At 38.6% G+C, this 57671-nt stretch carries 47 protein-coding genes (1 of these 47 running past the window's edge); 20 read left to right on the top strand and 27 right to left on the bottom strand.

Features of this window, described 5'->3' with window-relative positions; genetic code table 11:
- A protein-coding gene (locus QNI15_RS03000) for a S41 family peptidase (protein ID WP_314030443.1) crosses the window boundary here: on the top strand, positions 1 to 406 show its 3' end. It extends 2885 nt beyond the left edge of the window; 406 of the gene's 3291 nt are visible here — the last part of the coding sequence; its start codon lies off the left edge, out of view; its stop codon occupies positions 404 to 406.
- Between the two features lie 85 nt (positions 407 to 491).
- Here the strand turns inward: QNI15_RS03000 and QNI15_RS02995 are convergent, their stop codons facing one another.
- A complete protein-coding gene (locus QNI15_RS02995) occupies positions 492 to 1220 on the bottom strand; it encodes a hypothetical protein (protein WP_314030442.1) in 729 nt (242 codons plus the stop codon).
- 200 nt (positions 1221 to 1420) lie between these two features.
- Here QNI15_RS02995 and QNI15_RS02990 point away from each other — a divergent pair, with 200 nt between their 5' ends.
- The 6 genes from QNI15_RS02990 to QNI15_RS02965 all read left to right on the top strand — a co-directional run bounded on the left by QNI15_RS02990 (position 1421) and on the right by QNI15_RS02965 (position 7066).
- On the top strand, positions 1421 to 3412 hold the full coding sequence (locus tag QNI15_RS02990; RefSeq protein WP_314030440.1) for an amidohydrolase family protein: 1992 nt from the start codon (positions 1421 to 1423) through the stop codon (positions 3410 to 3412).
- Positions 3413 to 3469: 57 nt separating this feature from the next.
- Complete coding sequence (locus tag QNI15_RS02985) at positions 3470 to 4339, top strand: helix-turn-helix domain-containing protein (protein ID WP_314030438.1); 870 nt, start codon at positions 3470 to 3472, stop codon at positions 4337 to 4339.
- Positions 4340 to 4441: 102 nt separating this feature from the next.
- Complete coding sequence (locus tag QNI15_RS02980) at positions 4442 to 5161, top strand: siderophore-interacting protein (protein WP_314030436.1); 720 nt, start codon at positions 4442 to 4444, stop codon at positions 5159 to 5161.
- A gap of 78 nt (positions 5162 to 5239) precedes the next feature.
- Positions 5240 to 5404, top strand: a complete 165-nt coding sequence (locus QNI15_RS02975) for a hypothetical protein (protein ID WP_313982298.1) — start codon at positions 5240 to 5242, stop codon at positions 5402 to 5404.
- A gap of 140 nt (positions 5405 to 5544) precedes the next feature.
- Positions 5545 to 6264 (top strand): GNAT family N-acetyltransferase, encoded by a 720-nt coding sequence (locus QNI15_RS02970; protein WP_314005470.1) that lies wholly within the window; start codon positions 5545 to 5547, stop codon positions 6262 to 6264.
- Positions 6265 to 6307: 43 nt separating this feature from the next.
- Entirely contained in the window at positions 6308 to 7066 is a 759-nt protein-coding gene (locus tag QNI15_RS02965) for a hypothetical protein (protein WP_314030434.1), read from the top strand.
- A gap of 494 nt (positions 7067 to 7560) precedes the next feature.
- Here QNI15_RS02965 and QNI15_RS02960 read toward each other — a convergent pair whose 3' ends face one another.
- The 5 genes from QNI15_RS02960 to QNI15_RS02940 form a co-directional block, all read right to left on the bottom strand.
- Positions 7561 to 8367, bottom strand: coding sequence for an alpha/beta hydrolase (locus QNI15_RS02960; protein ID WP_314030432.1), 807 nt, complete (start codon positions 8365 to 8367; stop codon positions 7561 to 7563).
- Between the two features lie 140 nt (positions 8368 to 8507).
- A complete protein-coding gene (locus tag QNI15_RS02955) occupies positions 8508 to 10205 on the bottom strand; it encodes a glycoside hydrolase family 43 protein (RefSeq protein ID WP_314004863.1) in 1698 nt (565 codons plus the stop codon).
- Positions 10206 to 10329: 124 nt separating this feature from the next.
- Positions 10330 to 12030 carry a RagB/SusD family nutrient uptake outer membrane protein gene (locus QNI15_RS02950; protein WP_314004865.1) on the bottom strand — a complete coding sequence of 567 codons (1701 nt, stop codon included), beginning with the start codon at positions 12028 to 12030 and terminating at the stop codon, positions 10330 to 10332.
- A gap of 80 nt (positions 12031 to 12110) precedes the next feature.
- Positions 12111 to 15422 (bottom strand): SusC/RagA family TonB-linked outer membrane protein, encoded by a 3312-nt coding sequence (locus tag QNI15_RS02945; protein ID WP_314030431.1) that lies wholly within the window; start codon positions 15420 to 15422, stop codon positions 12111 to 12113.
- Between the two features lie 56 nt (positions 15423 to 15478).
- Positions 15479 to 16522: a FecR family protein gene (locus tag QNI15_RS02940; protein ID WP_314030430.1), complete on the bottom strand. Its 1044-nt coding sequence runs from the start codon at positions 16520 to 16522 to the stop codon at positions 15479 to 15481.
- Between the two features lie 384 nt (positions 16523 to 16906).
- On the opposite strand from QNI15_RS02940, the gene QNI15_RS02935 reads away from it, so the two are divergent.
- Both QNI15_RS02935 and QNI15_RS02930 read left to right on the top strand, forming a co-directional pair.
- Complete coding sequence (locus tag QNI15_RS02935; RefSeq protein ID WP_314004871.1) at positions 16907 to 17923, top strand: hypothetical protein; 1017 nt, start codon at positions 16907 to 16909, stop codon at positions 17921 to 17923.
- 71 nt (positions 17924 to 17994) lie between these two features.
- Positions 17995 to 18363: a hypothetical protein gene (locus QNI15_RS02930; protein ID WP_314030427.1), complete on the top strand. Its 369-nt coding sequence runs from the start codon at positions 17995 to 17997 to the stop codon at positions 18361 to 18363.
- 29 nt (positions 18364 to 18392) lie between these two features.
- On the opposite strand, the gene QNI15_RS02925 is transcribed toward QNI15_RS02930, so the two are convergent.
- Positions 18393 to 19055, bottom strand: coding sequence for an RNA polymerase sigma factor (locus tag QNI15_RS02925; protein ID WP_314004875.1), 663 nt, complete (start codon positions 19053 to 19055; stop codon positions 18393 to 18395).
- A gap of 427 nt (positions 19056 to 19482) precedes the next feature.
- Between QNI15_RS02925 and QNI15_RS02920 the strand changes: the two genes are divergently transcribed.
- The 3 genes from QNI15_RS02920 (at position 19483) to QNI15_RS02910 (ending at position 23099) form a co-directional block, all read left to right on the top strand.
- Entirely contained in the window at positions 19483 to 21627 is a 2145-nt protein-coding gene (locus QNI15_RS02920; RefSeq protein WP_314030425.1) for a family 43 glycosylhydrolase, read from the top strand.
- Positions 21628 to 21709: 82 nt separating this feature from the next.
- Positions 21710 to 22387, top strand: a complete 678-nt coding sequence (locus tag QNI15_RS02915; RefSeq protein WP_314004877.1) for a hypothetical protein — start codon at positions 21710 to 21712, stop codon at positions 22385 to 22387.
- Between the two features lie 37 nt (positions 22388 to 22424).
- Complete coding sequence (locus tag QNI15_RS02910; RefSeq protein ID WP_314004878.1) at positions 22425 to 23099, top strand: hypothetical protein; 675 nt, start codon at positions 22425 to 22427, stop codon at positions 23097 to 23099.
- Between the two features lie 63 nt (positions 23100 to 23162).
- Here the strand turns inward: QNI15_RS02910 and QNI15_RS02905 are convergent, their stop codons facing one another.
- From QNI15_RS02905 to QNI15_RS02880, 6 genes are all read right to left on the bottom strand, one after another.
- The gene (locus QNI15_RS02905; protein WP_314004879.1) at positions 23163 to 23378 is read right to left on the bottom strand and encodes a hypothetical protein; all 216 of its coding nucleotides are present in this window, start codon (positions 23376 to 23378) and stop codon (positions 23163 to 23165) included.
- A gap of 56 nt (positions 23379 to 23434) precedes the next feature.
- The gene (locus QNI15_RS02900) at positions 23435 to 24388 is read right to left on the bottom strand and encodes a helix-turn-helix domain-containing protein (RefSeq protein ID WP_314030423.1); all 954 of its coding nucleotides are present in this window, start codon (positions 24386 to 24388) and stop codon (positions 23435 to 23437) included.
- A gap of 52 nt (positions 24389 to 24440) precedes the next feature.
- Complete coding sequence (locus QNI15_RS02895; protein WP_314030421.1) at positions 24441 to 25520, bottom strand: aldo/keto reductase; 1080 nt, start codon at positions 25518 to 25520, stop codon at positions 24441 to 24443.
- 158 nt (positions 25521 to 25678) lie between these two features.
- A complete protein-coding gene (locus tag QNI15_RS02890; protein WP_314004884.1) occupies positions 25679 to 25897 on the bottom strand; it encodes a hypothetical protein in 219 nt (72 codons plus the stop codon).
- A gap of 122 nt (positions 25898 to 26019) precedes the next feature.
- On the bottom strand, positions 26020 to 26625 hold the full coding sequence (locus QNI15_RS02885) for a DUF4190 domain-containing protein (protein WP_314004885.1): 606 nt from the start codon (positions 26623 to 26625) through the stop codon (positions 26020 to 26022).
- A gap of 189 nt (positions 26626 to 26814) precedes the next feature.
- The gene (locus QNI15_RS02880; RefSeq protein ID WP_314030419.1) at positions 26815 to 27171 is read right to left on the bottom strand and encodes a hypothetical protein; all 357 of its coding nucleotides are present in this window, start codon (positions 27169 to 27171) and stop codon (positions 26815 to 26817) included.
- Between the two features lie 94 nt (positions 27172 to 27265).
- Here QNI15_RS02880 and QNI15_RS02875 point away from each other — a divergent pair, with 94 nt between their 5' ends.
- Positions 27266 to 27439: a hypothetical protein gene (locus QNI15_RS02875; RefSeq protein ID WP_314004889.1), complete on the top strand. Its 174-nt coding sequence runs from the start codon at positions 27266 to 27268 to the stop codon at positions 27437 to 27439.
- A gap of 14 nt (positions 27440 to 27453) precedes the next feature.
- Here the strand turns inward: QNI15_RS02875 and QNI15_RS02870 are convergent, their stop codons facing one another.
- The 5 genes from QNI15_RS02870 to QNI15_RS02850 form a co-directional block, all read right to left on the bottom strand.
- The gene (locus tag QNI15_RS02870) at positions 27454 to 28068 is read right to left on the bottom strand and encodes a hypothetical protein (RefSeq protein ID WP_314004891.1); all 615 of its coding nucleotides are present in this window, start codon (positions 28066 to 28068) and stop codon (positions 27454 to 27456) included.
- Between the two features lie 5 nt (positions 28069 to 28073).
- Positions 28074 to 28655 (bottom strand): hypothetical protein, encoded by a 582-nt coding sequence (locus QNI15_RS02865; RefSeq protein ID WP_314004893.1) that lies wholly within the window; start codon positions 28653 to 28655, stop codon positions 28074 to 28076.
- Between the two features lie 78 nt (positions 28656 to 28733).
- Positions 28734 to 29282, bottom strand: a complete 549-nt coding sequence (locus QNI15_RS02860) for a DUF4240 domain-containing protein (protein ID WP_314030417.1) — start codon at positions 29280 to 29282, stop codon at positions 28734 to 28736.
- 71 nt (positions 29283 to 29353) lie between these two features.
- The gene (locus QNI15_RS02855) at positions 29354 to 32266 is read right to left on the bottom strand and encodes a carboxypeptidase-like regulatory domain-containing protein (RefSeq protein ID WP_314030415.1); all 2913 of its coding nucleotides are present in this window, start codon (positions 32264 to 32266) and stop codon (positions 29354 to 29356) included.
- Positions 32267 to 32342: 76 nt separating this feature from the next.
- A complete protein-coding gene (locus tag QNI15_RS02850; RefSeq protein ID WP_314004898.1) occupies positions 32343 to 33539 on the bottom strand; it encodes an AraC family transcriptional regulator in 1197 nt (398 codons plus the stop codon).
- Positions 33540 to 33766: 227 nt separating this feature from the next.
- Between QNI15_RS02850 and QNI15_RS02845 the strand changes: the two genes are divergently transcribed.
- Positions 33767 to 34903, top strand: coding sequence for a hypothetical protein (locus QNI15_RS02845; protein ID WP_314030414.1), 1137 nt, complete (start codon positions 33767 to 33769; stop codon positions 34901 to 34903).
- Positions 34904 to 34998: 95 nt separating this feature from the next.
- Here the strand turns inward: QNI15_RS02845 and QNI15_RS02840 are convergent, their stop codons facing one another.
- On the bottom strand, positions 34999 to 35916 hold the full coding sequence (locus QNI15_RS02840; RefSeq protein WP_314030412.1) for a LysR family transcriptional regulator: 918 nt from the start codon (positions 35914 to 35916) through the stop codon (positions 34999 to 35001).
- A gap of 65 nt (positions 35917 to 35981) precedes the next feature.
- On the opposite strand from QNI15_RS02840, the gene QNI15_RS02835 reads away from it, so the two are divergent.
- The gene (locus QNI15_RS02835) at positions 35982 to 37034 is read left to right on the top strand and encodes a threonine aldolase family protein (RefSeq protein WP_314030410.1); all 1053 of its coding nucleotides are present in this window, start codon (positions 35982 to 35984) and stop codon (positions 37032 to 37034) included.
- A gap of 65 nt (positions 37035 to 37099) precedes the next feature.
- Here the strand turns inward: QNI15_RS02835 and QNI15_RS02830 are convergent, their stop codons facing one another.
- Positions 37100 to 37540, bottom strand: a complete 441-nt coding sequence (locus QNI15_RS02830) for an SRPBCC family protein (protein WP_314030409.1) — start codon at positions 37538 to 37540, stop codon at positions 37100 to 37102.
- Between the two features lie 253 nt (positions 37541 to 37793).
- On the opposite strand from QNI15_RS02830, the gene QNI15_RS02825 reads away from it, so the two are divergent.
- Positions 37794 to 38180, top strand: a complete 387-nt coding sequence (locus QNI15_RS02825; protein ID WP_314030408.1) for a thiol-disulfide oxidoreductase DCC family protein — start codon at positions 37794 to 37796, stop codon at positions 38178 to 38180.
- 75 nt (positions 38181 to 38255) lie between these two features.
- Here QNI15_RS02825 and QNI15_RS02820 read toward each other — a convergent pair whose 3' ends face one another.
- The 3 genes from QNI15_RS02820 to QNI15_RS02810 all read right to left on the bottom strand — a co-directional run bounded on the left by QNI15_RS02820 (position 38256) and on the right by QNI15_RS02810 (position 43445).
- Complete coding sequence (locus tag QNI15_RS02820) at positions 38256 to 41387, bottom strand: lantibiotic dehydratase (RefSeq protein WP_314030406.1); 3132 nt, start codon at positions 41385 to 41387, stop codon at positions 38256 to 38258.
- A gap of 135 nt (positions 41388 to 41522) precedes the next feature.
- Complete coding sequence (locus QNI15_RS02815) at positions 41523 to 42263, bottom strand: LytR/AlgR family response regulator transcription factor (protein ID WP_314004910.1); 741 nt, start codon at positions 42261 to 42263, stop codon at positions 41523 to 41525.
- A 108-nt stretch (positions 42264 to 42371) separates the two neighbouring features.
- Entirely contained in the window at positions 42372 to 43445 is a 1074-nt protein-coding gene (locus QNI15_RS02810) for a sensor histidine kinase (protein WP_313982334.1), read from the bottom strand.
- A gap of 139 nt (positions 43446 to 43584) precedes the next feature.
- On the opposite strand from QNI15_RS02810, the gene QNI15_RS02805 reads away from it, so the two are divergent.
- On the top strand, positions 43585 to 43728 hold the full coding sequence (locus QNI15_RS02805) for a hypothetical protein (protein WP_313982335.1): 144 nt from the start codon (positions 43585 to 43587) through the stop codon (positions 43726 to 43728).
- Between the two features lie 128 nt (positions 43729 to 43856).
- Positions 43857 to 44933: a lanthionine synthetase LanC family protein gene (locus QNI15_RS02800; RefSeq protein ID WP_314030404.1), complete on the top strand. Its 1077-nt coding sequence runs from the start codon at positions 43857 to 43859 to the stop codon at positions 44931 to 44933.
- 260 nt (positions 44934 to 45193) lie between these two features.
- Here QNI15_RS02800 and QNI15_RS02795 read toward each other — a convergent pair whose 3' ends face one another.
- Genes QNI15_RS02795 through QNI15_RS02785 form a run of 3 tightly spaced genes read right to left on the bottom strand, consistent with a single transcriptional unit; the run spans position 45194 to position 47510 of the window.
- Positions 45194 to 45991 (bottom strand): hypothetical protein, encoded by a 798-nt coding sequence (locus QNI15_RS02795; RefSeq protein WP_314030402.1) that lies wholly within the window; start codon positions 45989 to 45991, stop codon positions 45194 to 45196.
- Positions 45992 to 46012: 21 nt separating this feature from the next.
- Positions 46013 to 46993 carry a hypothetical protein gene (locus QNI15_RS02790; protein ID WP_314030400.1) on the bottom strand — a complete coding sequence of 327 codons (981 nt, stop codon included), beginning with the start codon at positions 46991 to 46993 and terminating at the stop codon, positions 46013 to 46015.
- A gap of 10 nt (positions 46994 to 47003) precedes the next feature.
- The gene (locus QNI15_RS02785; RefSeq protein WP_314030399.1) at positions 47004 to 47510 is read right to left on the bottom strand and encodes a GNAT family N-acetyltransferase; all 507 of its coding nucleotides are present in this window, start codon (positions 47508 to 47510) and stop codon (positions 47004 to 47006) included.
- 646 nt (positions 47511 to 48156) lie between these two features.
- Between QNI15_RS02785 and QNI15_RS02780 the strand changes: the two genes are divergently transcribed.
- The gene (locus QNI15_RS02780; protein WP_314030397.1) at positions 48157 to 52077 is read left to right on the top strand and encodes a PAS domain S-box protein; all 3921 of its coding nucleotides are present in this window, start codon (positions 48157 to 48159) and stop codon (positions 52075 to 52077) included.
- Between the two features lie 142 nt (positions 52078 to 52219).
- Here the strand turns inward: QNI15_RS02780 and QNI15_RS02775 are convergent, their stop codons facing one another.
- Positions 52220 to 54151 carry a GAF domain-containing protein gene (locus tag QNI15_RS02775; RefSeq protein WP_314030395.1) on the bottom strand — a complete coding sequence of 644 codons (1932 nt, stop codon included), beginning with the start codon at positions 54149 to 54151 and terminating at the stop codon, positions 52220 to 52222.
- Positions 54152 to 55220: 1069 nt separating this feature from the next.
- Here QNI15_RS02775 and QNI15_RS02770 point away from each other — a divergent pair.
- Positions 55221 to 57077, top strand: a complete 1857-nt coding sequence (locus QNI15_RS02770; RefSeq protein WP_314030394.1) for a HAMP domain-containing sensor histidine kinase — start codon at positions 55221 to 55223, stop codon at positions 57075 to 57077.
- Positions 57078 to 57671 lie beyond the last annotated feature (594 nt).

Genomic DNA, 57671 nt, shown 5'->3' with positions numbered 1-57671 from the left:
TGTTCCTCGTGGTGTTCATATGGGACACGAACCCTTCCGTAAATGGATTAAGCCTTCTGTCGTATTAGTAGGTGAAGGTAACTATTCTGATGCTCATATGTTTCCGTTTGCTTTCCGTGAAAACAACATTGGTAAAATCATAGGTATGCCTGTACCAGGTACTGGCACTGCGGTATGGTGGGAGACTCAGATTGATCCGACATTGGTGTTTGGTATTCCTCAGGTAGGTATGGTTGCACTAGATGGCAAGTATCTTGAAAATAATCAGCTTGAGCCAGATGTAAAGGTGATGAACCAGCCTGAAGTTGTTTCCAAAGGCCGCGATCAGCAGCTGGAAAAAGCGGTGGATGAACTGAAAAAGTCTGCACCAGCCAAAGTTCAGTCCAAAGTGATTGGTGGTAATTAATAAAAGCTTGTAAGTTTGTGTATACAATGGCATGGTTGTCTTTCAGCCATGCCATTGTTTTATTTAGAGTATACAGCCATGACTCTTATCTTTGCCATCCTTCAATCTTGTAGATCTTCTCTGTGAGTTTTCTATCCGGATTTCCATTGTCAGGATGAAACCATACTTCAAATCTGGCAGCATACGGTTTGCCCCAGTCTCCCTCATAGATAGTAAAATGATCTTTGGTTCCAAATTGTATAATACTATCTGTATCATTGATTATCTTAATAGAACTGCTTTTCGCCAGGTTATCTGTGGAGAGTGGATACTCCTGCGTCACTTCATATGCTTTTAAGTAAATAGTTCCAGGTTCTGTTTTCCCTATCCAGATAGCATATTCATACAATCCTGGTTGAAAAGAATTGTACAGCTCAAAGTCAAAAGCTTTCCCTGTACTATGGTCTATAGAGTCAGAGCTTATGATTGATTGCTCCTTAGGAGTGTTCAGCGTAATATTGGTGGGTATAGTCAGATTATCAGCCCATTTGTCTCCATCTAGTTGTTCCATAGCAAAAATAAACACGGCATACAGAATGATTCCTGCTATTGTTCCCACTCCAAGTAACCCTGTGAGGATAGCTTTGAGCCAGCGACGATACACTAGGTGATAGACTACCGATCCAAAAAGGAATAGTAGTGATAGAGTTAAAAGGATAAAGCTTGCCATTCCCAGGAAAGGGAGTGGTGTCCAGTTGCTTACTATAACCAACCCAAGTGCAGCAACCCAAAATACAATGGGTATCCACCATTTTTTAAAGCAAGATGTAAGCATGTTTGTCCCTATGTAAAATTATTGTTTTTTAGTGTGAGAGCTTATTTAAAAATTATCTTTACAAATCAGATACTATTTCTGGTATATAGATACTTTGGCCTTACCAATGGTAAGTTAGAATATCAGAGTAAGAAGGCCACAAAATAATGAAGTCCAACAAAATAGTATATAGCTTTTACTCAGAGAAATTTACAACCACTATGAAAAGAATCGTCTCCCTGTTTTTGTTGCTAAGTCAAACTTATTTATTCGCTCAGGGTAAGCTACCAATTGGTGATACATTAAAATATGACATCCTTTTTAATGGCAGGAAGGCTGGATATAGCTGGCTTTGTCAGACTGGACCTCGTCAGTATGCTTCGTATCAGGAATACAATGACAGAGGGCGTGGACCTAAATTACTAACTACATTCAAGATCTCTTCACAAGGTATTGTGACCTCTCTACATGTAGAGGGTAATAACTATATGAAAGGCAAAGTGGCTGAGACTTATGAATTACTAAATAGTGTTGCTCGCTGGGAAAATACTGCTGAGAAACAGCAAGTTTCTGTCACCAAGCCTGCTATATATCTAAGTACTGAAGCGGATGCTCCTTATCTAGCATGGGCATTGCTTGCCTCTCCTGAGAAAAAGATTGATTTGTTACCTGCCGGACAGTCATCTATCCGATTGCTAAAAGAGCATATACTTAAAAACAAAAAGAAAGCCTATTTGTATTCAATTACAGGGCTGGGTTTTGATCCATCACTTTTCTGGCTGGATGAAAATCAGATGAGTCTGGGTTCTTTCAGTGATTCTTTTACTGAAGTTCGTGAGGATGTGAGGGATGATGCAGGCGATTTGTATCAAATACAAAAAGAAGAGATGGATGGCTATTATAGCAAACTGACCAGTCAGCTTGTCAGTAAGTCCAGAACAGAAATTGCTTTTCACAATGTCAATGTATTTGACTCCGAAAGAGGGAAGGTTTTGCCTGCAAGAACCGTTCTGATCATAGATGGGAAGATCCAGGATGTAGGAGATGCCAGTCTTAAAGTACCCAAAGGATATACGATTATAGAGGGAAAAGGAAAGACATTATTGCCTGGCTTATGGGATATGCATACACATTATGGTGGCGGATCTGAAGGTTTGTTGAACATAGCGTGTGGGGTTACCAACATTCGTGATATGGGCAACTCACTAAGTTTGCTGGAACTCCAGCAGCAGATTGACAATGGAGAGGTGATTGGTCCGAGGATTGTATATCGTAGTGGAATTATTGATGGAGATGGACCTTATACTGTTCCACTTGGTATATCTGTTTCCAATCTGGAAGAAGGAATCCGTGCTATACGGAAATACGATTCACTAGGATACCAGCAGATCAAGCTGTACAGTTCTATTAAACCTGAATGGGTAAAACCAATGGCTGATGAAGCACATCGGCTGGGTTTGAGAGTAGCAGGCCATATTCCTTCTCATATGACTGCAACACAAGCTATTAATGCCGGGTATAACGAAATTACGCATGCCAACATGTTGTTTCTAAACTTTTATGGGGATACAGTAGATACTCGTTCTATGCGTCGGTTTACACTGGTAGGGGAGAAGGCCGCTTCGCTGGACTTTGAAAGCAAGGAATTTAAAGACTTTGTGAAACTGTTTCAGGACAAACACATCTCAATAGATCCTACACTGGGAGTTTTTGAAGGAATGTTTACCAGTAGTCCTAGTAAACCTTCATTGGGGTATTCCAAAATTATGAGTCGTTTGCCTGCGACCATGCAACGCAATGCCTCATGGGGTGCATTAACGCCACCTCCAGGTCAGGAAGAAACCTATCGGAACGCCATGAAGGCAATGCAAAAACTTGTCAAAAAATTTTATGATGCAGGTATCCTGATTGTGTCTGGTACGGATGATCTGGCAGGGTTTATTCTGCATCGGGAACTGGAACTATATGCAGAAGCCGGCATTCCTACCACTGAAGTATTAAAAACGGCTACGTACAATGCCGCAAAACTTTCTAACAAACTGGATGTATTGGGGACAATTACCAAAGGAAAAATTGCGGATGTTATTCTGGTAGATGGAGATCCAATCCGAAACATTAGTGATATTCGCAGAGTATCACTGGTTGTAAAAGATGGTAATCTGTATGATCCCAAAAAACTTCTGAAAGCTATTTCTGTGAAGTATTTTGAGTAGGTGTAAACTTTGCTCGTAAGAGATAGCTTTGTATACGATTTATTGCCTAAAAAAAGAATGGCCAAAAAAACAAAGTCAATACCTGTACGATCCTATATTGAGCATTTTGAAGCAGGAGCCGCTGTAGGAAAGATAGTATCTGAAGATTTTTCTTCCTATCAGGAGGCGGGACACCCTCATCGGCATGATTTTCATTTTTTTCATATGCTGGAAAAAGGGAAAATTTGTATGGAAGTGGATTTTATAGAATATAAAATGGAAGGTCCTGTCATTTTATATATTCATCCCAGCCAGGTACATCGTACTGTAAGCGTTGAGCATTCAGAAGGTTATATGTTAGGTATTCTCAATGAAAAGCTTAATCCGGAATATTTGCAACTATTCAATGAGCTTGTTCTGCCTGCATCCCCTTTGGTATTAACTCCGGATATGGTTACTCTTTTTGATCAGGCTATTCGGTTATGTGTTGCTATTTCTGAGCAAAAGGATAATAGACTATATACCTTATTGGTAAAGGACTATATCAATGCTTTTGCAGGAATGTTTCTGTCTTTTCATCTGGAACGGAAAAGTTCAAATACCACTGTCTCTCGCTTTAGTACGGTTACACATGAGTTCAAACTACTTCTGGAACGTAGATTTGCTGAGATAAAGCGTCCAGCAGAATACGCCAGCCTATTACATATTTCTGTACCTTATCTGAATGAGTGTATCAGAAATGTGACAGGCCATTCTGTTTCTTATCATATTCAGCAACGGGTGATTCTGGAAGCAAAACGAATATTGTTTCATTCCAGCAAATCTGTAAAAGAAGTGGCTAGCGAATTAGGCTATGAAGATTACGCTTATTTTTCCCGTCTTTTTACAAAGATTACCGGAATAACCCCAGTCGCTTTCCGGAGTAAAAACCTCGATTCGTCTAAGTAATACCCTCCTTTCTGCATTGCTGCCACAAAGGCAATAACCGTACTTTGCACTGTACAACATACACTGACATACGAAAAGTACAACTGCAAACTTGTTTGAAACATGCCAAAAGTAGCTAAGTGGCTAGGTAATACCCTAGAAGGTTTATTTGCTTCCAAATTTCCTTTGATGACAGTGATAAATACTGAATACATAACGCCGTTTGTTAAAAAGATATGTTTTCAGGGAGATATATCTGATATGGATTTTCATATTGGTTATGCTATCCTGATACGAGTGACTGATACGGAATACAGAAACTATACAGTATCCTATAGTGATACCGAAAAAGGTGTTGTAGAGATTATTGTTCATCTACATGGGGATGCTCCTGGAAGTCGCCTTATGAATGCTTTGACAACTGGTGACCAAATTCGGATAAGTGTTCCCAGAGGAATGAAACAATATGATCCGTCTGTAAGTCAACATGTAATTATTGGAGATGAAACATCGTTGGGATTAGCTTATTCCTTTTTAGATGTAGTAAAGTATAAACAACATGACTGTCATTTTTATCTGGAGCTGGATAAGGAAAATAGTGCTGTACCAGGACTGCTTGGATTAGATAATTACACTGTATTTTCAAAGGATGGGACGTTTCAGAATGAGAGCTCTGTTGGCAGTTTGCCTGTCTTTCATTTGGATACATGGCAGGATAGCAACTTTGTCTTGACAGGGAATGCCAGATCTATTCAAACAGTGAAACGTGTATTAAAGCAAAAGAACTTCAGAGGAAGAGTCCTGGCAAAAGCCTATTGGATGGAAGGTAAAGTAGGCTTATAAGTATTCAGTACCATACAAAAAGAATCAATGTTTATGATTTATGTGTTTAAGACAACTGTAAAAACAAAAAAAGCTGTAATGTCTCTTAAATCTCGTCTGGACACATTGTTAGCTGATGCGAAGTGGAATTTTGATTTAGCAGATTGTGACCATATTTTACGTATTGATAGTCATACCTTACTGACCGCGAAGGTAATTGAGTTATTAAAGCAGCAAAATTTTGATTGTATAGAACTGGAGTAGGTTTAGCTATAATAGACAGCTTTTATGTAGATACCATTTGTAAGCAAACAACTTTGAAGTAGATGTCGGAGAGCAGGATAGCAGAGACGAACAAATTATCGATAGGGTGTGTTGGTTTTACCAAAAAGAACCTTTGTAAAATGGACAAGCCTATTGTGAAAAATCTATACGAATTCTGGACTCATATTGGGCAACTGACACATACCCTAAAAAAGACAACGTTATACTCTGCTGTTTCTGTACCTCACTCTGATTGGCCAAACAGAATCTTTGATTTTGAAGCTTCAAAGTTAGTTATTGATGAGATCCGTCAACTAAGCCATGCAAGCCAACTACCTGGTATAATCACTACTCAAAAGCCTAATATACTAAACACTAATCCCGATTTTGATTTTTTGTCTGGACAAAGAAATATGGCAATTGATCTGAGGTCTTTGGAGGCAAAACCAATAGTTACTACAACTATTCGACAGGTAAAAACAGATGCAGAATCAATAGCTTTTGCTAAAACAGCATCTGAATCGTTTCGGTATTATGTAGGAGATCACGTTATTTCTACTATTGTCTCTCAGTCAGAGCAGATTCGTGTGTTTATATACACAGAAGAGAATGAAAGTATAGGTTGTGGAATTGTATTTTTTGATTCAGACAATAATGCCGGATTGCATATGATAGGGACAACTCCTAATGGGAGAGGAAAGGGTATTGCTACGACTATGACCAGATATTTACTACAGGAGGCTAAAGCAAATGGAAGTATCTATTGTGTACTTCACGCATCATTGATGGGAGAACCCATTTATAAAAAATTAGGGTTTACAGCTTATGGAGAAATCGAAACCTACCGAATCAGAAAATAGAGGTATATAGAAGATGTAAATGGTAACAATCAAAGAAAAACGAATGCTTCAAGTTCAAAAAAAGCTCAGCCCAAACTTTCATCATGTAATAATAATTACTACATTTTTTTTGCTATATGCATGTGATAATGAAAAAGACACAGAAAGACTATTTTATGATATAAAAGAGTCTTATAATCCTTTACAAATAAAAAAGACAGGGTATTATTATAATAATAGTGAAATATTTAATATAACCACTTCATTAATTTATAAGTCTTTTTTAATTGACAGTTATTGTTACATCAAAGGTGATACTTTATATAATTTCTTGTCATTAAATGAATTTGATAAGCAGTGCATACAGAGTACATATGAGATATTATATATAGATCAACCAAAGAAGTATAATAGGTGTAATATAGTTGTTGCACCAGTCTTAAATTTCGCTTTATCAGAGAAAGATACCTTGTTTTCTTTGCATAGACTGACAAACTACCTTTGGGTTACCTTAAACGAAAAATTTTATGATACATATTTAAAGGATACCCTATATCGATTTACTCGTTCGTGGTACTTTAAACCATCCTATTGTGGTATAGTGGCTTCCCGATCAAAAGGCATCATTGGACTGTATAATCTGGAATTTTCACCAAATTCAGGTAGAGGTGTCATAAGTGATACATTAGGGTACACAGCATTACAAAGATTGGATAGTATGTATACGATTTCAAGCGAGATAACGCCTGGTAAGTTTTATAAAGGCTCAGTCAATCTAGACCTTATTAAGGAGTTTACTAAAAAACAATCCTTCTTTGATTAGAATAGAACAATAAGTATATCACAAAAAATGCCCGGTTTAGAGTCGGGCATTTTTTGTGAATGATGTCTATGATTTTATTATGCGTTATAGATAGCTTGGTTCAATAATATATTTTAAATAATAATAATAAAATAGGCCACAGAATAAAAGAAATCCATCAATATACATCTTATACAACCATCCTTCTTTATAAGACTGATGGATTGGAATGCTATATGCAAAGTTGGTAATTCTCCTCTTGATTCGTTCTTTTGAAGTAGATGGGTAATTATTTATTTCTTCTTTATAAGTTTTCAAATCAGCTGTAACCTCTATTATTTCATGTTCACAAACTTTAAATGATATAAAAGAATACAAGAAGTTTATAATTAACACAACTACAATTACAGAAAATAGTCTCCGGTTCATATTTTATTGATAGTACATCAATTCATTATCTCTTGTATTTACTATGCTAACAGGCTGTGTTTCTTGCCTAAATAAGCCTTACTATCTTATTTGGAGAGTATTTTCTCAATACGCTCAGCATATTCCGGTCCTGCTACTTTAGCTGCATCAATATGCTTTCCTGTAGTCTCCCAGAACGTTTTAGGATCTTTTGCTGCATTGAAAACTACCTGACCTTGTTCAAATGGAACTTCCTTGTCTTCTTTGCTGTGAATAATCAGTTTGGGTACCTCAACTGAAGTGATGTCTTCTTTCGCTGAGTAAGGAGAAATGAGGTATTGTTTAATAACGTCTTGTTGTTCCTTGGGTGCATAGAATGCGGCTATATCCGTAAAAGAGCTCAGCGGACTGTCAAGAACAAGGGCACTAACACTGCTTTTATTATCCTTTGCCAGACGTGTAGCCACCTGAGACCCGATAGAAACACCCAGCAAAATTAATTTAGTGCCTTTTACGTCACTTCTTTTTACAAGATAGTCAAGCACCAGTTGACCATCCTTTAGAATATTCACATGTGTGGGCTTTCCTGTAGATTTTCCATATCCTCTGAAGTCAATCATAAAGACCTGAAATCCTTTGTCTACCAGCGGTTTTGCGATATAGGTGTAAGAAGATACATTTCCGCCTGCTCCATGAAATAACAGTATCGTTGATTTAGCTTTCTTTTGTGGTTTTATAAAAATACCATTCAGTTTTACAGTATCTGTATCCAGAAATACTTCTTCGTATTTCAGGTCTGTTATTGGTTTCCATTCTTTGGATGGGAAGTAAAATTTGTCATCAAACTGAGCCTGGCAGATGGTGATTGAAAATACAAAAAGGAAAAAGAATTGAGATAGTAAAGTTTTTTTCATGAGTATGTTAGGAATAGTTACTCCAATAATAGGGCTATTTGAGCAATATTCTAGTAATCATAGGAAAATTTTGATTGAACTTGATAATGAAATGGGTATATGTTCTTCACTTTTTAGTTGGATAGAAATAGTAAATTGCCTTACTTCTCAACCCGAAACCAGTCGACATCCGCAAAGCCGGAGTCGTTGGTTTGGGTTGGACGAGTGCAAAAGAAACCGATTTTAGCTCCTATCCACCGGCCTGGTTTGGCGGTGAAGGCTGATCCTATATCTGTAAAGTCTGTTCCGTTGGTACTGTAGCTAAACTGACAAATGGCTCCTTGTGCTACCTTTACCCGAAACCAGACTTTCTTGGTATTAATAAGTAAACCACTTGTTTCTTTCTCTGCATTGCCCTTATCTGCTTGTGTACAAGTACTGTGTGATAGATATATCCCTTTATCTGTTTTGCTTAGAGATAGATAGGAATAGTTCATTCCCATGACCATCAAACCAACTTTTTCGCCTTGCAGTTTTTCAGAAGGTGAGAAGGTGAGTTGGGTCGTAGCAGTAAAGGTTGGAGCCGGAAATTTCTGTAGTACTAGATTAGGTACATCCCAGTAGTTTTTAAAACTTTCAGGCAGTTGGTATGAAAATAACCGCAGATACCCTTCACTGCTATTTGGAAAAGCCCAAGTAGCTTGAGGATTGGCATGCCATTGCCACTGTAATCCTAATGGATGTGTAGTAAATTCGTCTGTGTCTGGAGGAGTGATTCGAGGATATGTTTTGCCTACGTTAGGCTTTTTGTAGGTAAGTACAGGTTCTCCCTTGCCATCACCGTCCTTGTCAACGCCCATTACTGGCCAGTCGTTTACCCACTTGACAGGTTGCAGATGAACTACACGGCCATATGCTTCCAGATCCTGAAAATGAAAGAACCAGGATTCACCAGATGTCAACTCAACCCATGCTCCCTGATGAGGTCCATTGACAGATGTACTTCCCTGGTCCAATACTATCTTTTCTTCATAGGGTCCATAGATGTTTTTGGATCGTAATATCATTTGCCATCCGGTAGCTACGCCACCTGCCGGAGCCATAATGTAGTAATATCCATTGCGTTTGTAGAATTTGGGACCTTCTAGTGTAGGATGTTTGTTATGTCCATCAAATACAAGCACTCCCTCATCAAGCATTTTGGTTGCTTCTACGTCCATTTTATTGACTACCAATACACTCTTTATACCCGCACGACTTCCTGCAAAAGCGTGTACCAGATAGGCTTTGCCATCTTCGTCCCATAGAGGGCAGGGATCTATAAGACCTTTACCTGATTTAATCAAGACCGGAGTTTCCCAGGGACCTGTAGCAGATTTGGCTTTGATGCGATAGATGCCAAAATCCGGATCGGGATAAAAAATATAAAACTCTCCTTTATGGTAGCGTATGGAAGGAGCCCAGACACCATTGCCATGCTGAGGTTTCGCAAAATGGTCATAAGGCGGCTGGCGGTCTAGTGCATAAGCAACCAAAGACCAGTTGACCAGATCACGTGAATGAAGAATGGGTAGACCTGGAATACAATTAAAGGAAGAGGCTGTCATATAAAAATCATCACCTACCCGGCAAACATCCGGATCTGAGTAGTCTGCATAGAGTATCGGGTTTTTGTAAGTGCCATCCCCATTGTCTGCTACCCATACCTTTGATAGCGCATTCGGAGTAGTAGGTATCGGAGAGGTAGTTTTTGGAGTAGTCTTTTGTGCCTGAGCGAGGGTAGATGAACTCTGGAAAAGAAAAAAAGCCAAGAACAGAAGAGAGAAAAAGAATGGGAAGAATAAGTATTTGTATTGCATGGATATAAAGTTGATTGTATATATAAGATAGCAGGCTTTATCTGTTATGTGGGTTATAAATGAAATAGCCTTCGGCACTGAGACCGAAGGCTGATAGTAATGTATTACAGAATGGATACAACTTCTACTGATATCCTTCATTCTGAAAAAACTCACTTTTATTGGTTACAGCATCCAGCTGTACCTGAGGGATAGGACGTACCAGATGATAATCCTGAATGTTGTTTTTGGCATCCGGATTATACAGTCTTACCCGCTCTAGTAACTTGCCTGTACGTTTCAGATCGAACCAGCGTAACTGCTCGCCTACAAACTCGCGGGCTCTTTCATCAAGTATTGCATCAATGGTGAGATCATCGGCTGTAATCAACATATCACTTTCTTTCCCTGGTAGTGCGGCACGTTTCCGGACTGCATTGAAGTAGGTAGTTCCTTCATCAAGATTGCCAAGATTCATTTCTGCTTCTGCCACAATCAGATACATTTCTGCCAGACGCAATACAAAAGCATCTCTCTTACCTTGTTGCTGAGAAATGGTGAGTCGGGTAGGGTCCAGAAACTTTTTCAGTGACATATACCGGTCCCGTACTTTGATAGTACCGTCTGTGTTATAGGTTTTACTACGATCCAGTACAGTATATTTCTTTGCTATTCTTGCTTCTTTGGGAATAACATACTTGGTAGCGTAGATAGCAGTGTCACCAGATTTGAAGGTCACTTCTTTTTCGTCTTGTTTCGTATCTCCATTATTAACTTTATAGGTTCCAGGCTTGTTACTGGCCCATACACTCTGAAAGGTAGTAACAAAACGGGAATCTTTGGTTTCATCAAATAAATCCAGCAGATAGGTAGTAGGCATAATACGGGCAAATGGTCGTCCATAATCAATACTGCGTTGCATACCAGGAAGCTGGTCATAAGTCATCAGAAACATCATATGCGAGTTGTTACCTCCATCCCGTATAGTAAGAGAAGAGGAATTATCTCCAATTGTCTCATCAATCTCGCGGTTCAGAATCAGATCTGTTGTAAAGTTGACAACAAAGATTGCCTCTGTGTTTTTGATGTTATTAATATTCCAGAGCTCAGAAAATGAAGGCACTAGTTTATAATTGTAATCACTGATTACTTTTTTTGCCAGACGAGATGCTTCACTATAATTTTTGCGAGTCAGGTGCATACGTGCCAGAAATGCTTCCGCTGCGGGTTTAGTTACCCGTCCATAATCAGATGTTGCAGCCGGTAGATTTTCAGTGGCAATCCGCAGATCTTCAAAAATCTGTTCATAAAATTTTTCAACAGGTGTACGATTGGCAGTCAGTATCAGCCCATTTGTTTCTTCTGTTGTAAAATGCACGCCTCCCCAGGTTTCTACAATATGCCACAGATAAAATGCCCGCAGGAAACGCGCTTCCCCTTCACGGGTTTTTTTCAGTTCCTCAGACAGAGGTGAGGCACCAATTCTTCCAATGGCTGTATTACATGCATTCAAGGCTGCATAAAAACGCTCCCAGTAAAACGCCAGGGGAGCATTGGCCCCTCTGAGTTCCGAGTTATATTCTGCAACAGGAGGGTTTTCCAGTCCGTTGCCACGGGTCATAACATCGGTTCCTGTTTCGGTGAGTGCCAGACCATTTTCCTTGCCATACCAAAAACGCATAGGGGTATAGCAGGTATTGATCAAACTTTCCATTCCAGCCTGAGTGGCATAGTACCTATCAGCTGTCAGGCCACTGTAATTGGTTTCTTCCAGAAAATCATTACAGGAAAAAAGGCTAAAAGCCAAAGCCCATACAACTATTTTATTTAAAGATCGGGTGTGCATATTGATGTCAGTTTAATACACGATAAATCACAAGCAATAATTGTTACCCGGCATGCACCGGGATCTGATTCATACTCATTTTAAAAATCAGCGTTGATACCAAATACTATCAGTCGGGTCATTGGGAAGTCCAGGGCTCCTCCACGTTCCGGATCATAAGGTGCCATCTTGCTGAATGTAAAATAGTTTTTGGCGCTGGCATACACTCGTAACCGTGACAAAGAAAGTTTGCTTCGGATCGCATCCGGAAATGTATAAGCCAATGTGATATCCCGTATTTTAGTAAAAGATCCGTTGACATATTTTAGTGTACTATAATAACGGGCAGCAGTACGATTGGTACGGCTATCAGGACGAGGATAGGCATTGGTAGGATTTTCCGGTGTCCAGTAATCTACTACAGTTCCATTTTCCAGGCCGTCAATCTTATAAGAGTTCGCTGCCTCACTGGAGATCATCTGTCCGATTCGGGAATAGACAAACACAGTTAACTCAAAACCTTTGTAGCTAAAGCGGTTATTAATTCCAAGTGTCCATTTAGGTCGTTGAGTACCCAATATAATTCTATCTTCAGGAGTGATGGTACCATTGTTGTCCAGATCTCTTACTTTGATTTGTCCAGGTATCTGTCCGTATTTGGTCGCCTCATCTTCTTCATTTAGTTGCCAGATACCAATTTTCTCATAGTCATACCATACCTGTGTAGGTGATCCTACAAACCAACTATTCGCCAGATCCCGGTTACCTAGACTTAGCTGACGTATTTCTTCTTTGTTGGAGGTGAAGTTGAAATCTGTATTCCACCGGAAACCTCCCTTACTGTCCAGTGCAACGAGACTCAATATAGCTTCTATACCCCGGTTTCTGGTTTTTCCAATATTATCCCAGGTAGTACGGTATCCTGTAGAGGTTGGAATGTTTCGTTGTAAAAGTAAATCCCTTGTATCCTGCTGATAAATATCGACCGAACCTGTAATACGGTTATTCATAAGGCCAAAATCTATTCCGAAGTTGGTAGTAGCTGTTTTCTCCCAGGAAAGTTGAGGTGCTGCCAATATCATGGGAAAATAGCCATAGGCTGGTACTTCCGAGTTGCCCTGATCAAAGGCATACGTCGATTTACCCAAACCACCAGTTGTCTGGTAAGGTTGCACAGCACTGGTTCCTGAAATACCATAGCTGGCACGTACTTTCAGGTCTGATACCAGATCTACGGGACGAAGGAAGCCTTCTTCTTTTAGTTTCCAGGCTACAGCAGCAGAAGGGAAATATCCCCATTTATGTCCTTTGGCTAATACAGATGACCCGTCAGCCCGAAGAGTGGCATTGAACAAATATTTGTCTGCAAGCTTATAACTGAAACGAGCAAAGTAGGATGCCAGTTGCGATTCCAGAATTTTGCTTTGAATCTGAATCGCGTTCTGTGATGCACCCAGGTTGTGATAGGAGAAAGTAGGAGAGGATAAGTTCCTTCCTTCTGCACTATACGTTTCTTCTCTGGATTTAATCGTACTGGTTCCTGCTACAACATTAAATGAGTGAATACCTACAGCCTGATCAAATGTTAGGAAGTTTTCCCAGGTTATGCCCTGATACGGATTTTCACTGGCTCTGGCAATAGATTGTCCGTTTGGTCCTGCGTCAATGGTGTTGGTAGCTGCAAAGTAGCCTGTTCTGGAATCAACTGTATTAACCCCCAACCGTGTCTGAAAGCTTAGTCCTTTGACGATCTCCCAGTTTAAATTGAGTGTAGAAAACATCCTTTTTTCAATGGTATTGTTCACAAATGCCCCTGGTTGTTCATCTACCAGCGGATTCAGTGTAGAAGCATCACCTACTGGAAAAGTAAGGAAATTACCTTCATCATCATAGGGTCGTCCCAATGGACTCATCTTATTGGCCTGATTGAGGGGGTTGTTGCGTGCATTCCGATCCTTATAGGTATAAAGCAGGTTGATGCCTACTTTCAGGTTTTTATGTATGGAATGTTCCAGGGTAAACCGTCCATTGTATCGTTGCAGATCATCGTTGCGCAAGAGACCTTTCTCTTTGAAATATTCCAGAGATGCATAAAAGGTGGTTTTGTCGCTTCCTCCGGATAGACCAATCTGATAGTTCTGCTGACTTCCTGAACCCAGTATTTCTTTAGCCCAGTCTGTCCAGATACCATTGTTATAGTTTTCCAGTTGGGTTGCATTAAAGATTTTGCTGTCATCTTCTGGGCTGTTCCATTCACCGGCTGTGCGTCGCGCTTCTCTGCGTAACTGTACCCACTGTGGACCATCCATAATATCGGCATACCCAGTCATATTTTGCACGCCATAATACGAGTTGAATGACACCTTTGTACTACCTGATGCACCCTTTTTGGTCGTAATCAGAATTACTCCATTGGCACCCCGTGTTCCATAAATGGCTGTAGAGGAAGCGTCTTTTAGTACTTCAATAGAGGCGATATCGTTTGGATTGATATCGACAGTAGAACTATACTGAATACCATCTACCAGAATAAGAGGCTGGTTGCTGGCACTCAATGAACGGTTACCCCGAATAGTGAAGTTTAGTCCGGCTCCTGGTTGTCCACTGGTACGTGTCAGATCCAGACCTGCTACTTTTCCCTGAAGAGATTCCAGTGCGTTGGTTACCGGAATAGCTGTGAGTTCTTTCTCCCGAACAGAGGCTACAGAACCTGTCAGATCAGATTTTTTCACAGTACCATATCCAATTACTACTACTTCGCTGAGAGCTTTAACATCTGCCTGTAAAACCACATCCACAACAGTCTTATTACCAACAGGCACTTCTATACTCATATATCCAATAAATGAGAAGACCAACACCTGATCTGATTTATCGGAAGGGATCGATAAGGAATATTTCCCTTCATGATTGGTCGTGGTGCCTGTAATGGTTCCTTTCAACACAACGGATACACCAGGAAGGGCGACTCCCTCATTATCTTTGACACTACCTGTAATAGTTGTCGCCAGACTTTCTGCTATTTCAGATGCCGGGGAATAAAAAGATTGATCTTTTGACCGGGGTGCAACAGGTACAATCAGATAGAGGTTGGAGTCCAGTTTCTGGTAGTTGAGATTTAGTGGGGTAAGTACAGATGTAAGTTCATCGTCCAGTGATCTGTATTTACGGTGTTCTTTCTTTACCGATTTGTGCTCGATGGTCATACGGTCGTATGAAAACGAAATTTTGTATTTCGTTTCTAAACCTGTTAGTACTGTTTTTAAACTTTGAATCTGAAGATTATTAGGTTGTTCTTTTATTGATATTCCAGAATAGGCAGAGGCTATTTCCTGAGCAATAACTGGTGAATAACTGCTAACAATTGGCAAAAGCATGACCAGCAGTTTCAATTTAGGTAGAAACTTTCTCATAAAGATAAAAAGTAGTTGAGGTGTGAGTAGTTACATAGTATTATTCAATTCACGATTCAGAGGGTATCTTTCACGGGTTCAAGAACGAGCCGATTCCTTTCTTTTATTACCTGTAGCTTATAGGCACGGGTAATTGCCTCTAACAATAAGGCAGGTTTATTGATTGGAAACGTTCCGGTAAATTCTTTTTTTAATAACAAACTATCTGTTGTCTGAACTTCCAGATTGTAGAGTTCTTCTAGCTGACTGATAATTTCGGGTAAAGGTGTATTTTGAAAAATGAGTTTGTTGTTTGTAAAGCCTTTGTATATCTCTGGATTTACCATGCGCTTTTCCAGCTTCTTTGTTTCTTTTTTCAATGATATCTGTTCTCCCGGTTGCATAACAACTGCCTCCGACTTTCCGGCTATCCGACGATGTAATCGTATCTTTCCTGTATTTAGTATAACCCGACTTTGTGTAGCACGACTCAATACAGTAAATGTGGTTCCAAGCACTTCTACAGTCATAGAATCAGGTGTATGTACCAGAAACCGTTGGTTGTTGGACTGATGTTTAACAGAAAAATACGCTTCCCCGTCCATCCACACCTCGCGAGGTTTATTTGCATCCCAGGTTGCGTCCAGTCGGATTGATGAATGGGCATTAAGCACCACTGTAGATCCATCTGGAAGAACTACATTTTTTACCTGTCCGTATCCTGACTTATACGTGAGCATTGGCAATGGTCGCATCCAGGTATATACCAGTGCAATTCCGAGTAATACACCTGTAACAATTGCTGCTCTGGAAACCCAGAAGCTCAAGGATCGTCTCCGTTCGATGTGGTAAACATGTACATCTTCTGTTGATTCCTGCTGAATCAAATACTGCATTTTGCTCCATTCTTCATCCACTTCTTCTAATGTTAAATCATCCGGAAAATGCAGCGACAACACCAGTTCCCGTGCCTGATTGACCAGCGTGATTCGGTCGGGGTGTCCCTGCATCCACATTTCCCAGTATTGATCCAGCATGGGAGTCGGATACCTGACCCATTGCTGAAACGAACTTTGCAAGGCTAATTCTTCTAGTGTAGGTGATTCAGATTGGTGTTCCACCGTCTTTAAAAGTTATTGTGTAGATATGTATATCAATAAGGCTTTTCGTTTGTTGAAAAAGTCTAACAGAATGGTGTTAAAGTGCAAGGTTTTGTGTTATGTTATTAAAGAGAGAGCTGATTGAACTTTGTAGTGTTCTTTTCTGAAATTTTTTTTAGCAGTTATAAATAACTCCTCCAGAAGCTCTTTTATGGGTGTTTTTGATAGGAGGAAACTTACATGGGTAAGTCTTAATCATAGACCTTATAAAAATACTTCACTTTAAACAGGTACTTTGCATAGACATCGTATTCTGCTTAGATAACTAATACATCTGTTATTTTCTGTAGAAGTATAAGCAGGAATTGCCCCGATGCAATAATGAAGACATTCCTATTCTACCCTATGAGAGCTTTTTATACAGTTATACTGGTTTTTATATCTGCCTTAACCTATGCTCAGAAGGCAAATGAACTTACAGCCCAGCAAATTATTGATCGTTCCATCCAGTTTTGTGGAGGAGAAAAAAGGATTGCTGCTTTGAAAACCAGCAATATGACTTATATACTTTTACAACCAGATAGTTCTACAGCTATTATTAATGAAAAACGTACTTGTGGTTCTAAGTATGTTCAAAGTATTCTCTCTCATACTAACCAACCACAAACTACTTTTTATGATGGTAAAGAGATAGCGCAAGTAAATGGAGAAAAAGTTATTCATGTTGCTATGTCGAACACCGTTGAAGAAATGAAGCTGAAGACATATCATCATCTGCCTGTTGGTTACAAAATGCTACAATATAAACTGAACAGGCTTCCAGATAAAAAATTTGATAGCTTTGATTGTTATGTGGTGCAAGCTACAAACAGTAATGGCTATACAACCATAAACTTCTTTGATAAAACTAATTTTAGATTGTTAATGGTAGCTTATCCTAATGGAAATAAATCTCTGTTTATTGATTATGTATTTAAAGACGAGATTCTTTTTAACTCCTATATAATTAATACAATTGAGGCTACTGCTGAGAAACAAATCTTCCAGTTACGCAATCTAAAGTTAAATATACCTATAGCTGATCAGTGGTTTCATTGTCCCTATGCAAGTAGTGTTGAGATTCCCCCTTTTATAAAAACGGGTACTTTTGTATCTGTGGATGGAGACAAAACTAACTTCACACGAACTAATACTGTAATGGAGTATACAGACGAACAGGGAAAAGTAATAAAAAGGCGGTATTTACAATGGGTTACCAAAGATGTGTTTGGACTGATAGATGAAGAAGCACTAAAAGCCAATACTGCTACACCTGAATCACTCATTAGAGTAAGAGTAGTTTCATGGGATGAGACAGGTTATGTATGTCAATGGATAATGGGAGAATATACAGATACACAGTCATATATAATTGTTAAATGATGAGCCCACTAAGTAGCTCTCCAAAACCATTACTAAACTACTGGGATTATTACAGGATTTCTCTCATTTTTTTGAGTTTATTCTTTCTGCTGGGTTGTTTGGGGAAGACCTCGTGCTTTGATCAAAATCAACAGCTTGCAAAACTAGGAACTCCCAAAAAGCTGGAATATTATGAATGCTTATCGGGAAACGCATTTTCTTTTGCTGATACTGCTACCTTTCATATTACCAGTAAGGATGAACTGAATGCTATTATTATTGAAATCTGTAATGCAGACAAACCTGGTTTTTGGAAAGGTGCTGGTTGGGACAGACTAAAATTATATTATGCAGATACAGTTGTGACTATCCTTACAAACAAAGAAAGGATAGGTCTGTCTGCCAGTGGAAAGTTTTACGCTCTTGAAAAGGATAATTTTATTACTAAACGGTTCAGGTAGAGATAGTAATAAGGTAATAAGAATAAAGTTTAAAGACCCAAAAAGGCTGGAAGCGAAAATGCCAGTACCAGCATCATATGCAATGGAAATGTGGCTGATCGTAATTTCTCACGCAATGTTTTGAGTGCTTTGTGTACCAGATCCCGAACGGTTTGGTATTGCAGTTTCATAATTTCTGTAATCTGCTGATAACTGAGTTCCTGATAAAAACGCAGGTAAAGTGCTTCTTTCTGACGCTGGGGAAGTTTGTCCATTTCCTGTTGTAAACGTGTTTGCTGAGCTACTTCAGTTTGAGTAAGTATCAGTTCAGCTTCATAGGATTCCTGCTGCAGGACATTTGTGTGTGTAAAGGTATTTCGTTTGCGTTGCTGATTAATTTTATAAATCAGTTTGCGTCGAAAGGATGTTAATAGGTAGAGTTTCACTGAATACACCTGTCCCAGCTTTTGACGATCCCGCCAAATTTCAAAAAAGAGTTCCTGTAACGTATCTTTTAAAAGTTCCTTTTCCGGGAATAATGTATACCCATAGTTATACAATGGCCGATAGTATTTATAATACAATCTGGAAAAAGCCTGCTGATCTCCATCCTTAAACGCTGTCCATAAAAGAGCCTCTTCTGTCAATGTATTTGTCTGACCATCTGTTTTCTTAAAATCCGCATTTACGTTTACTTCGCTTTTGCCAAACATGATCTGTAAAAGGTATTTTTTGAGTTGGGTACTTCATAATTTTTCAGGGGTAAAACGTTCAATACAAGTTCTATGAAAAGGGTATTCTTTGTAGATTTCAAAGGCAGCTAGGTCGTCTGTTAATGACCCACACAAACAAGTTTGCACTGTCGGTTTGTGTTATTTTGCTTTGAAATTTTAAATTTAGTATGCAATAAGTCCAAAAATAAACATTCTATTGATAAAACTCTGCTTTCAGAGATTATTTTTTCCAGCGTACTGGGAGGCTAGTGGAATATAGTGGATAGTGTTTTATTTCGTTTGCCGAAACATCCTGTGAAGTTTACTCAGAAGTACGTCCTGTGCTATCTTGTTTTTATTATTGAGTAAAAGATTTTTCTTTGTGCTTTCTCGTTCTTCATGTGTTTCATCAAAGCAACCTTCTTTTATGTTCAAACGTCAAATCTGCCTGATGTTCTGTCTGTGCATTTATCTTTACGCTCATTCTCAACAGACAAAAACAAAAGGCTATAGTGCCTATCTATTCACCTATTTTACAGGGAGCGATGAAGCTATCAGGTATGCCGTAAGTAGCGATGGATATCATTTTAAAGCACTGAATGGAGGCAATCCTGTACTTAGTTCTGCAAAAATCAGTGGCAGTGGAGGGGTTCGTGATCCACATATTTTGCGGGGAGTAGATGGAAAGACGTTTTATATGGTGGCAACAGATATGAATACCGTCAAGAATGGCTGGAGTCCTAATCAGGGAATCGTGCTTATGCGCTCTAAAGATCTGATCAATTGGGAGTCACATCCTGTTGATGTTGCAAAGATATACACTGACTATGCTGCCGCTGACCGAATATGGGCTCCACAGACAATCTTTGACCCTGCAACCGGAAAATACATGGTCTATTGGTCTATGAGGTTAGGAAAAGAAGATCGGGATAAGATTTATTATGCTTATGCTAACAAAGATTTTTCAGCGCTGGAAACTAAACCGGCTGTACTGTTTAATCCTCCCGGCAATACAGTGTGTATAGATGCAGATATTATCGCCAAAGATGGAAAATATCATTTGTTTTTTAAACATGCAGGTAGTGCAACTCCTGGAATTAAAAAAGCAGTGTCAAATAAGTTAACAGGCGGATATGTTTTTCAGGATAAACAGCTGGAACAAACCAAAGATGAAGTAGAAGGGTCTGGTATTTTTAAGCTGAACGATTCTCCCGATTACATTCTGATGTATGATGTGTACCGGAATGGCCGCTATGAGTTTGCTCGTAGTTCAGATCTGGAAAAGTTTACAACTATCAATGCAGACATACAGATGGACTTTCATCCCCGTCATGGAACGGTAATGCCCATAACAGCCACAGAGGCTACCTCTTTGACTACCCGATTCCTGACTCCTGAGCAGGTGATTCTTTCTGCAGAAAGCAAAGACATTAAAAAAATCAATACAGTATTGGATAGTACTACACATAGTGTAACATGGCAGGTAAAACCTGGAACAGACTTGACGAAGTTTAAGCCAACGTTTCCCGAGATACCCGGTGTAATTATCACTCCAAAAGGAAATACATCCTTCGCAAAAGGTACAGTTAGTTATGTTGTAAGGATTTCCGGACAACAACCTATTACTTTTACAACAAAGGCTTTGGAAACACATAATCCGGTCTTGGATGGATTGTATGCAGACCCGGATATTATTTATGCAGAAAAGACAGGCAAATACTATCTCTATCCTACCAGTGATGGTTTTACCAACTGGTCTGGTAATTACTTTAACGTTTTTTCTTCAAGTGATCTGGTAAACTGGAAAGACGAAGGAACAATTTTGCAACTGGGAAAAGATGTCACATGGGCAAATACAAAAGCCTGGGCCCCTGCCATTGTAGAAAAAAAGATAAATGGACACTATCAGTACTTTTACTATTTCTGTGCTAATGGTCAGATTGGGGTTGCTGTTGCAAATAATCCAACAGGACCGTTTAAGGATTTAGGTAAGCCGTTACTGGATAAGTTACCTGAAGGTGCTACCCATGGACAACAGATCGATCCGGATGTATTTATGGATCCGGTTAGTGGCAAAAGTTACCTGTATTGGGGTAACAGCTATATGGCTGCTGCTGAACTAGCCGAAGATATGGTGTCGCTGGTACCTGGCACTACTAAAATCCTAACTCCTACGAAGACTTACAATGAAGGCACATTTGTCTTTTACCGCAAAGGAAAATATTACTTTACCTGGTCAGAAAAAGATACCCGTGATCCTGATTATCAGGTACGGTATGCGGTAGCGGATAATCCTATGGGACCTCTTACTATTCCTCAGAATAACCTTGTTATAATAAAAGATGCTACAGTGGGTATTTATGCAACCGGGCATCATTCTGTAATTCAGATTCCGGGAAAAGATGAATGGTATATAGTCTACCATCGCTTTAACTATCCGAAAGGAATTGGTATGGGACGATCTGCCGGCTATAATCGTGAGGTATGCATTGACAAACTTGAGTTTAAGGAAGACGGTAGTATTATGCAAACCAAACCAACCCATGCAGGGATCGCACCTGTGACTAAATAGATATCCGAAGTATGCAGATAATTAATAAACTACCTGCATACTTTCTCTATCTTTTACATCATAATAAATAATAAGAACTACCATGGATACAATACGACTTGAAAATACTGATCCGGATGATATAATGGATATACTTTGTTGTTTGGAAAAATCGTTTGGGATCAGGTTTGGAGAAAATGATTTTATGCATGTTGATACGTTTGGAGATTTGTGTGATGTCATTGAAAAAAGCATCTTATTTGAAGACAGAAATGATTGTACTACACAACAGGCCTTCTACAAAGTCCACAATGCTCTCAGGCAAACTATTCCTGATTGTGTTACTGTTATTAGTCCTGATACACAGCTGCATGATCTATTTTCCAGATACAATAGACACCGAATGATCAGACGTTTTGAGAAAAACCTGGGAGTTAAAGTAGGAGTTCTGAGCATGCAAGGCTGGTTGTCAATTATAATCATATCAGGGTTTCTAGCTTCGTTTGTATGTTTGTTTTTATATTTAAAGGTAGCTGTCATGGGATTTTTACTTTCTTATCTGGTAGCAAAACTGGCCAATAGAACAGCAAAAGAATTGAATGTAAAAACTGTGGGACAGCTAACTAAAAAACTTACCAGAGAACATTATTTGTTTGTAAGGCGATCAGCAGGAACTGTTAATCGAAATGAAATTTTTGCAGTCATTCAGGATGTATTCAGTGACTATCTTTCTCTGGATAAACAATACCTGACAAGAGATGTAAGTCTTGGATGGGGTTGAAAAGATATAGTGTCAAAGACTTACTACTAATACAAATATGACATATAAGCTTGAAAAATATATCTGGACAGATAAAGACTATGAACAAATGGGTTGGCATGATAGTACTTTGTACAAAATTCGTGTAACTCAGGATCTGGAATTGGATATTGATTATATTCTGAAATGGAATCCGCCTGATTTAGATGGATTATCATTCACCTTTTGGGTTGCTCCGGCAACATTGGTTTTTAAAAATATTACTATTCTATACTTGGAGTTAGATGTTGCATTATCTGATCATATTGAAATAGAAGATATTGAGAGAATAGAGACCTCTGATGGAATAGAATGGACAATTATGACTCGTCAGGGAGAGTTGACGTTTTTGAGTGTGGGATATGAGCAGTTCATTCGTCAGGAACCCTTTTTTGAGTTTGGACAGAGCATATCTTTTACTGCTAGAGGTGGTTTATCACTGGAAAGAACTACTAACCAGATTAATCCATGGCGTACCAGAAATGATGTCTTAGCTGCACGTCAGCAAGATATTGATTATTATGAACATGTAAAACGACGACATCTTAAGCGGACAGAGAAAGAACAATTGGAAATTGAAAGAGAAGCAAATACAATTGATCTCAAACAGTATCTCATAAAAAAGAGAGAACTGAATGTGATACTGGCTCAATATGATTTATACCTGAAAGATACCCGGTTTGAAAGGTGGTAGATTATTCTTTACTATCTCTAAGAGGAGAGGTGAGTCTTGAATGGCGATGAAAAAGAATGTATTCTAAAAAAAATCGTCTTCATCAATAAGGCCATCCAGGTACAGAGAACGCCAGGCTTCTGCTTCCTTTAATGCGGCATCAAGGCTTTCTGTGGAATAAAAAGTTTTTCCTGATCCTTTTATGCTATATTCCAGAACAGTTATATTGACAACATACAGAGTATCATCACCACCTTCATAATTAGTATAAATACGATAGCCAATGGTAACCTCTTTCATGAGATAAGGGTAGATGAGTTTAGTTGAAGGCAATATAGTAAAATGAATATTTTCAACTAATTAAAAGAATGCCTGAATACCATAGGAGATAAATCTGTTTTCTGCTTGAATAACTTGGTAAAAGATTGTGGGTGCTCGAAACCTAGTTGGTAAGCAACTTCTGCAATAGTCAGATTGCTGGTGCTGATCAGTTCCTTGGCAACCTCGATCAGTTTGTTATGAATATGTTGCTGTGTGCTTTGACCTGTATAGGTGCGTAACATATCGCTTAAATAATCCGATGAAAAGTTGAGTTGTTCAGATACAAACTGAACAGTTGGCAAACCGTTATGCAGGGCTTTGCCACTTTGGAAATAGTCTGAGAGTAACATGTCCAGCTTGTCAAGAAGGTTATTATGAGCTGTTTTGCGGGTAATAAACTGTCGGGTATAGAATCGATTGCTGTAGTCAAGCAATAGTTCTACATAAGAAGCTAGCAGTTCCTGACTAAAGGTATCAATAGCTGAATCTAACTCCATCTGGATCTGATGAAATAATCCTAGTATAATGTTCTTCTCTTTTTCAGACAGATGCAGTGCCTCTACTATGGAGTAAGAGAAAAATCCGTAGTCTTTTATCTTTTTGCCCAGACTGTGGTTACGTATCAGATCAGGATGCAGATAGATAGTTAATCCACATAGATTTTCTGTTGGACTGCCAACAGAGATTACCTGACCTGGAGATATAAAGAAAAGCCCTCCCTCATCAAAATCAAAATACGTTTGCCCGTACCGTATCTTTCGGTTTCCACCTTCAATAAAGGATATCTTGTAAAAGTTTAGTGCGATTTTAGTTCCAATCCTTTCTGCGTTGAATTGAATATCTTCCAGTCTCACTACACTCATTAATGGATGCAACGGTTTGGGAAGGCTCATATCGCGTTGAAACTCGGAAATGGAATTGTATATATAGGGTATATCTTCAGCTTTCATGATAAATAAAGGAATGAATGCTTTGGATAGAACATTCATTCCAGAATAAAGATTCTTACTAACTGCTTTTAGAAACTGGTAATAGATGGTATCAATATACTTCCTGACTATTTTGGGGTAGTATAGGAGATAGCACTGATGTTTTGTTATTAATGGTAGTACCACCCATTCCATTGTGATAAGCTGCCCGCATAAAGGGTATAGGGAAGTTCAGCACTGGCTCTGATACTTCATTCAGATAGGTAAGGTCATCAGGTGTTAGTGATACAGAAAGTGCTTCCAGGTTTTGTTGTAACTGTCCAATAGTTCTTGCTCCAATGAGGGTAGAAGATATACCCGGTTGTGCCATTACCCAGGCAAGAGCTACTGCTGCGATAGTGGTGTTCTGTTGATTTGCAATCTCTCGTAGCCGATCAATGATTGTATGTGTGCTTTCTGGAAGATCTAGTTTAGTATATCTTCCGGTTGATTGATCATTCTGATTTTCACGAGTATATTTCCCTGTCAGGATACCTTGTTTCAGTGGAGACCAGGGCATTACTCCCAAACCAAGTTCCTGTGCCATTGGGATGAGTTCGCCTTCGGACGTGCGCTCCAGTAGTGAATATTCTATTTGTAAACCAATAAACGATGCCCAACTCCGAAACTGGCTAATCATTTGCGCTTGTGCTACCTTCCATGCAGGAGTATCCGAAACAGCTATGTAACGAACTTTGCCGGACGTTACCAGATCCTGTAGAGCTGATAATGTTTCTTCAATAGGTGTAAACTCATCAAATGCATGCATCCAGTACAGGTCAATATAGTCAGTCTGAAGGCGTCTCAGAGACTGCTCCAGGGACTGGATGATATTTTTACGACTGGTACCACCAGCATTGGGATCACCCGGATAGAGATTTCCATAAAATTTGGTAGATAATACCAGACTATCTCTTCTGATACCTGTTTCTTTGATATAGTCACCGATGATCTTTTCTGAATGTCCTTTGGTATATAGATTGGCTGTGTCAATTGTATTACCCCCTTTGTCGAGATAGGCTTTTAGTATAGATTTTGATTCTTCTGGTAAAGCTCCCCAGCCCCATTCTTCACCAAATGTCATTGTGCCAAGTGTGAGAGAACTTACCCGTAATCCGGATTTTCCAAACGTACGATAATGTGTCAGTTCCATAATTTGTTTTGAATGGTTGTGAATACTGACACAAAGGTCCGGCATTGCAATGATAGCTACTTAGCCGGATACAGGAAATGCTTAGCCAAAAAAGGAAAAGGGTTGGAAATAAGTATGAATTTGTTTCAGACGTGCCCTAAATGGGTGATTATAGCTATTTAATTGGAGGTTCTAGACTTAGGCTTTACCATTACAATACCAATGGTAAGAAGAATCCCACCTAGCAAAAGTAAGAATAAACCTACAAACATTGCTGCCTGAACTATACATCCGTCTCCGGAACAAGGTTTTGTACCTTCATACATGAGTGGAATAAATAAGACAATACCTAACGTACCTACTAGAATGAGCAGATATCCAACTATTTTCTTTATCATACAAGTTTCTATAGTGTAGCGAATGAGTCTGTATATATATACTATAGCTGATGATTGTAACAGCATGATAGATTATTTTAGGGTTTCAGGTATATAGTGACTATACACTTTGACTTTCAAGGTTAAGCTTTGACATAGCCGTAACCCATGATAAGCAAAAGTACAAGTCCTATGATAGGGAGTATAATAGTACCCCCAAGGATTAATCCAATCATTGCTCTGGTTGCTCCACGATAGTATCCTTCTGATTTCCTAATTTGACGCAGGCCCCTAATTCCACTTGTAATAGCAATAAGAGCTGATACAACGGCTAATCCAAAAATAGCTACTCCACCGAAAGAGGTTAATAAAAGTAATATCTGGGTACTTATACCTGTCCAGAAGGATGTCTGTGCCATAGGATGTACAGGTGCTTTACGCGGTACATAGAGTTTTGTACTATCAACAGGCGAAGAAGTTGTTTTTGGAGATATAAGGATTGTTTTACTTGTATCTGGTTTGGCAATAATATTGGTTTGAGTAGAGTTGTTTACAGGATACTGGGATGAATGAGGAGTATTGGCTATCTGTGCAGCATTGATCGTTTGACTAGTATCTGGTGACGTCAGCGTTAATGTATCCGAAAAGGATTGTTTGGAAAGGGACGCTACACTTTTAAAAGACATACGATTAGAGTGACAGGCCTGAAGACAGATACAGCCTGCAATCATCAAGAAAATAAATCTCATATAGGTGTAAGCTAAGTTTTATGAATGCCTAATAACGCTATCTAAGGGGTAGGGGTTACTCAATCTACATAAAAAACAACACTGTTGCTTGCAAAATTTTTATATTTTATATGTGTTTTTTTGTATGCTTTGATAGTCAAAATGTTATGCAAGTGGTTGGTGATTGAAAAATTTAACCAGCCTGTGTACCTAATACTTATTAATTAATTGCTCAAACTCTTTTGGTAATAAAAATCCCTGAATATTAGACTGAAGAATACCATTATAAAAGATTAAGCAAGCAGGTGAGCCTGGAACTTTCTTTGGATCTAAAAAAGGAGCAAATAGTGGAATTTCTTTATCATCTGAATAACTCCTGAACCCAAATAAAATATGACTGTATTGTTTAGAATAGTTGACAATCATTCCACGTATAGTGTGATCAAGACCATACCATTGACACCATAACAATACAACAAAACACTCTTTAATTGCTGGCAAGTCATCAATGGTTTCACAATTTTTCAGATCAATACAATTTTTAGGATAAAAATTGGTGTCTAACATAAAATCATCCACAATATAGGTATCTCAAGTCTATTCATATACTAAGTAAAGACTTGTATCGTTTTCTTATAATTCAAACCAAACCTATAAAATTATGGAAACGATTCAAATGCACGAAGGTTCTCTTACAGAGAAAATTGATCTGGCTAGATTGGAACATAACCTGGCTGTAAAGATTATCACTGCATACATTGTACAATTTATAGCAATGGCTACTACTGTTGTTGCATTGGTGAAAATTCTATTTCGCAGGAAGTTATTAGTGTAGAATCTCGGGTAATGTTATTCCTCCAATTTGACTAATTGGGTAGGTATCTCGTTTTCTTTTAGTGCTTCATTAAGTGACCATGCATCACGAATGCTGCCTTGAAAAAGAGGAGCCTCTATTTGCTTTATGTGTTTCATCAGTTCTACCGGACTCAGTTCTAACAACATCCTGAGTTTTGCCATCTTTTGTGACTGACCTGTAAGCAATTCGGTAAGATAAATACACCATACACCTTTTCTTCCAGTTTTTTCTTCCCGAATCTCTTCTAACTGGACTTTCATGGGGCTATAATGCAGATTAGTTAATCGCCTTATTTGCTGGGTTTGTCTGTCAACAAATATAGGTGCTGTTCCTACAAGTCCTACTTCTTTACTCTCTTGCTCTCTATCTTCATTAGTTAATGATGCTTCAATTTGGCCAAGAGACAGACCATTATCTAACATCTGCTGTACTTTTTTCTCAAATGGCCGTAGTCCTAAAGCATGTTCTGTATTAAAAGAAAATACCCAGCCATACTCAAATTCAATAGGAGGTTCATAAACTGCCAAGTGATAACCTCGCTGTTCTGCGTCTTGATTCAGATACTTCAGTACAAGTTGTTTCGCTTCCTGATAATCTATAGTAATCATCTGATTTAGAGATTAGAGTTCCTGCTAATAACCTTTATCTGACATTTATCGAACAGGATTCTACTTTCTTTAAAAACAATCTGGCATTTCTTATTTGATGGATTTGGATCAACATATATCTCTAGTTCTTTCTTAAGAATATGAAAGAACGCATATTTCTCTAACTTATACTTCATTAATGATCCACCTGTAAATCCTTGATCCTGTATATATTCAATTTGATAATTATTGACCTCCCACTCTTGCTCTACAGTTTGTGAACCTTTAATAACATTGATCATTAACCCTCCTGCCAGAATAATAGTAATGAAGGCAGGTAAAAGACAGCCCGGAGGCTTTTCAGTAGTTAAATAAGTAATTATGGAATATACACAAGCAAATACTACGGTAAGGAAAAGTTCATCTAACCAATCAACAATATAATTATATCCAAAAACTTTTGGTGCAAATAATAGCAACGTAAATAATAAGATAACGATTTGCTTTTTTAAGGAAAGCAAATGGCCTAAAAATAATGCCAATGAAGGAAATGCAACAAAGATAAAAGAGTACTCACTCATTTCTGCTCTAATTAATAAAAAATACAATGAACCGGTTATTTAGATACCTAATCTGAATAAAAGTAACCAGCTTCTGCTTTAATTATTTGAGGCATGGTATGTTTGTCAGTCTCTCTTAAACTTTTGCCATAAAGTAGGAAAACGTACCGGGAGATCATCGTATTCCCACTGTTGTCCTATCCGTTTTGAACTGACAGGAAGCTCCATGTCTTCAACCTGATTTCTGGGATATTCCTCTTCAGGGGCTGAAGTGCCAAACCTCTTTTCAAAAGCTTCATCCGCTATATACATAAAACATTCTGCATCTATGTCTGAAGTGGGTTCCAGAACAGGAGCCAGAGTATCTGGATGATAAAGTGCAGTATCAACAATCTTTTGACCTTGTGCAATCAATGCATATAGAAAGTATAAATAACAATCATCAGAAATGCCAGGGCCATCTATGATTTCGTACAATGCACTGACATTGTAATGCTGACGAGCCTCTATTACTTTTATCTGAAGTATTCTCTCAAAATCAATAATGTCTTCCTTATTGAAATTAGATAGGGTATCTATCAGATGGCTAGCTTTTAGATCTGTGTGCTGAAATGGGATATTACCTGTGTATTGACAAGCTTCTTCCACTACCTGCCAGAATTCTGGTTCTGTCATTGCTTAAAAAATAAATCTGGATTAAACGCCTTCAAAGGCACTTAACCCAGAGTTTAATAGAATGGCTTATATCATATCTCCTCTTCTTCCACATTCACATAGAACCGGGTATCATCCACATCAAAATCTGTCGGTTCCATATCGGGTAAAGTCAGGGTTTTCCACTGAGTAGTAGGATAGATAAAACCAAACCTTTCCTTAGCTGTTGTTACACGAATTGGCATTCGGAAGTCTGCTACATCGGCAATCCATTTGTAAGAGAGAATCAATGCACTTCCCTTTATCTTGTATTTTACAGATAAAGCAGGAATAGAAGCATACCGAAGGTATTGATCGAAAAAATACGTGTAATCTGTATTAGTTTTGGTATTGATGTAGTGCACAATGTCATTGGTACAAACAGTCTTGTTTCGGAAATCTTTCTGAATACCCTGCAGGATTTCTGTCCAGCAGACATCATTATTGAGTACATTTTTGAAAGTGTACAACATCAGTGCTCCTTTTTCATACATATCACCAATATTGTAGTGGATGTGGTTTACATCATATACCCCAATGACAGGTTGTTTTTCAATGACTGATCCCGTTAAGCTTTCCATGTATTCTTGTTCCCCTTTTTTGCCAAACTTTTCCGCAAAAGGTAAGCTTTCTGAATAGGTAGCAAAGGCTTCGTGAATCCACATGTCGGCAAGGTCGCTACAACTAACCTGATTGCCCCACCATTCATGAGAAACTTCATGCCATACTATACTTAAGGGAGCAGTTGACATCTCCTCACTATCCCCCTCTGGCATTTTTCCAAACGAAACCGCACTCTGATGTTCCATGGCATGTAACGATTCCATTAGTTTGAATCCATCACGTGGGAAAGGATATTTGCCATATTGCTTTTCAAGAGTTGCTAACATAGGTTTGATACGATCAAAAATCACCTTTCCTTTTTCCAGATTATAAGGCATTACATAGAAGTCCAGTGTCAATGTATCAGACGTAATATACTGACCCTGCAGATGTGCATACTTTCCGATATTCAGTGTTACATTATAATTGTTAATAGGGTAGCTTACAAACCATTCGTAGCGGGTTTTGTGATTGGGAAGCTGAGTAGTCTTTCGGAGGTGTCCATTGGAAATATTCAGCAGGCCTTGGGGTACTGTAACTGCAATACTAACGCTATCTGGTTCATCGGATAAGTGATCTTTGTTTGGCCACCACAGACTAGCTCCTGATCCCTGACAGACTACCTGTACCCAGGGATCGCCATTGGCGTCCTTTGACCATAAGAATCCCCCATCCATAGAAATATCCCGATTGGGTTCTTTGGGATTTCCGGAATATTGAATCGTAATCTCCTGATTCGTATGCAGAGGCAGCATTTCCGGAAACTGAATAAATACAGCATTGTATGCTCGTGTATACGGCAACGTTTTTCCTTTGTATACAATCTGATGAATCTGCATGTTATCATATAAGTCCACCTGCATCTTCGTAAACGGCTGCTGTACACTGAACCGAATGAGGGTACTACCTGAGATAAATTTGCGTTCTATGTCTACATCTATATCCAGCTTGTAAAAGGTGACATCATAACAGGTACGCAAAGGTGTAAGTTTGCCTCGCAATGTATCTGCACGTGTAAAGCCATTTTCGCGGTTTGATGGCTTTGCCGGAGTAGCCTGACTCATTTTTTTTACAGGGATGGAATCAGTTTTTTGATCAAATGTTCCAAGCGTATCTTTGGAAGCAGGTTGAATGATATTGAATTGTCCCCAGAAATCACTTTTGTTTAGTTTCTGGCTAACAGAATCGGCAGATGTATAAATCTTTGTTTCAGGTGTAGCAGATCTGGCAATATCTGTTATTGTCAGAAGCAGATCTGTTTTCCAGACACTGTTTTCCAGATGACGGCTCTTGCTATTGACATCGGCCAGAAAATGGCGTCGTATATCTTTTATATACCACTTGCCTTGATACTGATCAAAATGGAGAACTTCTTTAAAACTTGATATTTTTAAACTCGCTTTCATAACCATGCGCCCAATACTCTTCCAGAAAAAGTTCCGATTGTTTTCCCTATCAATCCCTTGAGGAGACAATTCAAGATCCCATTGGGTAAAGGCCAGCGATTGTATATCTATATATAGTTTCCCTTGTATATAAGCTTTACTACTTTTCTTTTTCGGGTTAACTTCAATTACATACATCCTCCGTTCTCTATCGGAAACAATACCTTGAAGTGTAAATGTATAGTGTTTAAAATTTCGGCTATTTAGAAAAAAATTTTTGTAGCGTTTTATATCAGCTTGAAACACATTACTGGAAGTTAATGTGTTTCGAGCACCATTATTTAACTGTATCCAATAATAAAAACGGGGATCTTTGGTAAAAAGCGTAGTATCTGGTCTCCTTTTTCGTTCTTTTAAGGTTTTTATCTTTAAACCCTCCTCTTTTTCTTTACCGGGATGTTGTTTTACTTCCAATACAGATTCTGTATGAGTAATCTGACTAGTATCTAACTGGATCGTTTCTCTATAAAAAGCCAGAAGTTGAATAGCTGAGGTATCATAATTGGTTGGGATAGCTGCAATAGCCTCCTTTATGATTTCCAGACCTGTTTTGCTTTTGGCCTGTATATGAACTTCGGCCAGCTGAATGGGAGCTTCCTGTAATGTAATATGGTTCTTTTTTCCTTGTACATCTTTGACAGCTCTGGTTACAGACTCATAGCCAATCTGTGATATTTTCAGACTATCTCGACTATAGGACGCTGGTATCTTAAAAATAAAATTTCCTTCTGCATTAGTGACTGTACCAAGACTCTTACCAATAATGCCAATGTTAGCGTATGGGAGAGGCTGGTTGGTTTGTTGGGAAGTTACTCTGCCTGTAATAGTCAGAAAAGGTTCCTGAGACATTGCAGGACTGACTGCCGTAAAAAGCAGGATGATCCATAAAAAGAGTGTAAGCCGATAATTGGGTTGCATAGTATACATTGGGTTGTGTGTGCAGCAATACAACCAAAATGGCGACTCTAAATCTACTCAAATCCGGATTTGATAACTACTTTAAGACAGATTCCTGCGATTGTATGGATAAATATTCTCTGGGAGATATACCTGTACTATTTTTAAAGGCACGCTGAAAAGTTGCCTGAGAGTTAAAACCACAATCTAGTGCTATACCCACTATGGTGAGATGTGTATTGTCTTTTTCCAGCAGGCGTTTTTTTACTTCTTCAATCCGGTACTCATTTATAAACTCATTGAAACTTTTGTGGAGATAGTTGTTAAGGATATAGGAAATTGTTTTCTGCGGAATACCTGTATGAGTAGCCAGCATTTGCAGATGAAGAGTCGGTTCCAGATAGAGTTTCTCTTCTTCCATAACCTTTTTCAATGAAGCGATATAGTCAGTAATTTCTTCTGATGTAAAGGATGGAGTAGTAACTAACACAGGTTGTTGTGCAATTGTCTCTGGCTGTGATGGGGGTGCTTCTGTTTGTAGTCTGATATGTATATAACTTTTGAATCCAAGCCAGTACACCAGAATCGCCAATGGAATATAGATAGGATAATAACTCATATCATCCAGCAAGGTATTTCGGGTAGAAGGATTGATATAAGGAATAAGAAATAGTAACCAGATACCTTGAAATAGCAAAAAAGCATTCAAAAACTGGCCCAACCATTTTTGCTGACTATTGTCAGACTCTGCTTGTGACGGCAGCTTACGCATAAGATAGTGTCTGGCAACTAATACATATACTGTCAGTGATAGCCATCGGGGAATATCCATATACGTATTATAGGCATCAATAAAATCACCCCAGCCTTTGACTGTTTCTTCTTGTAGTTGTTGGGTTAGCAACCCTGCCAATGCTATCCATACGAGTAGTTTGGGAAATAAATCAATACTGGTAGGAAGAAAGTGAAGCCAACGTTTTTTATCTAATTGAAAATTTAAATTTGTGACAGATTGCACATAGAAATAGATCAAGGGACCTACTGGCATAATAAGAATGAGTGGTAGCAACTGTTGTATAACCTGAAGGGTGGCATACTCTTCTTCCATGCCGGATTCACTAATGTATAAGTTAGAACAAGCCAGCGCCAGCAGAAAAATAAGTGTAGCCAATAAGCGATTGGATACTTTATTGCTTCCTTTGCCCTTCCATACAAGGATGCTTAGAATAAATCCCTGAACGGCGCCCAGTAGAATAATGATGTTCCAAAAATCTGAGCCATTGATAAGTGACATACACGTTTGGTTTGTATGAGAGTGGTTGGGATACTATGTGTATTTATCAAAATTAAGAAAATATTTCTCTTCAAAAAGAAGTTTTATGTGAGCTGAGTTTTATAAAGCCAGATAGAGTAGTATACTGGTCTTTGTACTTCTCTTATCTCAAGGACTTTGTGGTGTGTTCATAATTATTTTTTAGCTTTCCACGATCTCACATTGTAATTCTCTATCTCTACAGTACAATGAACATTGAAAAAAAGCATACACTAGTTGATACCCAATCTGGAAAAGAATGTATCCTTACTCTCTATTCCAATAAGGTACTAATTGAAAATATAAAGGACAGCAAGTCAAAGGCTACAGAAAAAGAGTTCGCCACTTCAGCAGAGGCGTTAACTTTCTTTTCTAAAAAAGAATGGGAACTGCTGAAGAAGGGATTTGTAGTAAGAAATAAAAATGCATCTGCAGGGGAACCGCTCTTACATTATTTTATAGGGACTGGATATAGCGGATGTTTAGCTTTTGATACTACTCCCAATGGAATTTATGTATATAAACATGGTTGGTTCAAGACCGCTACTGATCAGAAAGATTTTTTGTCACTGATAGATATAGAAGGCAATCTCATAGAAACCATCGAATTGCCCAAGATACTTGCATGGGATATACAGTATAATGCTATAAAGGATGCACTATTACTGGATACAGATCATTTTATTTTTGAGTATTCACTAGCCACCAAAAAGTTCAATAGTTTGACAAAAGGATTTACTAAGCCAGTAAGCTTTATTTCTGTTTCATCTGAAAGATACGCTTTTGGTTCTCATCCCCAATTATATGTTTTTAATAAGGATACAGTTCTTCTTAAATATACTTTTGATGTAGAAGTGGTTAAAGGGAAACTGCCTTTTGAAGTTGTTTTGTCAAAGAGTGGACAATGGATTGCATTTCACAATCTGGAAAATGAAATTAAGGTGATACAGGTATCGGATGGTAAAGTAGTGAAGTCCATCACTGGTGAATTTGGTGTAATCTCTCAAATGGAATTTGCCGAGAACGATACCATCCTGGTTGTTAGGTCGTATGGGTGGCCATGGAGTATCCGTTATTTTGATCTTGTCAACGATATAGACCTGGCAATGCCTGAATTACAACTTCCGTCACATTCTCAGCAAGCCAGCTGGTTTTGTTTCAATGGAGACCAATCCAAATTGGTTATAGTGCAAAACAAGAACGCCTTTGTTTTTGATTTCGTGGACAAGACCTTTTTACACAGCTTTCAGATAGAACATAGTGTAAAAACAGCAAGGCCGAAATTTGTAAATGATCTGCTGGGCTTTCGGACGGATTATGGTTGTTTTAGTTTATATAATGTATAACCTGTCGAATGCCTGGACTTCTTTACCGGTAGTCTATTGATCCTTGTTGTCACTAATTACAAAGATCAACAGAGTTTCTCCGTAGTTTGATACAACTATGTCAGTTTCAGAATATTGGTAATAAGTGGATTGTCTTCATTTTTGCGCCAGTATAAGTACAGCGGGATCTCAAACGGAATTTTAATGAACCGAATATTAGGGGGAGCCTGCTGAGCAAATGAGAAGGGTAAGATAGCAATACCCAGCCCTTTCGCTACCAGAGATAATACAGTTGACCCAAAATCAGATTCATAGGAAATAACGGGGTTGATCTGGTAATGGTTAAAAATGCTAAAAATTGTTTCCGGAAAAATATACCCATGTTGTAACGTGGGAAGTACAAACCGTTGTTGTTTCAGTATATCTGAAGTCAGATCTTCTTCGGATTGAATGGGATGATTTATAGGAACTGCAAATCCAAAGTTTTCTTTCCAGACCAGTTTTGATTCAATAAAATCAGATTTGTGTTCATAACGACTGTAGGCAATATCAATTTTGAAGGCCTTCAAAAACTCCTCCTCCTGAGTGTATTTCAATTGCACCAGTTCCACTTTTACATCCGGATAGAGTTTAGAAATGCGGGCTAGTAAATCTGGCAACAGATTGTGGCTGATAGATCCGGGATGGTTAATAGTGAGTGATCCATATTCACCCCGGTGAATTTTTTGGGCGTATCGTGTGCTATACGTCAGTTGTTGCATGAGAGGCTCCCATTGCTGATAGAGAAATTTCCCTGCTGCGGTAAGTTCTACCTTTCGTTTACTACGGTTAAATAATGACAGACTGAGTTCATTTTCAAGTGATTGTATTTGCCTACTCAGAGCTGACTGGGTAATATTCAGTTTAAAGGATGCCCGCCAGAAATGTAATTCATCCGCCAATGTGAGAAAAGAGGTAATTTGTTGAATATCCATGAGTTGTATGATTAATGCATTTTTTGCATCAATGATACCAAAAATAGCATTTTTCTGCATTACCTAAAAAGATACATTTGCTAAGTCATCAACAACCATACAAACTTTAAACGGGTATTGTCACAATGTATAGTTTCAAAAATGATTACAGTGAAGGGTGCCACCCAGCCATTTTACAGGCATTGATAGAAAGCAATGGAGAGCAGCATAGTGGATACGGTTTTGATATGTATTCTCAACAGGCTGCTGATCTGATTCGCGAAAAACTCAAAAGTCCATCTGCTGCTGTTCATTTTATTTCCGGAGGTACACAGGCCAATCTTACAGTGATTGCTTCTATACTGCGTCCTTATGAATCTGTCATTGCTGTAGAAACCGGGCACATTCTGGTACATGAGACTGGGGCTATCGAAGCTACAGGTCATAAGATTGAGGCTGTACAAAGCACAGATGGGAAACTGAGACCTGCAGATGTTATCTCTGTTCTGGATAAGTTTGAGGAGATTCACAAGCCAATTCCTCGTTTGGTATATATCTCACATCCTACGGAGATAGGAACACATTATACAAGAGCAGAATTGATTGCATTGTCTCAATGTTGTCGTGAAAATGGTTTGTATCTGTTTATTGATGGGGCCCGGCTTGCTTCAGGCCTTTGTGCCAGTGATATTACTTTCTCGGATCTGGCAAAATATACAGATGTATTTTACATTGGAGGCACTAAAAGTGGAGCCTTACTGGGAGAAGCTATTGTGATTAACAATCCTGTATTACAACAAAACTTTATCTATAACCTTAAGCAACGGGGAGCATTGCTAGCGAAAGGAAGACTGCTGGGTATTCAATTTAAGGTTTTGTTCAGCAACGATCTGTTTTTCGAGATTGGAAACCATATGAATCAGATGGCTGCTAAACTAGCTACTGCTTTTCAAGAACAAGGTTATTCCTTTCTGACAAATTCACAGACCAATCAGATTTTTCCGATACTTCCTATTTCTGTAATAGAGAAGCTACAAAAAAAATACGACTTCTATATCTGGCAAAAAATAAATAGCCAGGAGTCTGCCATTCGTTTGGTTACCAGCTGGGCTACGAAAGAGGCAATGATTGATCAGTTTATTGAAGACCTGAGTGTAGCCAGTGAGGTTGAGAAAAAGGAGGTCTGTGAAGTACAATGAAACCTGCATAAATTCTAACTATATAAAAGCCAGCTTTTCATAAGGCTGGTTTTTTAGTTTGTTCTCTATTCTTCGCACAAATTTTTTATCAAACCAAGAGTCACATTCCAGTAAAATTCAAGATGCCAGTAAATGGTTTCTGTTGGGAAGTTAGTTAGGGTCAGGAATAACTCAGTCTGATCATCTGAGGGTATTAATTCAAATTGAATACTAGTATAACTTTCAGGAGTATCTGGAAGTCTGGACAGTGAACTCAAATGAGTATACTGAAGGAGATGCTCTGGCTCTGCCTGCAAAATTATTCCTTTATTTTCAAAGTAGTCGTCATGTAAATATCCCCGAATAGTGATTGGGCTCCCCTTTACCCAATCGGAGATAACTTCTACCTCTGAGTCTAGTATCCATTGCTGAATCCATTCCGGTTGTGTAAGCACTTGCCACACCTTTGTAGGAGTGGCATTAATCTGAATGGATTTGTTAATTATATGATTGGTGACAGATTGCATAGATCCAGCGATTTGAAAGTGTTCTTATTGGATTATAGATCTAAAGTTTTAATGCGAATATTGGTTCCATAGACAAAGAGGACAGAGAAACAGGAGATTGGTATCTGTAAACTCTCATTTGGTATAATTAATTTTTATACCCACACTTTTCTTTTCATTTTTTATCATGGATTTACTACGTACTTACTTCTGTAAGTTGTAGCAGATACTAAACCACCAATTTATTTGGATAACTCTTGCATAAACAACCCACATGAAAGCAATTATTGTATTTGATGGAGACTGTGTCTTCTGTAACAAATATGTTCAGTTTGTTCTGAATCGGGACGAGCAGGCTTATTTTAATTTTGCATCCATACGATCTGAAATAGGAGGGAGACTGCTGGAAGTAGCCCGCATTGGTTGTAGTGATGGGCTGGTTCTTTTTGAAAAAGATCGAAAATATGTTGGATCTGAAGCTGCACTTAGAATATGTCGTCACCTGCAAGGTGGATGGTCGGTATTGTTTGGATTAATCTATCTGCCACGCTGGATTCGGGATGGGATTTACAGATGGTTTGCACGTCAACATTATTTACAGGGAGAAAATATTAATTGCCTTATCCTGACTCCTGGTGAAAGAGCTCGTTTTATTGAATAAGTTTATTCAAAGCCTGATAATAAGATTTTCTAATTCTCTAGTATCAGGCTTTGTGTTTATAGACCGGAGTACTCTTCAGATCTCACTGGTTTTATTCTCCTGCATAAGTCTGGAGTGATAATATTGATAGAGAAAATCATAAATAACCATTTCCTGCTTTCGGGGTTGTGAACGAAACACACGATTCAGAAACATATGAATATGGCTTCCTACCAGGCTTTCCCACTGTTGAGAGGAAAAATTAGGTTTTAACTGACTGATAGTTCCTCTTGTCATATACCTTCTGTTTTCCCATACCTCTGCAATGGAAAATAGTGGATGTTTCTCATCTGGAATAGTTTCCAGTAGAGTTCGAATGTAGTTTCTCTCCAGTCTGTATTTCTCTCCCAACGATTTTCTGGCAAAGGATGTATGCAGATTAAATTCGTTTTTAAAGCTTGTCTGTAAGCTAAAAAGCAGCTTCTGCTTCTCTTGCAGAGACAATCCAAAATCTGTAAGCCATTGGTCTGTTCCCCAGAGTGCAGCCTGCCATCGAATTTCATCTGGTTCCGGATCTACTGCTAGGGTGTTCAGCAATGCCAGTACTGCCAGACTATCATGATAGAATAATGTTTCACTTTCTTCTATAGAAGAGTCCCCGTATCGTTCTAGTTCCCTTTGATACGTATCTGCTTGTATAGTGAAAATCAGATTCGTACTTAGATAAGGTTGTAGTTGAGTATATAATTTTTGAAGGATCTGCCCTGCTCCTGCCTGCGTTTCATGAAAGCGAATTCTCAAATGAAAGTTTGGATCTGCATAGCGGATAAAGAACCATTTATCAATCAACTTTCCTTCCAGGAGTTCTTCTGACAAAGGCTTAATAACTGTGAGCAATAGTTCATCGGCTGTATTGATTCCACAATATATCTTGACATATGTCCATTCGGAACCTGGAGGAAAACTTCGTGTGATCGTAGTTGCTGGAGGCGTATTTTGGATCGAATTTACTGAGACAGGATACTGGATTGGTAAAATAAATTCATGGGTAAACCTTCCATTCGGGCCTTCTATCCATACATTGTCTTGTGTAAACAAGTTCTCTTCCACTAAAAGAGAAGACTCTATCTGAGTGATATGTTGTTGCAGAAGTTCCAGACATAGGTCATTTTGCAGATCGATAGGCAAAAGTGCATCAGCCTGTTTAATGGTAATGTGTTGGGGAATATTTTTTGATTCTCTAAGTTGCTGAATGTATTCTTTGAGTGCAGAGCCAGAGAGATTTTTAATCTGATCCAGAACTATTTTATCCAGACGCCACTGAGCTTTACTTACTATTACTTTTTCATATTGTACACGTGGCAGATAATCAGCCTGTTTTACCACTCCCCAATCCCAGCTTATCCCTCGCTGTAGTTGTTGTAACTGAAGATCACACAGGAAATGATAGGCTGGAATAGTGTTGGCTGAATACAGATGAGCTGTACTCAAACGAGGAATCACTTCTTTTTGCAACCTTCGTGAATATAAAACAAGTCTGTTATTCCGAAGAAAAATATCCAGATCTTCCAGTAAGATCGTATGTTCATTATCTGTACCCGTAGGTGTTACTATAGGAATTTCGTAGTTACGAAGATGCGGACGAACAGCAATATTACCTACCCTAGCCTGATTCAGATGGACTATCTCTGCAAAAACCGCTTCAGGATAGAGTTTTTCCTCTTCTTGTGTAATTTGTCTGACATGTTGTGTCAGTTCATCACTCATATGACAGAATCGTCCTAACAGATTTGCAGCCGAAGGGCCAGTGGTAGCCTGGTGATAGATGATAAAATCGCCTTGGTCAATGGCATTGGCAGATTGGGCCAGGATATATCCTATTGAATAGAGAGAGGTAGGCAATGCAGGAGATTGCTCTTGCATAAACGGTTTCAGATCTTTTTCATTGAGGTAAATTATTTCTTGGTGATGACGAAGTGCATGTGTGTAACTATCCAACAGAAATTGCTGCCAGGGAGACCACTCAATGGATTGTGTGGCTGTCGTAGTAGCAGGCAGCATAATATTTTCCAGAAGAGGTACAAAGTCATGTGCTCCGATTTCACGAATAGGATACCCTATGCCTGTCTCTATATCCAGGGCCTGTAGTAATGGGATTGACTGATTTTCATAACGATCTCTGAATGCTTCTCTAAATCTGATAAGATGAGTTGGCTCATTGACAGACTGTATTCTACTGAGTAGCTGAATAGTTTTCTGTAATTGTTCTGTTACATGGGGAGTAAGTGTATTGCTGACAGATGATTTATAGACGTCCACTTGAAAAAGCTTGGTTGTATCAAATGGCAATCCAAATTGTCCTATCTGGATGGAAAGAGCTTTATAATTTGCAACCAGAGTATGGAAATCTTGCTCATCCGTTTGTTGTATAGTCAGTAAAAGCTGTTCCAGAACAGTTGCAATTGGCTTACCCTCTTTATATTTCTGCAGTATTTCAATAAGACGATGAGTATAGGGCTCTCCTGTAATAGTAGGTTCCAGTTCGCTTACCAATAATTGATTTTCAATCATTTGGTTTATAAAGTCTGCAGCTGCTTTTTTTTCTATTCCCTGAGATTGTAAGATTGAAATTAGTTGAAGGTGGGTAGCTCCTTTCCTTGCATAGTCCAGCAACTGTGTCAGGTAAGGAGAGTAATCTACATCTACAAGATGATGGTCCCGCATATTTTGTTGGATCTCGTAGATTACATACCTCATTTTCTCTCCAATCTGATAAATAGTATTATTGGGAAAGTAAGAGATCGTATGTTGTAGGTCAGGTATATTAGCAATATGCTGAGATAACACATGTATAAAGTCCATATCAAGACGTGTGTGTCTATGCCAGTCGTTTGCCGGATTGTAACATATGTTTGTAGTCTGAGCCAAATGTACCAGTGACAACCCTGCAAACAACCCAAATGGGGTACAGCGATAGGAGGCACGCAGCAAATATTTCGTTAGTGTTAACTCAATCTTTTTCCTGTCTTTTTCATTTTTTACCTCATTATTCAGCCATGCACAACATTGTATATACATTTCTGGCGATGCAATAAATAATGCTGATTGCAAAAGAGGATCTGAATAGAGAGACCGGATTTTTTCGGTTGTAAGTTGAGTGAGTGTATGATAGGGTAGAAGAGGTGATCTGAAAACCAGGAAACCATGATTGGTTAAGCTATGAGCCATACTAAAGTAATATTTTACCCAATGACTCAGGTAACCCGGTAATTTTCCGAGTGAGTCAGTAGTTACAGGTGCAGTAGTAAAATGAGAATAGGTTGTAAGAGAAATTATGGATCAGGTTTACAACAAACAGATCCTTTATTCTGATTTGTTTTGTAGTATAGCTTTTTGGAGTTTTAGTAAAAGATCATCTTTAAATTTTCCGGATATCGGAATACGTGGGGCATCTTTTAACAACACTTCATTACCATCAATAGCCGTAATCATACGTATGGTAACAATATACGACCGATGTACACGGGCAAAAAGATGAGAAGGTAAGCGTTCTTCCAGATCACTGATACCACTATAGGTTACAATTCGTTCCTGCTGAGTGGTATAGATGGAAACATAATTTTTTAGCCCTTCTACATACACAATCTCATTGAAATTAATCTTTCGCAGTTTTCCTTTATGTTCTGTTTTAACCAGAATAAAATCCATATCTGGCTGAGACGCCTGTGTTGTCAGAACTGAATTATTGCGGTTGAAATAATTCAATGCTTTCTCTGCTGCTTTAAGAAAGCGATTAAATGGAATAGGTTTGAGTAAATAGTCAATCACATTCCGATCGTATCCTTCCAGTGCATATTCACTATAAGCAGTTGTCAGTACTACTTTGACCTGATGACCATATAAGTCTATAAACTGGAGCCCATTCAATAAAGGCATCTGAATATCCAGAAAAATCAGGTCAATAGATTGCTGGCTCAACATCTCAATGGCTTTGGAAACAGAGGTAGTACCATCTACTAGTTTGAGATAGGGAGTTTCCTCGATATACTTGGTCAGTACATTAATGGCGGCCTGCTCATCATCTAAAATCAGACAATTGATCATCGTACTGTTGTTTTAATAAATTAAGGTTAAGAAATAGCACAAAGTCTGTTATCAGGGAAAATATCTACCGAGGTATTCCAACTGCAATACAGTATAAGGGCTGTTTCGCTAATTACCAAGTAGTGGAAGATTTAAATTTACATAGAATATATTGTTTTCTTCGGTTACTTCAAAGCTAAAATTACTCTTATATATGATTCTCAATTGATTCTCAATGTTTTTCAATCCCAACCCTCCCTGTGTATAATTGGGTGTTGCCTTTTTGGGATTTTCGGAATAGAAGGAGATCTCAGTCTCCGATAGACATATACGGATATGGACAGGTTGAGAGTTGTCATATACATCACCATACTTAAAAATATTTTCAACCAAAGAAATAAATAGTAGAGGCGGAATCATATGTTGGTCTTCGTATTCCTCACCCTCAATTTCCAGATGTACCTGAAGTTGATCTCCAAACCGATAACATTGTATTTTGATATAGTTCCGAATATAATCAAGTTCCTGTCCGATAGGTACAAGCGCCTGCTTGCCTATTTCTGTCACATTTCGTAGCATGGTAGATAAGGCCATGATGGAGTCTGCCAGTCTGGGAGATACCTGAAGTGCATCAGAAAAAAAGAAATTAAGTGTGTTGTAGAGAAAGTGAGGATTTAACTGTGATCGGAGAAATGCAAGTTCTGCCTGAGCTCTTTCCCGCTCTAATGCTGCAAATTCCTGCTCAATTTTACGTTTATGTTGTTCCAGTTGAATAGAACGTAAAGCAAACCAATATCCATAGCTAAATAATATGTATTGGCAGGCTATCCAGATAGAATCTGGTAGAAATTGCTCCATCATAACGTAGTTTTTTCGGTATGCACCTATAATATGAAGCATGGGAAATACATAGGTAAAAAGCAGATAACGAATCATAACGTAGATACATATCAGCAATACAGTGTAAAACACCAGTTTTACATATTGCCTTTTCTGCATACAGGGAATTATGATGAAATATACATTGACATAGAATAAAACAGCCACCAACGCATAGGTGTACAACATCTGTCCTAGCTCTATTTGCCGCAACTGATTTATAAATAATAAAATATTATTAACAAGTAAATATAGCACCCACACACCAGCATGGATCAAGACTGTTTTCCAGTGTTGTTGGAACCAGCGTTGTATATGTTTCATATAGGGCTTTTCAGGTAATGATATAGGAAAAAGGCAGCTTGGTATAATTGATTTTCCGGATTGAAAGAAAACCTGCAACTTTCATTCAGTAAATAGCACAAGCAACATATTTTATCACGTTACAAACAAACAAAATTTTATGAAAACAAATACAACCACTTCCACTTTGGCTTCCATCCGTGTTAAAAAAGTAGCTCGTTTAACAAGTGTTTCTGCACTGACTGGAGAAAACCAGCCTTTCAGCAACCAAACCATTGGCACTGTATTGACGACAGGAATATAAGAAGTTTATCTGTGATGCAGGAAAGAGCCACCTGTAATGGATGTCCTTAGCGTAAATGGGATAGGTATTTTAGGAATCTCTTTAGTAATGGAATATCTATTCAACTTACACAAAAAACACTGATGAATATGCAAGCACCATTAGTAGAGAGAATGGCTTCAGAATTGACAAGTCTGAGCCTGATTCCTGACTCAGATTTATCGACGGCAGATACCTGGTTATGGCATATCTGGCAACAGGAACTCGAACTTGATCTGTTGCAGGATATTATTCATACCGAAGACTGGAGACCCGCATCACAGTTGATTCCTCTTCTAACAGGATGCCAGACATTGTATCAATACCAGTTACACAAAAAAGAAACTATTCGAAAAACGTTACTGGATTTTGAGTTACAGCTTTACCAGGAGGTAATGCAACGAATTCAGGAGCAGAAGCTTGGATATTGCCAGGGAAGTACGGCTATTTTGCACTATTTTCTGAGTAACCAAACATCGACACCACATATAAAGGAAATGCAGCATCGTTTGCTTTCCCAGTTATGCCGTCATTGGTTACCCATTGGGAGTGAGCCGGTTACTGACCTAACTCTTGAAAGTGGGTATGCTGGATATATATTACTTCTGGTACGTTTACTGATGAAGTCACAAGCTTCACCCGCTTTGACACAACATCAGGGTACATTGATGAAGATAATTGATCAGTATATATACTATCTGTATGCTCATCAGCTGGATATAAATACCATGCAGAATCAGAATGCTCTTTTTCCTGTCCAAGTAAGTGACTCAGAATGGGTGACTTCTGATACACTAAGCTGGTCTGCTGGCGATCTGATACAAATATTGGTTTTGTATGAGGTAGGACAGCTCCAGAAAAGAAGAGAGTTAATAAAATGGGCTGATCGGTTGGCTGGATTTATACTCAGTCAACGGATGCATATGCAAAAGCAATCCGATTCTCTGTGTATGGGTTTAACTGATGGCATAGCCGGATTAGTGTTATTTTATCGACACTTACATTCACTTACACAGCAGGAGCGATTTTTTAAAGAAGGAAGTTTCTGGTTAGGAGAGCTTTGGCAGCGGTATATACGTGAGCAAAGCAATGAAGATAATTCTTTGCTTACAGGAAATTTAGGTGTATATGCTGCAATCAGACAGTGGACAATGGGTAATTTAAATACTAGTCTATTGTTTCTATAGTAATCTTGCACTTTTTAATATCTTTTTTATATTTTTTATCTGAGTTCTCTCCGCCAGAATGCTTTGAAATTGCTTAGACATTATTGCCAACGCTCCTCTTCACTACAAATTGCCAGCCTGATTCTTACAGCACCTAACTGTTGGATCAGGCTGGTGTTTTTATGGTATCTTTATCAAGAAGCTGTAAGCAAAATATTGTTTGTGAGATAGTGACATTGCCTCGTTTAAAAGTTATTGGTGGTAGCTTATTTCCTTATGCCTCAAATCTCAGATGGTGCTCTCAATGCTATTTGTCGGGCTTCTCTACAGAAATGAGAAAAATCGGTGTACCCAAGATGACTATAATCGCATTGACTTCCTTTGGTACGATATAAAGATATGCCTTGTCTAAATCGTATGAGTTTTTGACAATATTTAGGTGAAAGTACTAATTCATGATCAAAGTGACGATGAAGGGTCCGATAGCTTACAGATAAGTTATCTGCTATTGTTTCAATACTTTGGGTAGGGTAGTGTGAAAATAATGAGAGTGCTGTCTGAATTAGATTAAATGCATACGAAAAACTAAAATACTGATGGTTCTTGAAATAAGTTTCTGCACAAGCTATCCGTTGCTCAAAAGTTGATGTATTGCCTATCTGTTCTGTCAATTCATTTTTCCATACATTTTCTGGTGTACTTTGTGCATTAAGTAGTTCTCCTGGTAGGAACCCTGTAAGCTTTTCCAATACTCCAGGTTGTAGCTTAATGTAAAATGCGTGTTTCTGATATGGAAAAACAGAACACAAAGGATAGGTAAACGCTCCAAGTAATTGGGTGCCTTTCAGAATAGTCTCTTTTTGATATTGTTGTTCTGTGCTGATCCAGGTTGAATCGTTGAGTGAAAAACAAAATAGGCCATGTAAGCTGGGTATAGAGTAGAGATGAGTAGATGTTGTCTGATTTATTGGACTTTTAACCTCAAAATAATAAGCAATAAGTTTACGCAAGGCAGGTGAGGGCCAGGCAATCCGGATAAATTCCTGCTTCTCAGTTTCCAGTACAATACGACCTTTCATTTGATCTTTAATTTACATACCTTATTCAGTAGAAAACAGAATTTTATAAAGCAATTCTGTTCCCAACCCGCTAATCAACATACGTTCTTTTTTGTTTTGCAATAATTTTTGTGACCAGTCTACAAATCCTCCATCAGCTACTTCCCATGTTTGGTCATTTGTTACTACCATGATCTTAAACTGTATTCCCTGATAATAGGCATTCTCTGTGTCAGGTTTCAGCCATTCAACAGGTACAGATGTATTAAATTCTTCTAATACCTTTGCTATTCGTTCCTGTAGTAAAGATAACGCAGAGTACCCTTCACGCAAATATAGTTTTACCTTTATTGATAAATGCAGATGATCTGCAAGCAGGGCTTGGTATAATTTCAATTGTTCTAGGATTACAAATGTCTCAAATTGGCAATCACCCTGATCTCGTCCTGATACTACACAACCCAGGATGGCAAAATGTGGACTGAATTTTGCATTTTGGATTGGAGGTGTTCGCAAATGCCGATGTGTGGTAAACAGCCGCAATGTGTCCTTATCAGTGGCAGGCACCCATTCTCTTGTTTGTTTGCGACGACAAATTTCCAGCGCCATTGCATTGGTTATATCTGCCATTACTTCCATACCTCTTATCGCTGAAAGTATTTTGTTTTGATGTACAGTTCCTACTACTGAACAACTTCCCAATGGAGCTACCGGAGAAAGTATGATATCCTGAAATCCAAATGCATGAATAATTTTCTGCAGGCTAAGTTCAAACTCACTAAAGGCAACAAGAGGCAACTGTGAAGGCATGGCAAAACGACTATGCTGGTATTGTTGTAGCAACATAGGAGGTGATGATTGAGCTGCACGTTGAGCCATAAGGGTTAGCAACAATGTATTTAGCTCTGATCCTGAAATATTCTCACATAATTTTTCCAATAAATCCGGATAGCCCAGTTTATGAAGTATTTTTTGTAAGGCAACAGAATCTGGCTGAGTAGTTTCTTTCTGGGATTGGCTCATATTTCACTGATTAGATTTGTCTATAGAGAGCATAAATATGTTCGTCAAGTAACACATTTTCTTTAATTACAGAACGTTGGGCTACTCCTTCCAGTAGAAAACCATTTTTCTCCAACACACGCATTGAAGATTTATTATGAGAGAAAACTCCTGCAAAGATGCGTTCAATAGGAAACGTAGCAAATGCCATTTGTGTAATCTGGCTGACAGCAGTTGTGGCAATTCCTTTCCCCCACCATGATTTACCTAAGAAATACCCGATTTCTGCAGAAACTCTGTGAATATCATGCAGTGGCGTGATACTGATTACTCCACACAATTGCTGTTTGAAGAAGATTCCTCGTATCAGTTGCTGTTCCTGACTGCTGACTATAGAGATGAAGCTTTCGGCATCCTGTAAATGATACGGATGTGGGAGTCGGTCACGCACCTGAAGCCAGATATCTTTATCATTTGCAATAGCAGCCAGTGTCGGAGCCATTTGTAGTGTGAGTGGTAATAATTGTATATCATTCATAATTCCAGATCAATCATTTTGTAAAGGTCGTAAATAACTGTCGGGTGATTGGTGTAAAAATCTGCCAATTTTCAGCCTAATCGTTGATTCCTTTCCTATATGATATATATTCATGTTACTATTTAGTCAATAACACAATAAGATGATTAATATCATCTTACTAGCAGGTAACTACTTTGTTTTATTTATTATATATTTGTGTATCAGTGTATTTACGAATTAGAAATACCTGTCTTATTCTTGCTATCCTTCAGATATAGCTATTGATACATACTTTAATAAGTAGATCTGGTATCATAAAGCAGACTCAGTACGATTTCCAGGAATGAGTCTGCTTTATTAGTGAAGAAATCTTCTGATGAATAGACCCACAGCAAGACGTTTGGATATGAATAGATTTTTCTGTTACCACTTACTTTAATCCTGTTTTGATCATTCTGCAGATAGACCTGCTCCTTGTGGTAATTTCCTATATATCTAATGGCTTGTCATAACTGATTCTATGCTATTATCCGGAACAAGGTCTTAAGAGATAGAATAACTACTCTATTATGACTAGTTGTGTCAATCAATCAGTGGTAATAGTATTTTATGCACAAGGTTTATACAAAGTGAGTAAAAGATTTTCACAATACTATCCCTTACAATGAGAGCACCTCTTGTTTCTCCAGTATCCGTAGAAATAGCAAATGCTATTTTTGAACAGGCAGCAGATGGAATATTCGTCAGCGATCCAAACTTTCATTATATCCATGCAAATCCGGTTGGTTGTCAGATGTTTGGGTATACGCTTGAAGAATTACGGACGATGTCTGTAATGGATATACTAGCTCCGGAAGAATTACAAAAGGAACCCCTGCACAAAGAAGAGTTAGAGACAGGAGGTGTTGTATCTACTAAAAGGCATATCCGTCATAAGGATGGACGTTTTATTCCGGTGGAGATTAATTCCCGAAAACTACAGGATGGAAATCTGGTTGCCTTTGTCCGTATTATAAAAAGAAAAGATACTCAAGCTCAACTTAAGGTTCGGTTACAACAACAGTCTGCCGTTACTGAACTAACCCAACTGGCTTTGCAAGGGACTGATACAGGAAGGTTATTTGAATATGCTATATTTCTTACTACTCATCTGTTAAGTATGGAGTTTGCTCAGATACAGGAATGGGATGCAGATAGAAAGAGACTATTGTTCAGAGTGGGAACCGGCTGGCCTGAGACATGTATACATGCAGATGAAGTAGCAGATGAAGATAATTATAGATCTCAGGCTATCTATGCCCTCTGCTCCAACACTGCTGTGATAGCCAATGACTGGCATTCCGAACGTCGTTTTGAGGTATCTCCTTTCCTGAATGAGTACCATATAGTAAGTGGCATAAGTGTAGTAATAACCAGTACATCGGAACCTTTTGGTGTGTTGAGTTTATATAGCAAGCACTACTACAACTTTGATGAAGATGATCTTCATTTTGTACAGGCTATGGCCAATGTGCTGGCTATGGCTATAGAGCGAAAAAAGGTAGAAGAAGTATTGCGTGAGGAAAGGGATCGGTTTGAGAAACTTGTTGCTACCGTGCCTGGAGTAGTACTCGCTTTTCGGGAAAAACCGGATGGCTCTATTTGTTTTCCTTATGCTAGTCCTGGGATCGAAGATATCTATGGCCTTAAAGCGGATAGTTTGGCTAATGATGGATCATTAGCCGGTGAGCGATGGCATACAGAGGATCGTGCTCAGATTTTGGAAAAGATTGCACTTTCAAAACAACATATGGCTAGGTGGCATGACGAGTTTCGTGTGGTAAACCCTCAGAAAGGTGAACTATGGGTAGAAGGTTGGTCTATGCCTAAAAGAGATCTGGATGGTGGAGTTACATGGTATGGGGTATTGACGGATATAACCAATCGAAAGAAGGCAGAGGCTGAACTAATTGAAAGTGCGCATTTGTATCGTTCCGTTTTTGAAAATGCAGCTATCGGAATAGCTCGTGTTGCATTAGATGGTAAATGGTTGGATATCAATCAAAAATTGCTTGCTATCGTAGGATATAGCAGAGAAGAACTATTACAAAAAACGTTTCAGGATATAACTCACCCGGAAGATATAGATACAGATTTGCAATTGCTGCAACAGACATTGGATGGAGAGATAGAGGGGTACACCATGCAGAAACGTTATTTCCATAAGAATAATTTTATTGTCTGGGTGCGGTTAACAGTCTCTCTACAAAGGGATGAGACAGGAGAGCCATTGTACTTTATTTCGGTGATAGAAGACATTACCGAGCAGAAAAGGGTAGAGGATGCCTTGCTGCAAAGCGAAAATAACCTGAAACAAATTATTGAGAATCTTTCTGAAGGATTGATAATCTCAGACAGAGATGGAAATCTTCTCCATTGGAATCCGGTTGCCTTGCAGATGCATGGATTTGAGACAATGGACGAGTGCAGAGGTGCCGTGAAGGATTTTACATCTATTTATGAACTATCGTATTTGGACGGGGATGTTATTCCGGTTGAACAGTGGCCTATTTCACGATTGTTACGAAATGAAAAGGTTAAGAACCAGGAAATACAGATACGCCATCTGAAAAAAGACTGGGTACGTGTATTTTCTTATGGAGGAGGCTCTTTTTCAGATCTTTATGGTAATACAATATACTTTGTCTCTATTGGTGATATTACAGAGAAAACCCATAACGCACAGGCAATTCTTAAGTTGAACAGGGAATTACATTTGAATGAACGCCGATTCCGGAGTATGATTGAATATAGCAGTGATTTTATTGCTGTACTAAATGCCAATCAGGAAATTACGTATCGGAGTCCATCCTGGCAGCGCATATTTGAATGGGATACAAAGGGAGGGCGTTCACCTCGTTTTAATCTCCTGCATCCGGAAGATCAACCCCATGTGCAGAAATTGATTCAGCAAATATCCAGAATACCAGGCGCTTCCTCGGAAGTTAGCATTCGGGTGATAGATAAAAAAGGCAATTATCATTTTATGGATGGTAACGTTACTAATTTGCTTACAGATGAAGCGGTTCGTGGTTTGGTAATCAATCTGAGAGATATATCTGCAAAGAAAATTGCAGAAGAAAAAGTAAAAGCTAGTGAAGAGCAGTTCAGAGCTTTAATCGAAAATAGTAATGACATATTTATAGTGTCTACTCGTGACACTATATCCTTTGTGAGCCGAAGTATAAAACATGTATTAGGCTATACTCCAGAAGAATATATGACGTTGTCTCCGGAATACCTTGTCCATCCAGATGATCAGCCATTACGATGGAATGAATTAAACTATCCAGGAGATACTATAGAGCTTTTGTTTCGTAAGCGACACAAAGATGGTACATGGCGATGGATGGAGGGGATCGCTATGAATCTGGAACATATTCAGGGTGTGAATGGGGTCCTGTTTACACTGCGCGATATCACTGAACGTAAAGAGTCAGAAAAAAAACTCGTCCAGAGCGAGAAAATTTATAAAACTATTGCATCTACTATCCCTGGATCCATTATTTGCCTTTTTGATCAGGAAGGCCGCTATCTACTCGTAGAAGGCGACTTATTGAATGAATTTGGTTATAACAGAGAGTCACTGATTGGAAGAAAAGCAAAGGATTTACTGGATGAAGATGTTGTGAATGCATTGGATGTCAATCTGAAACGCGTGTTTGGGGGAGAGGTTTTTACTACGGAGAACCGTAGTGCTGGTACAGATATCATAACCCGGTATGTACCTATCAAAGATGAAACAGATAAGGTGACACTTGCCATGTTGGTATCAATAGATGTGACAGACATTAAAGAGGCTCAGCGTCAGATTTATCAGCTAAATCAGGAACTTGAGAAACGAGTAGAAGAAAGAACATCTCAATTGGTTGCTGCCAATAAAGAGCTGGATTCATTCAACTACACTGTAGCCCATGACTTGAGGGCCCCGCTACGGGCTATTAATGGGTACTCTTCTATTCTTGCTGAAGACTATGCATCTATTCTGGGCGCAGAAGGCAAACGGTTTTGCACGATTATTACGAATGAATCCCGGCGGATGGGACGACTGATTGATGATCTGCTGGCATTTGCCCGGCTTAATCGTTCTCAAATGGAATTGTTTCCTGTTGACCTCAACGATATGGTAAGAGAGGTATTTCTGTCACTGACTACAGAATCTCAACGGGATCGTATTCAATTTCAGGTAGAGGAACTGCCGCCTATGCAGGGTGATATCTCTCTGATGCGTCAGGTCTGGCAGAATCTGATTGAAAATGCTGTTAAATTTTCTTCCAAGAGAGATGTGGCTCAGATTCATATTGGCTATTATAAAGAAGCAGATGGGCCTATCTACTTTATTCGTGATAATGGAGTAGGTTTTGATATGAAATACATAGATAAATTATTTGGTGTATTCCAACGTTTTCACAAAGCCTCAGAGTTTGAAGGCACAGGTGTGGGTATGGCTATTGTACAACGTATCATTCAGCGTCATGGTGGTCGCATATGGGCCGAAAGCAAAGTGAATGAAGGAACTACTTTTTATTTTTCATTTACCCAATAGTATCTGATATCGCTTGTTACAAAGAGAATACAGATTACATTAGTAGTGGATGGTGTGTTGAGATGATATTGTGAGCTTAATAGACACCCACTCTGTCGTACAGGCACGGTTACTATCCCTGCTGTACGACAGAGTGGGTGTTTTATAGTTGATGCTGTGTTTTTTTGAATGGCAATGCTTTGAATTTCTGACTTTCCAATTCAAGTTTAAGATCTGCCATTTCTTTGACCAATTCGTCTAGTTCTTTCGCTTTCTGTTGATAGGCCGTCTTAAAATAGGCTTCAGAAACACTGATTTCCGTTTTCTCGTTTTGAAGAAGTAGTATCTGTTTTTCGAGTTGTTCTTCTTTTTGTTTCAAACTGGTTTCCATGCGTTGATAGTATTCTTGAGTAGAAAGCATCTCTTCCATATTCTGACGCATTTCTTCTTCCTGAGCACGTAGTTCTTCCGTCAGCAATTGTGACTGCTTCAGTAATAATCGGGTCTTTTCTGTATTGCTCAGTGCTGATAGAGTAGTTGCCATTCTCTCTCCAATCTTTTTCAAAAAGTCTAGTTCATGAGGCTGGAAAGGTTGGAAGGTTGCCAGTTCCAGTATCCCTACAATAGTTTCATTGAGTTGAATAGGCATAATCAGAATGCAGCGAGGCAGGGCTTCACCTAATCCGGAGGTAATCGTGACATAATCTTTGGGAACATCTGTCATATAGATCATGTCTCGTTCCAGAAACGCTTGTCCCACCAATCCTTCTCCTGGTTGTATTTGCTTATGCTGATATTTCCGGCGGTTATAGGCATAAGAAGCCACTAATTCCAGGTAAGGCTGATCTGAGAGGCTGTCAGTAAGAAGAAACAGACCTGCCTGATTGGCGTTCAGGTATTTTACAATCTGTGAAGTCGCTTCTACACACAATGCCTCCATCGTTGGATACGATTGTCCCAGCAGATTACTGAAATGAGCCACACCTTCTGCACTCCATTGACGTAGCTTTTCTTCCTGGGAGGCTTCCACCAGCTTCTGGTTTTGAGCTGAAACTTCCTGGAAGCTGCCTTTTAAGGTTAACAACATCTGCTTAAAGTTTTTAGCCAGACTACCTAACTCATCCGGGGACTGTATTTGTTCCAGCTCTTTATCCTGATCTTTCAGTCCTGTAACGACAGACTGGGCAATCTGGTCAAGCAGAATGATAGGTCTGGAAATGGAGTCTGAGAAGTAAAATCCCAATGCAACCGAACCTATAAGCAACATACCTACTACTGTCCATATAATGCCTTCGGAAGCTGATGTCTGATTCTCGATTTGCTGGTATACCCCTTGCTGGATAGAGGCAATTTGTGGTTCAATGGTATCTGCACTGGTTTTCAAACTGCCCTTTATGCCTTTATCTGGTTTCAAACCAATTTCTGTTTCAAGGGCTACAATCTGATCAAAGATTTGTACATACTTTTTCAAGGCAGTCACAGAGGCAGGGTCTGAATGACTTTGTAACACCAGATCGGCAGTGAGATGCAATTTGGTAGCATAGGCGACATCTTTTCGTATAAAGAAGTCCTTTTCGTGTCGCCGTAGGGTAAGTAGCTGAGTCTGATTGATGGAAGATGTATTTTCCAAATCATGTGCTACCTTACGCATTTCTCCTTCCAAGCCTGTATCTTTAAATCCTCTCTGCCGTGTTTTCTCCGCCAGTTGATAGAAGTAGTTCTGGTATTGCTTTTCCTGTTCTTCAATCTGCATAATGCTGGCTGCAATACCCATAGAGGACATATGACTGTTCTGTGCTATATACTGGAGCAAAATCCGAATAGAGTCCAGTGCCTGTTTATGTCCTGTCAGATTCGCACTTTGCCCTGTTTGTATAAAAGTACTATTGACAGGATCATAGATAAGAAAGTCTTTTTCAAACTTTCTTGCCTGTAGGAGTAAAACGCGCAGCTGATCAATTTGATTATTTATTTTCTGATACTGAGAGAGTTGTTTGGAATAATAAATGGATATTCCTCCAATAAAAGAGGATGCTATAACTAAAGTGAAAAAGGTAAACAGCAGCTTGTATCTAATCTTATAAAGCGAAAACATATCAGATCGTAGGTGTAAGAAAGTGACGGATGTAAAAAAAAGTGGTGTTAAACGTAATTTTCCGGCAAGTATTAGCCATTTAGCCTGATATCATGTAAACAAAGTATGCATATCTTACTGAAAACATAGAGATGTATAAATAGCTCAGAAAGTTGAAGGTTCAGCTACTGAATACGTTGAAGAATCCTTGCCTTCTGTACAGCTTTAAATAATTGATATTTCTTACATATACCTGAATACTGTGATAACAGGAAATGTAAATCCTGATAATAGGGTAAAAACATGTGTAAGATCGATATAGTTGGCAAAAAAGTGGAGGAAATAGGACTTTATAAATGCGCGATATGTATTTAGTAATAAGTATAATAGCGAATTTGCTTTTTGTTAAAGAAAACTTAACATTGATTATATGTAAGGAACGGGAGGGTTTGTCACTGGAAGCAAGTCAAATTAAAAGGGTAAAGGCAACGATTCGGGCAGACAATCTAACCAACAGGAGTATTACCTGCTGGATTTTTTAGTAGACAAAAATATCTTTCTTCAATTTGTGGATAGTATTAAAAATCTCAGTCAGACAGCCAATACATTTGATGTGACCAGTAAAGACTGATATCTGATATAGATAAATTTAGAGAGAAATAAACTAAGCTTGTGCCAATTATGAATACGTAAAATACAGAGATATTCACAAATCTTACATAGCAATAAAATGAAAATGCTAAAACGTATCAAAGGGCGTATTACTTTTTGTATTATCTCAATACTAAGAAACTGTTTTGTTTGTGTTAAGAAAGTCGCTGAGTATAATTGGTGTTAGATGGGTAATTGTATTTTTCTACTGATTGTCTTTCTTTTATAAAAGACTTGTATAAATAGTGTGTATTAGTATTTTTCTTTTGCTTAACCCTTTATTAATCATCCATTTGTGTGGATACGTGTAGTAATAGTAAGAAATGGAGGTAGAAGCAGGGCTAATCTTACGTCTGGTGTTGTTTTTGTAAATTTTAGATTTTACCTATAAATAAATGGATACTTTTGCTTGCGACACCCACTTGCATTTTTTGTATCCATGTCTTTTGTATTTACTTCACTTAGATCTAAAATTCTTGTAAGCTATCTCGCCTTTGTCACCCTATTATTTCTGATTATATGGTTAAGCTTTTCATTCTATCAGAAACGAGAGCAAATGGCTTTGACTATTAATGAGTTGAATGCTTTACGTAGCTTATTTCTACAAGCTACACGACAGGAAAAACACTTCTATGCCTACGATCTTACTGACACTGCTTTTTATGGATCTGAACAATGTAGTTCACTAACAGAATATAATCAGCTTGTCACATCTCTTACAAATCGAACAGCCTCGCTGACGCAATCAGAAGATGCAGACCGACTAGCTATTAACACCTCGTTAGCCGTACTGAATCATTTGTGGAATGACTATGCAAAACTTTTTAATGCTACAGTAAACCTATGTCTTAAACGTGGTTTCAAAGATTATGGGCAGGAAGGAAAGATGCGTGACTATGCCCATGCATTAGAATGGACTTCTATAAATAAGGTGCAGCTTTTGACACTCAGACGGTATGAGAAAGATTATATTATCCGGAAAGATACTCTATATGCCTTTCATTTTTTCTGTCTTTTGCAGTCTCTGCAGAGTCAATACTCACGAGATGCACAGGTTGTAGGATTGCTGAAGTATTATGGCGAATCATTTCGCAACCTAACTCAGATAGATGCAGAACTGGGATTAACTCCATTGCTTGGGAGGCGGGGCAAGATTCTGATGATGACTCAACAGCTGGAGAAAGATCTGGATACGCTAATTATAAAAGCGGAACTGGAGGCCAAAAGAATTCGCCATGAGTTGACTATTTCTTTCCTGTTCATCATGGGAGGAGCATTTGTATTGTGCATAATTTTGAGTTTTCTTTTTTCATATTCCATCACCCGACCTGTCAATCTGCTTACGCAACAAGTAGATCAGATTGCAGCAAGCCGGTTTGAATCAATTTCTTCTCCACTGCCAGTACGTTCAAAAGATGAAGTAGGTACACTGACAGATCATATTAATCAGATGCTAAGTCAAATACAACTTCATTTGGAAGAGGTGCAGGCAAGTAGCGAATTACTGACACAGCAAAATGGAGAATTACACCAATACAATCAGCGGTTGACCGTTTCCGAACTCCAGTTGAGGCAGTTGAATGCTGTGAAAGATCGTTTCTTTGCTATCATCTCTCATGATTTGAGAGGACCACTCGTGTCTTTGCAAAACTTCATGCAATTGTATGAAGAAGACTATACTTTATTTTCGGCTGAAGAACTGCAGTTGATGAAGCGCCGAAGCATTACATCCATCAATCAGATGATTAACTTACTGGATAATCTGCTGAGTTGGGCTTTGATGCAAATAGACCACATCCGGTATGTTCCTGGTAAAGTAGATCTGTTAGAGGTACTGAATAAGAACCATGAACTGGTAATGCAGTCTCTTGAAGTAAAAAAGATCCGATTCCGGTTAGTGACAGAAGACTCAATTAAACTCTGGGCAGATTATAATATGGTTGACTTTATCCTGCGAAATTTACTCTCAAACGCCATTAAGTTTACTCATCCGGAAGGGGAGGTTATCATAAAGGTAATGGCTGATGAGACTACTGCTGACATTACGATATGTGATACAGGGATAGGAATGGATGATCATATGCTAGCTAAGATTATGTCATCACAGGATTTATATGTTGATCCGGTTTCTACATTGGGTACACTAAAAGAGAAAGGAACAGGACTGGGATTGATTATCTGTCAGGATTTTGTTCGCCGGAATGGAGGAGTACTGACCTTTGATAGTGAACCAGGCAAAGGTACAACAGCAACACTGAAATTGAATCGATATGTAAAAAAGAGGGTGTCTGAATAACAGAGATGAAATCATCTTATAAACCAAGCATGTGTCTCAGATAACTAAACTTCAGCTATCTTTTCAGTATGACTGGAAATCTGTTCAACACAATTCCGAAAAAGTTTAGATTTGTTTGTTGGTGAAGATAAAAAGTGAACAGAAATCGAATTACTTTCGGTGCTGACCATACTTCCGATCACGTTGAAGAAATATTCGAATAATGGTCATTTTCTTCGTTGAACTGAGTTTAGTTCACTTTGCCTATAACTATAAAAAAGTTATGTTAGAGCTACAAAAAGTGTTGTGATTACTTGAGTATAAGGTAGCATTGTTAGTTATGCTGGACTTCTTGTAGTTGTGAAGCCCCCTTGCTGTCCTCCTGAAAGGACCTTCCCGCCATTGTCGGGACAGGCGTGGCAAGACCGGCGGTTTTTCTGATTGGAGAGTATTTTTTCTCAGGACCCAAGCATGGCTCTATTTGCCAAAAGGTACTGTCTGTAAAGTCAACAAAAATGTTATAATTATTTTAAGCTATTCTTATCTTTACACTCTCAAAGAGAACAGGTCCTGTTTAGCAGGTCGTTCATCTTGCGTAGCTACCCACTGTGGTAG

It is taken from the genome of Xanthocytophaga flava, assembly GCF_030068545.1.
Classification (GTDB): domain Bacteria; phylum Bacteroidota; class Bacteroidia; order Cytophagales; family 172606-1; genus Xanthocytophaga; species Xanthocytophaga flava.
Note: the sequence above shows the minus strand (reverse complement) of the source record. Positions and strands in the feature narration are given on the sequence as shown.

Bases quoted from the DNA above. Each gene is read 5' to 3' on its own strand.
- QNI15_RS02995 (WP_314030442.1), bottom strand. From the start codon at position 1,220: ATGCTTACATCTTGCTTTAAAAAATGGTGGATACCCATTGTATTTTGG.
- QNI15_RS02990 (WP_314030440.1), top strand. From the start codon at position 1,421: ATGAAAAGAATCGTCTCCCTGTTTTTGTTGCTAAGTCAAACTTATTTA.
- QNI15_RS02985 (WP_314030438.1), top strand. From the start codon at position 3,470: ATGGCCAAAAAAACAAAGTCAATACCTGTACGATCCTATATTGAGCAT.
- QNI15_RS02980 (WP_314030436.1), top strand. From the start codon at position 4,442: ATGCCAAAAGTAGCTAAGTGGCTAGGTAATACCCTAGAAGGTTTATTT.
- QNI15_RS02975 (WP_313982298.1), top strand. From the start codon at position 5,240: ATGTCTCTTAAATCTCGTCTGGACACATTGTTAGCTGATGCGAAGTGG.
- QNI15_RS02970 (WP_314005470.1), top strand. From the start codon at position 5,545: ATGGACAAGCCTATTGTGAAAAATCTATACGAATTCTGGACTCATATT.
- QNI15_RS02965 (WP_314030434.1), top strand. From the start codon at position 6,308: ATGCTTCAAGTTCAAAAAAAGCTCAGCCCAAACTTTCATCATGTAATA.
- QNI15_RS02960 (WP_314030432.1), bottom strand. From the start codon at position 8,367: ATGAAAAAAACTTTACTATCTCAATTCTTTTTCCTTTTTGTATTTTCA.
- QNI15_RS02955 (WP_314004863.1), bottom strand. From the start codon at position 10,205: ATGCAATACAAATACTTATTCTTCCCATTCTTTTTCTCTCTTCTGTTC.
- QNI15_RS02950 (WP_314004865.1), bottom strand. From the start codon at position 12,030: ATGCACACCCGATCTTTAAATAAAATAGTTGTATGGGCTTTGGCTTTT.
- QNI15_RS02945 (WP_314030431.1), bottom strand. From the start codon at position 15,422: ATGAGAAAGTTTCTACCTAAATTGAAACTGCTGGTCATGCTTTTGCCA.
- QNI15_RS02935 (WP_314004871.1), top strand. From the start codon at position 16,907: ATGAGAGCTTTTTATACAGTTATACTGGTTTTTATATCTGCCTTAACC.
- QNI15_RS02925 (WP_314004875.1), bottom strand. From the start codon at position 19,055: ATGTTTGGCAAAAGCGAAGTAAACGTAAATGCGGATTTTAAGAAAACA.
- QNI15_RS02920 (WP_314030425.1), top strand. From the start codon at position 19,483: ATGTTCAAACGTCAAATCTGCCTGATGTTCTGTCTGTGCATTTATCTT.
- QNI15_RS02915 (WP_314004877.1), top strand. From the start codon at position 21,710: ATGGATACAATACGACTTGAAAATACTGATCCGGATGATATAATGGAT.
- QNI15_RS02910 (WP_314004878.1), top strand. From the start codon at position 22,425: ATGACATATAAGCTTGAAAAATATATCTGGACAGATAAAGACTATGAA.
- QNI15_RS02905 (WP_314004879.1), bottom strand. From the start codon at position 23,378: ATGAAAGAGGTTACCATTGGCTATCGTATTTATACTAATTATGAAGGT.
- QNI15_RS02900 (WP_314030423.1), bottom strand. From the start codon at position 24,388: ATGAATGTTCTATCCAAAGCATTCATTCCTTTATTTATCATGAAAGCT.
- QNI15_RS02895 (WP_314030421.1), bottom strand. From the start codon at position 25,520: ATGGAACTGACACATTATCGTACGTTTGGAAAATCCGGATTACGGGTA.
- QNI15_RS02890 (WP_314004884.1), bottom strand. From the start codon at position 25,897: ATGATAAAGAAAATAGTTGGATATCTGCTCATTCTAGTAGGTACGTTA.
- QNI15_RS02885 (WP_314004885.1), bottom strand. From the start codon at position 26,625: ATGAGATTTATTTTCTTGATGATTGCAGGCTGTATCTGTCTTCAGGCC.
- QNI15_RS02880 (WP_314030419.1), bottom strand. From the start codon at position 27,171: ATGTTAGACACCAATTTTTATCCTAAAAATTGTATTGATCTGAAAAAT.
- QNI15_RS02875 (WP_314004889.1), top strand. From the start codon at position 27,266: ATGGAAACGATTCAAATGCACGAAGGTTCTCTTACAGAGAAAATTGAT.
- QNI15_RS02870 (WP_314004891.1), bottom strand. From the start codon at position 28,068: ATGATTACTATAGATTATCAGGAAGCGAAACAACTTGTACTGAAGTAT.
- QNI15_RS02860 (WP_314030417.1), bottom strand. From the start codon at position 29,282: ATGACAGAACCAGAATTCTGGCAGGTAGTGGAAGAAGCTTGTCAATAC.
- QNI15_RS02855 (WP_314030415.1), bottom strand. From the start codon at position 32,266: ATGCAACCCAATTATCGGCTTACACTCTTTTTATGGATCATCCTGCTT.
- QNI15_RS02850 (WP_314004898.1), bottom strand. From the start codon at position 33,539: ATGTCACTTATCAATGGCTCAGATTTTTGGAACATCATTATTCTACTG.
- QNI15_RS02845 (WP_314030414.1), top strand. From the start codon at position 33,767: ATGAACATTGAAAAAAAGCATACACTAGTTGATACCCAATCTGGAAAA.
- QNI15_RS02840 (WP_314030412.1), bottom strand. From the start codon at position 35,916: ATGCAGAAAAATGCTATTTTTGGTATCATTGATGCAAAAAATGCATTA.
- QNI15_RS02835 (WP_314030410.1), top strand. From the start codon at position 35,982: ATGTATAGTTTCAAAAATGATTACAGTGAAGGGTGCCACCCAGCCATT.
- QNI15_RS02830 (WP_314030409.1), bottom strand. From the start codon at position 37,540: ATGCAATCTGTCACCAATCATATAATTAACAAATCCATTCAGATTAAT.
- QNI15_RS02825 (WP_314030408.1), top strand. From the start codon at position 37,794: ATGAAAGCAATTATTGTATTTGATGGAGACTGTGTCTTCTGTAACAAA.
- QNI15_RS02820 (WP_314030406.1), bottom strand. From the start codon at position 41,387: ATGGCTCATAGCTTAACCAATCATGGTTTCCTGGTTTTCAGATCACCT.
- QNI15_RS02815 (WP_314004910.1), bottom strand. From the start codon at position 42,263: ATGATCAATTGTCTGATTTTAGATGATGAGCAGGCCGCCATTAATGTA.
- QNI15_RS02810 (WP_313982334.1), bottom strand. From the start codon at position 43,445: ATGAAACATATACAACGCTGGTTCCAACAACACTGGAAAACAGTCTTG.
- QNI15_RS02805 (WP_313982335.1), top strand. From the start codon at position 43,585: ATGAAAACAAATACAACCACTTCCACTTTGGCTTCCATCCGTGTTAAA.
- QNI15_RS02800 (WP_314030404.1), top strand. From the start codon at position 43,857: ATGCAAGCACCATTAGTAGAGAGAATGGCTTCAGAATTGACAAGTCTG.
- QNI15_RS02795 (WP_314030402.1), bottom strand. From the start codon at position 45,991: ATGAAAGGTCGTATTGTACTGGAAACTGAGAAGCAGGAATTTATCCGG.
- QNI15_RS02790 (WP_314030400.1), bottom strand. From the start codon at position 46,993: ATGAGCCAATCCCAGAAAGAAACTACTCAGCCAGATTCTGTTGCCTTA.
- QNI15_RS02785 (WP_314030399.1), bottom strand. From the start codon at position 47,510: ATGAATGATATACAATTATTACCACTCACACTACAAATGGCTCCGACA.
- QNI15_RS02780 (WP_314030397.1), top strand. From the start codon at position 48,157: ATGAGAGCACCTCTTGTTTCTCCAGTATCCGTAGAAATAGCAAATGCT.
- QNI15_RS02775 (WP_314030395.1), bottom strand. From the start codon at position 54,151: ATGTTTTCGCTTTATAAGATTAGATACAAGCTGCTGTTTACCTTTTTC.
- QNI15_RS02770 (WP_314030394.1), top strand. From the start codon at position 55,221: ATGTCTTTTGTATTTACTTCACTTAGATCTAAAATTCTTGTAAGCTAT.